The 57,074-nt window shown below is 63.7% G+C and carries 51 protein-coding genes (1 of these 51 running past the window's edge); 26 read left to right on the forward strand and 25 right to left on the reverse strand.

Annotated elements, in window-relative coordinates; translation table 11 throughout:
• Positions 1-808, reverse strand: the beginning of a protein-coding gene (locus tag AC3WLM_RS02820; RefSeq protein WP_492476541.1) for a hypothetical protein. Its footprint begins 1,757 nt before the window's first position; 808 of the gene's 2,565 nt are visible here — the first part of the coding sequence; the start codon lies at positions 806-808; its stop codon lies off the left edge, out of view.
• A 244-nt stretch (positions 809-1,052) separates the two neighbouring features.
• On the reverse strand, positions 1,053-1,895 hold the full coding sequence (locus tag AC3WLM_RS02825) for a helix-turn-helix domain-containing protein (protein ID WP_062343653.1): 843 nt from the start codon (positions 1,893-1,895) through the stop codon (positions 1,053-1,055).
• 114 nt (positions 1,896-2,009) lie between these two features.
• On the opposite strand from AC3WLM_RS02825, the gene pobA reads away from it, so the two are divergent.
• Together pobA and AC3WLM_RS02835 are read left to right on the forward strand one after the other, a co-directional pair.
• Positions 2,010-3,179: a 4-hydroxybenzoate 3-monooxygenase gene (gene pobA, locus AC3WLM_RS02830; RefSeq protein ID WP_492476542.1), complete on the forward strand. Its 1,170-nt coding sequence runs from the start codon at positions 2,010-2,012 to the stop codon at positions 3,177-3,179.
• Positions 3,180-3,242: 63 nt separating this feature from the next.
• Entirely contained in the window at positions 3,243-3,917 is a 675-nt protein-coding gene (locus tag AC3WLM_RS02835) for a response regulator transcription factor (RefSeq protein WP_039335097.1), read from the forward strand.
• 2 nt (positions 3,918-3,919) lie between these two features.
• Here the strand turns inward: AC3WLM_RS02835 and AC3WLM_RS02840 are convergent, their stop codons facing one another.
• The 4 genes from AC3WLM_RS02840 to AC3WLM_RS02855 form a co-directional block, all read right to left on the reverse strand.
• On the reverse strand, positions 3,920-4,408 hold the full coding sequence (locus AC3WLM_RS02840; protein WP_039335099.1) for an SRPBCC domain-containing protein: 489 nt from the start codon (positions 4,406-4,408) through the stop codon (positions 3,920-3,922).
• The gene (locus tag AC3WLM_RS02845; RefSeq protein WP_039335102.1) at positions 4,392-4,751 is read right to left on the reverse strand and encodes an ArsR/SmtB family transcription factor; all 360 of its coding nucleotides are present in this window, start codon (positions 4,749-4,751) and stop codon (positions 4,392-4,394) included. Before AC3WLM_RS02845 ends, AC3WLM_RS02840 begins: the two co-directional genes overlap by 17 nt.
• 96 nt (positions 4,752-4,847) lie before the next feature.
• On the reverse strand, positions 4,848-7,526 hold the full coding sequence (locus AC3WLM_RS02850; protein ID WP_492476543.1) for a TonB-dependent receptor domain-containing protein: 2,679 nt from the start codon (positions 7,524-7,526) through the stop codon (positions 4,848-4,850).
• A 93-nt stretch (positions 7,527-7,619) separates the two neighbouring features.
• Positions 7,620-9,182 carry a beta-helix domain-containing protein gene (locus tag AC3WLM_RS02855; protein ID WP_492476544.1) on the reverse strand — a complete coding sequence of 521 codons (1,563 nt, stop codon included), beginning with the start codon at positions 9,180-9,182 and terminating at the stop codon, positions 7,620-7,622.
• 285 nt (positions 9,183-9,467) lie between these two features.
• Here AC3WLM_RS02855 and AC3WLM_RS02860 point away from each other — a divergent pair, with 285 nt between their 5' ends.
• A complete protein-coding gene (locus tag AC3WLM_RS02860; RefSeq protein ID WP_193828004.1) occupies positions 9,468-9,842 on the forward strand; it encodes a hypothetical protein in 375 nt (124 codons plus the stop codon).
• Positions 9,843-10,288: 446 nt separating this feature from the next.
• Here the strand turns inward: AC3WLM_RS02860 and AC3WLM_RS02865 are convergent, their stop codons facing one another.
• Positions 10,289-11,203, reverse strand: a complete 915-nt coding sequence (locus tag AC3WLM_RS02865; protein WP_062343647.1) for an aldo/keto reductase — start codon at positions 11,201-11,203, stop codon at positions 10,289-10,291.
• A 367-nt stretch (positions 11,204-11,570) separates the two neighbouring features.
• Here AC3WLM_RS02865 and AC3WLM_RS02870 point away from each other — a divergent pair, with 367 nt between their 5' ends.
• Positions 11,571-12,071 (forward strand): helix-turn-helix domain-containing protein, encoded by a 501-nt coding sequence (locus AC3WLM_RS02870; protein ID WP_052242455.1) that lies wholly within the window; start codon positions 11,571-11,573, stop codon positions 12,069-12,071.
• A gap of 4 nt (positions 12,072-12,075) precedes the next feature.
• Here the strand turns inward: AC3WLM_RS02870 and queF are convergent, their stop codons facing one another.
• Positions 12,076-12,528, reverse strand: coding sequence for a preQ(1) synthase (gene queF / locus AC3WLM_RS02875; RefSeq protein ID WP_039335112.1), 453 nt, complete (start codon positions 12,526-12,528; stop codon positions 12,076-12,078).
• Positions 12,529-13,094: 566 nt separating this feature from the next.
• On the opposite strand from queF, the gene AC3WLM_RS02880 reads away from it, so the two are divergent.
• From AC3WLM_RS02880 to AC3WLM_RS02950, 15 genes are all read left to right on the forward strand, one after another.
• Positions 13,095-13,826 carry a hypothetical protein gene (locus AC3WLM_RS02880; protein ID WP_492476545.1) on the forward strand — a complete coding sequence of 244 codons (732 nt, stop codon included), beginning with the start codon at positions 13,095-13,097 and terminating at the stop codon, positions 13,824-13,826.
• A 124-nt stretch (positions 13,827-13,950) separates the two neighbouring features.
• Entirely contained in the window at positions 13,951-14,793 is an 843-nt protein-coding gene (gene sseA, locus AC3WLM_RS02885) for a 3-mercaptopyruvate sulfurtransferase (RefSeq protein ID WP_039335116.1), read from the forward strand.
• A 39-nt stretch (positions 14,794-14,832) separates the two neighbouring features.
• Positions 14,833-16,068 carry a cystathionine beta-lyase gene (gene metC / locus AC3WLM_RS02890; RefSeq protein WP_492476546.1) on the forward strand — a complete coding sequence of 412 codons (1,236 nt, stop codon included), beginning with the start codon at positions 14,833-14,835 and terminating at the stop codon, positions 16,066-16,068.
• Positions 16,065-17,006 (forward strand): mechanosensitive ion channel family protein, encoded by a 942-nt coding sequence (locus AC3WLM_RS02895; protein WP_492476547.1) that lies wholly within the window; start codon positions 16,065-16,067, stop codon positions 17,004-17,006. Before metC ends, AC3WLM_RS02895 begins: the two co-directional genes overlap by 4 nt.
• Before the next feature lie 184 nt (positions 17,007-17,190).
• Positions 17,191-17,961, forward strand: coding sequence for a uroporphyrinogen-III C-methyltransferase (gene cobA, locus AC3WLM_RS02900; protein WP_492476548.1), 771 nt, complete (start codon positions 17,191-17,193; stop codon positions 17,959-17,961).
• Positions 17,958-18,254, forward strand: a complete 297-nt coding sequence (locus AC3WLM_RS02905; protein WP_039335120.1) for a DUF2849 domain-containing protein — start codon at positions 17,958-17,960, stop codon at positions 18,252-18,254. The genes cobA and AC3WLM_RS02905 overlap by 4 nt, the downstream gene beginning before the upstream one ends.
• A gap of 1 nt (position 18,255) precedes the next feature.
• A complete protein-coding gene (locus AC3WLM_RS02910; protein WP_492476549.1) occupies positions 18,256-19,908 on the forward strand; it encodes a nitrite/sulfite reductase in 1,653 nt (550 codons plus the stop codon).
• Positions 19,901-20,332: a DUF934 domain-containing protein gene (locus AC3WLM_RS02915; RefSeq protein ID WP_039335124.1), complete on the forward strand. Its 432-nt coding sequence runs from the start codon at positions 19,901-19,903 to the stop codon at positions 20,330-20,332. The genes AC3WLM_RS02910 and AC3WLM_RS02915 overlap by 8 nt, the downstream gene beginning before the upstream one ends.
• 24 nt (positions 20,333-20,356) lie before the next feature.
• Positions 20,357-21,157, forward strand: coding sequence for a phosphoadenylyl-sulfate reductase (locus tag AC3WLM_RS02920; protein WP_039335126.1), 801 nt, complete (start codon positions 20,357-20,359; stop codon positions 21,155-21,157).
• A gap of 72 nt (positions 21,158-21,229) precedes the next feature.
• Complete coding sequence (locus AC3WLM_RS02925) at positions 21,230-22,633, forward strand: SLC13 family permease (RefSeq protein ID WP_492476550.1); 1,404 nt, start codon at positions 21,230-21,232, stop codon at positions 22,631-22,633.
• A 177-nt stretch (positions 22,634-22,810) separates the two neighbouring features.
• Positions 22,811-23,482 carry a hypothetical protein gene (locus AC3WLM_RS02930; RefSeq protein ID WP_039335130.1) on the forward strand — a complete coding sequence of 224 codons (672 nt, stop codon included), beginning with the start codon at positions 22,811-22,813 and terminating at the stop codon, positions 23,480-23,482.
• Positions 23,482-24,207 (forward strand): DUF4331 family protein, encoded by a 726-nt coding sequence (locus AC3WLM_RS02935; protein WP_062343637.1) that lies wholly within the window; start codon positions 23,482-23,484, stop codon positions 24,205-24,207. The genes AC3WLM_RS02930 and AC3WLM_RS02935 overlap by 1 nt, the downstream gene beginning before the upstream one ends.
• Positions 24,208-24,212: 5 nt before the next feature.
• A complete protein-coding gene (locus tag AC3WLM_RS02940) occupies positions 24,213-25,559 on the forward strand; it encodes a hypothetical protein (RefSeq protein WP_492476551.1) in 1,347 nt (448 codons plus the stop codon).
• On the forward strand, positions 25,498-26,667 hold the full coding sequence (locus AC3WLM_RS02945) for a HupE/UreJ family protein (protein ID WP_492476552.1): 1,170 nt from the start codon (positions 25,498-25,500) through the stop codon (positions 26,665-26,667). Before AC3WLM_RS02940 ends, AC3WLM_RS02945 begins: the two co-directional genes overlap by 62 nt.
• Before the next feature lie 51 nt (positions 26,668-26,718).
• Entirely contained in the window at positions 26,719-27,816 is a 1,098-nt protein-coding gene (locus AC3WLM_RS02950) for a potassium channel family protein (protein WP_492476553.1), read from the forward strand.
• 58 nt (positions 27,817-27,874) lie between these two features.
• Here AC3WLM_RS02950 and AC3WLM_RS02955 read toward each other — a convergent pair whose 3' ends face one another.
• The 12 genes from AC3WLM_RS02955 to ccoN form a co-directional block, all read right to left on the reverse strand.
• Positions 27,875-30,658, reverse strand: coding sequence for a phosphoenolpyruvate carboxylase (locus AC3WLM_RS02955; RefSeq protein ID WP_492476554.1), 2,784 nt, complete (start codon positions 30,656-30,658; stop codon positions 27,875-27,877).
• 24 nt (positions 30,659-30,682) lie between these two features.
• Positions 30,683-31,297, reverse strand: coding sequence for a bifunctional 4-hydroxy-2-oxoglutarate aldolase/2-dehydro-3-deoxy-phosphogluconate aldolase (gene eda / locus AC3WLM_RS02960; RefSeq protein WP_039335137.1), 615 nt, complete (start codon positions 31,295-31,297; stop codon positions 30,683-30,685).
• 131 nt (positions 31,298-31,428) lie between these two features.
• A complete protein-coding gene (gene hemN / locus AC3WLM_RS02965) occupies positions 31,429-32,778 on the reverse strand; it encodes an oxygen-independent coproporphyrinogen III oxidase (RefSeq protein WP_492476555.1) in 1,350 nt (449 codons plus the stop codon).
• On the reverse strand, positions 32,768-33,016 hold the full coding sequence (locus tag AC3WLM_RS02970) for a hypothetical protein (RefSeq protein WP_492476556.1): 249 nt from the start codon (positions 33,014-33,016) through the stop codon (positions 32,768-32,770). Before AC3WLM_RS02970 ends, hemN begins: the two co-directional genes overlap by 11 nt.
• Positions 33,017-33,024: 8 nt before the next feature.
• The gene (gene ccoS, locus AC3WLM_RS02975; protein WP_039335141.1) at positions 33,025-33,174 is read right to left on the reverse strand and encodes a cbb3-type cytochrome oxidase assembly protein CcoS; all 150 of its coding nucleotides are present in this window, start codon (positions 33,172-33,174) and stop codon (positions 33,025-33,027) included.
• On the reverse strand, positions 33,171-35,294 hold the full coding sequence (locus AC3WLM_RS02980; protein WP_492476557.1) for a heavy metal translocating P-type ATPase: 2,124 nt from the start codon (positions 35,292-35,294) through the stop codon (positions 33,171-33,173). The genes ccoS and AC3WLM_RS02980 overlap by 4 nt, the downstream gene beginning before the upstream one ends.
• Complete coding sequence (locus AC3WLM_RS02985; protein WP_193827997.1) at positions 35,291-35,761, reverse strand: FixH family protein; 471 nt, start codon at positions 35,759-35,761, stop codon at positions 35,291-35,293. Before AC3WLM_RS02985 ends, AC3WLM_RS02980 begins: the two co-directional genes overlap by 4 nt.
• Positions 35,758-37,278 (reverse strand): cytochrome c oxidase accessory protein CcoG, encoded by a 1,521-nt coding sequence (ccoG, locus tag AC3WLM_RS02990; protein ID WP_492476558.1) that lies wholly within the window; start codon positions 37,276-37,278, stop codon positions 35,758-35,760. The genes AC3WLM_RS02985 and ccoG overlap by 4 nt, the downstream gene beginning before the upstream one ends.
• Before the next feature lie 23 nt (positions 37,279-37,301).
• Positions 37,302-38,252 carry a cytochrome-c oxidase, cbb3-type subunit III gene (gene ccoP, locus AC3WLM_RS02995; RefSeq protein ID WP_492476559.1) on the reverse strand — a complete coding sequence of 317 codons (951 nt, stop codon included), beginning with the start codon at positions 38,250-38,252 and terminating at the stop codon, positions 37,302-37,304.
• A complete protein-coding gene (locus AC3WLM_RS03000) occupies positions 38,245-38,415 on the reverse strand; it encodes a cbb3-type cytochrome c oxidase subunit 3 (protein WP_039335150.1) in 171 nt (56 codons plus the stop codon). The genes ccoP and AC3WLM_RS03000 overlap by 8 nt, the downstream gene beginning before the upstream one ends.
• Entirely contained in the window at positions 38,412-39,161 is a 750-nt protein-coding gene (gene ccoO / locus AC3WLM_RS03005) for a cytochrome-c oxidase, cbb3-type subunit II (RefSeq protein WP_193827994.1), read from the reverse strand. The genes AC3WLM_RS03000 and ccoO overlap by 4 nt, the downstream gene beginning before the upstream one ends.
• Before the next feature lie 24 nt (positions 39,162-39,185).
• Complete coding sequence (gene ccoN, locus AC3WLM_RS03010; RefSeq protein ID WP_062343625.1) at positions 39,186-40,832, reverse strand: cytochrome-c oxidase, cbb3-type subunit I; 1,647 nt, start codon at positions 40,830-40,832, stop codon at positions 39,186-39,188.
• Between the two features lie 235 nt (positions 40,833-41,067).
• Here ccoN and AC3WLM_RS03015 point away from each other — a divergent pair, with 235 nt between their 5' ends.
• Together AC3WLM_RS03015 and AC3WLM_RS03020 are read left to right on the forward strand one after the other, a co-directional pair.
• Positions 41,068-41,754 (forward strand): OmpW/AlkL family protein, encoded by a 687-nt coding sequence (locus AC3WLM_RS03015; RefSeq protein WP_492476560.1) that lies wholly within the window; start codon positions 41,068-41,070, stop codon positions 41,752-41,754.
• A 311-nt stretch (positions 41,755-42,065) separates the two neighbouring features.
• Complete coding sequence (locus AC3WLM_RS03020; RefSeq protein WP_492476561.1) at positions 42,066-44,537, forward strand: TonB-dependent receptor; 2,472 nt, start codon at positions 42,066-42,068, stop codon at positions 44,535-44,537.
• A gap of 76 nt (positions 44,538-44,613) precedes the next feature.
• On the opposite strand, the gene AC3WLM_RS03025 is transcribed toward AC3WLM_RS03020, so the two are convergent.
• The 3 genes from AC3WLM_RS03025 to AC3WLM_RS03035 form a co-directional block, all read right to left on the reverse strand.
• Positions 44,614-45,309 carry a Crp/Fnr family transcriptional regulator gene (locus AC3WLM_RS03025; protein WP_039335157.1) on the reverse strand — a complete coding sequence of 232 codons (696 nt, stop codon included), beginning with the start codon at positions 45,307-45,309 and terminating at the stop codon, positions 44,614-44,616.
• Positions 45,310-45,563: 254 nt separating this feature from the next.
• Positions 45,564-46,052 carry a flavin reductase family protein gene (locus AC3WLM_RS03030; protein ID WP_062343622.1) on the reverse strand — a complete coding sequence of 163 codons (489 nt, stop codon included), beginning with the start codon at positions 46,050-46,052 and terminating at the stop codon, positions 45,564-45,566.
• 58 nt (positions 46,053-46,110) lie between these two features.
• Entirely contained in the window at positions 46,111-47,022 is a 912-nt protein-coding gene (locus AC3WLM_RS03035; protein WP_062343621.1) for a CmcJ/NvfI family oxidoreductase, read from the reverse strand.
• A 256-nt stretch (positions 47,023-47,278) separates the two neighbouring features.
• On the opposite strand from AC3WLM_RS03035, the gene AC3WLM_RS03040 reads away from it, so the two are divergent.
• Positions 47,279-49,051 carry a DEAD/DEAH box helicase gene (locus tag AC3WLM_RS03040; protein ID WP_062343669.1) on the forward strand — a complete coding sequence of 591 codons (1,773 nt, stop codon included), beginning with the start codon at positions 47,279-47,281 and terminating at the stop codon, positions 49,049-49,051.
• A gap of 64 nt (positions 49,052-49,115) precedes the next feature.
• Positions 49,116-49,388, forward strand: a complete 273-nt coding sequence (locus AC3WLM_RS03045) for a hypothetical protein (RefSeq protein WP_193827992.1) — start codon at positions 49,116-49,118, stop codon at positions 49,386-49,388.
• 6 nt (positions 49,389-49,394) lie between these two features.
• Here AC3WLM_RS03045 and lepA read toward each other — a convergent pair whose 3' ends face one another.
• Positions 49,395-51,212, reverse strand: a complete 1,818-nt coding sequence (gene lepA / locus AC3WLM_RS03050) for a translation elongation factor 4 (protein ID WP_039335165.1) — start codon at positions 51,210-51,212, stop codon at positions 49,395-49,397.
• 296 nt (positions 51,213-51,508) lie between these two features.
• On the opposite strand from lepA, the gene AC3WLM_RS03055 reads away from it, so the two are divergent.
• Both AC3WLM_RS03055 and AC3WLM_RS03060 read left to right on the forward strand, forming a co-directional pair.
• Positions 51,509-52,957, forward strand: coding sequence for a porin (locus AC3WLM_RS03055; protein ID WP_052242461.1), 1,449 nt, complete (start codon positions 51,509-51,511; stop codon positions 52,955-52,957).
• A 214-nt stretch (positions 52,958-53,171) separates the two neighbouring features.
• Positions 53,172-53,546 (forward strand): glycine zipper 2TM domain-containing protein, encoded by a 375-nt coding sequence (locus tag AC3WLM_RS03060; RefSeq protein WP_039335167.1) that lies wholly within the window; start codon positions 53,172-53,174, stop codon positions 53,544-53,546.
• Between the two features lie 49 nt (positions 53,547-53,595).
• Here the strand turns inward: AC3WLM_RS03060 and AC3WLM_RS03065 are convergent, their stop codons facing one another.
• Positions 53,596-55,644, reverse strand: a complete 2,049-nt coding sequence (locus AC3WLM_RS03065) for a S46 family peptidase (protein ID WP_492476562.1) — start codon at positions 55,642-55,644, stop codon at positions 53,596-53,598.
• A 137-nt stretch (positions 55,645-55,781) separates the two neighbouring features.
• On the opposite strand from AC3WLM_RS03065, the gene AC3WLM_RS03070 reads away from it, so the two are divergent.
• A complete protein-coding gene (locus tag AC3WLM_RS03070) occupies positions 55,782-57,056 on the forward strand; it encodes a class I SAM-dependent methyltransferase (RefSeq protein WP_492476563.1) in 1,275 nt (424 codons plus the stop codon).
• The last annotated feature ends 18 nt before the right edge of the window (positions 57,057-57,074 follow it).

A 57,074-nucleotide genomic window follows, 5' to 3' on the forward strand; every position in this document is an offset into this window, starting at 1 on the left:
TCGACCAGGTCCGGGAATCCGGCACCAGGCTGCGGTATGTCGCAATGCCATTCAGGTTCGTGGCATTGGCGCTGGCTACAAACTGGGCCAGTGTCGGGTTAGTGGACGGAACGGCCGCCACCGTTACCCGGGTGCCGGCAAGCTGGCTGAACATGGGGTCGATTTCGTTGCCCGATCCTGCAAGAGCCACGACGTTGCCAACAAGATCGTAGGGTGTCGCCCCTGCCGGAGTGGGCAAGATCGGGCGGTCGCTCTCAAGCAGCATGTCGGTGTCACGCATGCGCGCCGTGATCGTGGTCCGGTTCGAACCTGATATCTTGGTGTACCCGGCGGCGGCGCCGGCGCCAGTCCCCTTGCCCGCAGTGGCGAAGGCGCCCTCGGCGTTGAGCGTCGCCTGGCGGAAAGCGGGCTTCAGTTGAATGTTGACGACACGACGCTCCGGTCGCTGACCGATGCGCGATGCGGTATCACGGGGAAGCAGCTGGATCTTGCGAAGCGCCTCGGGCGGCAAGTCGGCAATGTCATCAATTCCATTGGCCAACTGGCCATTGATCAGAACGACCGGGCCGTCATCGGAAGCGTCAATGCCGGATGCAACCTGATCGAGAAGGTCCCCCACCGTATCGGCTCCATAGGCCGAGATATCCGCTTCCTCGAGCTCATCCTCAGCAATGATGCCGTCTATGATCGACGTTTCGCGCTGCCCCTTTACGACGATGGGATCGCCCGTGTCTCGAGGATTTGCCGTCAGGGCGCCGGGAACCTGCGCATCCTGTTCAGCACCGGCGCCGAATGCGGGATGCGGCAAGAGGAGGCACGCAGCAGACAGCGCGACCGCTTCGCTTCTTGTCAGCGCATGAGACAAAGAGGCTCCCCCGTTTACCCCTCGAAAACAGGACCGACCTTGGCAAAGATTTGCCATAATTGCCAGCCGATCCCGTTAAAGAGGAGCAGTAATCTGAAGAGCATTACTTTATTTAAAGATGACTGCGCGATAAGCAGATTTGACGAGACACAGGTCGACGGTGATCCGTAAACATGACTAAACAGGTCTACGCCTTGTCTTGCGAAGGCCGCCGACCGGTAACCCGCTGGTAGAAGCGGGAGAAGTAGCTGGGGTCTTCGAAGCCGAGTTCGGCGGCAACCTGGGTGGCGGTGGCATTGGTATAACGCAGCAGGCGGTGGGCTTCGAGAGCGAGGCGGCGGTGGATCAGGTCCATCGGCGAACAGCCTAGCCGCGTGGCGGTGAGGCGCGAGAGCGTGCGCCGGGTCAGGCCAAGCGATCCGGCGTAGAAATCGAGATCGCGGTGCTGGCGGTAATGCAGTTCGACAAGTTCGCGGAAGCGGTCAAGGCGCCGGTCGGAGCGCTCGAGCGCATCCCCTGCAGGCACATCCCTGACCAGCGTGCGGATCAGGCTTTCGGCCAACGAGAGGAACAAGGGGTCATGCTGCTGCCAGTCCTGCTGGAGCAAGAGCATTTCACGCGCCAGCCAGAACGCGCGGGTGGCAGCTTCTTCGGAAAGGGCAGCGATTCCGCCTTGGGCCAACGCGGGGAGCAGCGGGTCTGAAGGCTCTGCTGCGCGTGTGGAAAAGTCGGTGGACAAGGTGAGGACAAATCCGCTCGTCCCCTGACGGAAGCGGAAGCCGTGGACGGCAGCGGCAGGAACGATAACCCTGCCCGGCCCTTCCAGCCCGACGGTGCGCGTATCGAGCGTGATGGTGGCGTGTCCTTCCTCTACCAGAAGGACCTGCACGAAGTGGTCATGCCGATGGATGCCGATTTCCCAATCGTGCAGCGCGCTACGCTCGGCAATCGTCTCGATATGCGCAAAGCCGCCAGCGGTTGGCGCCATCCCTTCGCCATAGAGCGCGTATCTGGGAATTGCCTCGATCATGTCCCAAAAGTGCCAGCTGTTTGTCCTGACGCTGCATTCCTCCAGATGCCGCACTCTGTCAAATTCCGCAGGATCAGGCCCGCATCCCAGTGCGGGCCGCGTGGGAGAATTGTCATGAAGACCCAGGTCGCCATCATCGGCGCAGGCCCGGCCGGCCTGCTGCTCGGACACCTGCTCAAGGCCGAGGGCATCGATTGCGTGGTGCTCGAACGGCAGACGCCCGATTACGTGCTTGGCCGCATTCGCGCCGGGGTACTCGAACAGATCACGGTCGGCCTGATGGCACGCCTCGGGCTGGATGCGCGCCTCAAGGCCGAGGGACTGGTCGAGGAAGGCTTCAACCTTGCCGATGGCGAACGCCTGATCCGCATCGACGTCGCCAATCTCACCGGCAAGACGGTGGTGGTCTATGGCCAGACCGAGATCACCCGCGACCTGATGGACGCCGCCCCCGAACGCGGCCTGCAGGTGATCTATGGTGTTGGTGACGTTGCGCTGCATGACATCGAAAGCGAAGCGCCCTACGTCACCTATGCGGCCGACGGCACGCAGCTGCGTCTCGATGCGCGCTTCATTGTCGGTTGCGACGGGTTCCATGGCCCCAGCCGCAAGGCCATCCCGGCCAGCGTGGCGCGCGAGTATGAGCGCGTCTATCCGTTCGGCTGGCTCGGCATCCTTGCCGATGTGCCGCCGTGCAATCATGAGCTGATCTATGCCAACCACGAACGCGGCTTTGCCCTCGCCTCGATGCGGAGCCACACGCGCAGCCGCTATTACGTCGACGTACCGCTGACCGAAAAGGTCGAGGACTGGTCGGACGAGCGCATCTGGGACGAGCTGGCGGTGCGCCTTGGGCCCGAGGCTGCGGCGAACATGACGCGTGGGCCTTCCATCGAAAAGTCGATCGCGCCTTTGCGCTCCTACGTGTTCGAACCGATGCGCCACGGCAGCCTGCTGCTGTGCGGCGATGCTGCGCACATTGTCCCGCCCACCGGCGCAAAGGGCCTGAATCTTGCCGCCAGCGACGTGCATTATGCCGCCGAAGCCCTGAGCGGATATTTCAAGCGTGCCGATAACGATGCGATCACGGGATACTCCGCCAAGGCGTTGGCCCGCGTGTGGAAGTCCGAGCGTTTCTCGTGGTCGCTGACCAAGCTGATGCACCGCTTCCCCGAGGACGGCCCGTTCGAGCGCGCCATGCAGGTGGCCGAGCTGGACTACATCGCGTCCAGCAAGGCAGCGCAGACGAGCATCGCCGAGAATTACGTCGGCTTGCCGGTGTAACATCGTCATTTCACCGTCACAAAGTCGATACAGAAAGCTCCTGGAAACAGGGGCTTTCTTTACATGCGGCATATCGACATCCTGCTGACAGGCAACCTATCCGGAGGACGGGAACCCTTCGTTCATTCCGATCTGCGCGTGGTGTTTCACCGCTGGAAATCGGAGGCCCCCCTGCCCCTCATGGAAGGGCGGCCCTGGGCGTTCATCGATTGGGTGCTGGACGAAATGTCCGGCCTTGAACTGTGCCGCCGTCTGCGCTGCGGCGACAGCTTGGGGCAGGAAGCGCATATCACGATGATCCTCGAGGAAGACGACGCCGAGGCCAAGCGCCGCGCCCTGCGGGCCGGAGCGGATGACTATATCGTCGGTCCCGTTGACCGAGGCGCGATTCTCGACCGGGTGCTCTCCATCCAGCTTCCCGAGCACGAAGCGCCGACGCGGGTGCTGCGGTTGGGCGAACTGACGCTGGACCTTGCTGCGCTGCAGGCCCGCTGGCGGGAGAAGCCGCTGCTCCTGATGCCGAACGAGATGCGCCTGCTGCGCTACCTGATGGAGAAGCCCGGCCACGTATTCAGCCGCACGCAGCTGATTGCGGCATTGGGCAAGCACGATCAGCCAATCGACGAGAGGACCGTCGACGCCTGGATCAGCCGCCTGCGCCGCGCTTTGCGCGATGTCGGCGCAGGATCGCCGCTGCGCACGGTGCGCTCGATGGGCTACGTGCTGGATCGGCCGTAAGGTCAGGTTCGCAGGAATTCATCAAGTTGATGCAGGCTTTCCGCCGTTCCATCGCAGGCGCCTGATGCCAGTTCCTGTTCGAGCGCTTCGGCACTTGGAAACAGGTTTGAAATGGTGACTTCGGTGCCGCCATCGCGCTCGGCAAAGGTGACCGTGGTTATCGCTCCGTCGGCGCTCTCTTCGTTGGTCCAGACGATCCTGCGATCCCGCTCGACTTCGAGATAGGTTCCGTAGAACGCCATCGGTCGATCCATGGACACGTGGCCGATCTCGAGCCGGTAAGTGCCGCCGACGCGCACGTCCATTTCGCACGAGACGAGCGTCATGCCGTATGACCGTGGCACCCACCACTGACGGAACAGCGCGGGGTCGGCCCATGCGCGATAGACCAGATGCACCGGCGCCCTGAAGCAACGGATGACGACCAGCTCCCTGTTGGACGGGCGTTCCACCCGCGTTTGCGGATCGGGGCTATCAGCTTGACTGACCATCGTCATTCTCCCTTCGCATCATTGATTCAAGAACATTGTCCAGCGCGCCAAATCGGGCGTCCCAGGCCTGCCGGTAGCGCTCGATCCACGCGGCTTCGTCTTCCATGCGACGAGGCCCCAGCCGGCACTTGCGCACCCGTCCAATCTTCTCCGTGGCGACAAACCCGGCGGCCTCGAGCACGCCGACATGCTTCTTCATGCCGGTGAGCGTCATGCCGAAACGGGAGGCGAGATCGGTGATCGAGGCATCTGCCTGCACAAGGTGCAGCATGACTCCGCGCCGCGTGGGATCTGCCAGCGCCGCGAAAGCTGCATCAAGGCCGGACGACTCATACTGAACCATATGGTTCACTTTCTCACGATCAGGCCATTGCCACAACAAAAAAGAGGCGGCCTGTTGTGACAGGCCGCCTCCCGAGGGTGGTTGATCGGTGCGGCGTCAGAACGTCATCGAGGCCGAGAGCGCAAACGTGCGGCCAACATCGTAGGAGTTGACCTCGACGCGGTTGGCACCGGACTGCTGGTATTCGTAGTTGCGGCGGCCCGTGATGTTGCGCGCTTCGAACTTGAGTTCGAGATCCTGCTTGAACAGCTTGAAGCCCTGGCGTGCAACGAAATCGATGCGCAGGCCCGGGTCCTGCACCACATCGGGCTGACCGGTGTTGAGCAGACCGCGGCTGAAGACGCGCTTGCTGGCATAGCTCAGCAGGATGGTCTGCTGCGAGAGCTTGTCGGTGTCTTCGAGCCCGAGCTGGACGTTGGCTATATGCTCGCTCTGCCCCGTCAGTGGCGCGCCATTGGTGAAGTAATCGAGCGCGCGAGTCGATGCGGCGAGGTAGTACGACGTCTGATCGCCTTCCTTCACCTTCAGCTTCGACTTTGTGTAGGTATAATTGGCGATCAGGGCAAAGCGGCGAGACTCCCACATGCCGCCCCAGTCGGACATGTCGAAGTACTTCTGCAGTTCGACTTCGGCGCCGTAAAGATCGGCCTTGGGCGCGTTGGCGAAGCTGGTGATGAAGTTGTCGCTTTCGAGGCTGACGAAGCTCTCGATCGGCTTGTCGATGCGCTTCCAGAAGCCTGCGATCGAGAAGCGCTGGTCACGCGCATAGTACCACTCGTAGCGGGCCTCGGCGTTGGTCAGCGTGCTGTCCTGCAGGTTGGGGTTGCCGCGATAGGTGCGGTTGGTGTCGGGATCGAAGTAGAACTGGTAGATCAACTCGCGGAACTGCGGGCGGGCGATCGTCTTCGAGGCGTTGGCGCGCAACTGCATGTCGTCGCGGAACGACCAGGTCAAGGTGGCCGCAGGCAGCCAGTAATCGTTGTTCAGGTTGGTCGGCGCGGTTATCGTGGTCACGTCCTTGAACACCGGGATGGCCGCAACGCCCATCTTCGCCGTTTCATAGCGAACACCGGCATCGAGCTGCAGCGTATCGGTCAATTGCGCATCGAACTTGGCGTAGGCACCGTGGTTCTTGAGCGTGGCGAGGAAGGCGGGGTTGCCTTCGTTCGTATCGACCAGACCGATGTTGAACGCCTTGATGACGGCGTTGCTCAGCAGGTAGTCCGGACGGAACAGGTTCACGCCATCGGGCAGATCGACGGCACGCCACTGGAAATCGCGGCGCGAGCTGGTCCGGCGGGTATGGGTATAGGCATAGCCAACCGTCGCAGTGATCGCGGGCGAGACCTTGTACGACACGTCGATGCCACCCGACCACAGGTCTTCGTTGAGATCGGAGAAGCTGACGTTGGCGCGACCGGCGTTACCATCGAGGTTGTTGACGAAGTATTGGCCGAGCGGGTCGGAGGCCACGTTGGTTCGGACGTATTCGAAGCCCAGTTCGTAGGGCGCCTCGCGCTGCGAATTGGCGAAACCACCGCGCAGGTCGACGCTCAGCCCATCGAGCGGCTTGAGTTCGGCGACGATCTGGCTGTCGATCAGCTGGCGTTCGTACCAGGCGGTTTCCTGCTGCTGCCAGTCTGCCGAAGTCTGGTTGCGCTGGCCAAGGCTGATGCGCGTGTGCTTGAGCGTGTCGCGGATGTAGAGGTTGGTCCAGCGGATCTTGTTGCGACCGAATTCGAGGCCAAGACCGAGCATGCCGTTGACGACAATGCGATTGTCGGTGGTCACGCGGCGGAAATCGGACTGGAGGTCAGCGAGATCGGATTCGACCGAAGTCTGGCTGAGCACGTCGCGAGTCAGCCACTTGTTGTTGTAGCCTGCGGTGGCGATGACGCCGAGCGTCGCGCCGCCGAGCTCGAACGACTTGCCCGCCGAGAACGAAAGCGATCCGTTGCCCGGCATGTTGGGGATGCGCTGGGTCAGGCCGTTGCGGGTGTTGACGATGCCCTGCCCCACGGCAACCGCATCGACATTGCCGGAACTCAGGCGTTCACCGCTGGCAAAGAAGCTCTGCAGGGCCTTCGTGTAATCACGCTGGCCGTTGTCGAAACCGGTCCAGTCGGTGCTGGAACCATAATAGGTGTAACCCAGCTGATTTGTGGTCTCGGTATCCCATGAACCGCCGATGCCGACGTTGACGAAGGCTTCCTGCGGGACCGACTTGGTGGTCAGATTGACCACGCCGCCGCCGAATTCGCCCGGGTAGTTCACCGAATAGGACTTCTGCACCAGCGACGAGGCGATGATGCTGGAGGGGAACAGGTCAAGCGGGACGACGCGTTTGAGCGGCTCCGGGCTTGGCAGAGGAGAGCCGTTGAGCAGCGCGAGCGAATAGCGATCGCCCAGGCCGCGCACGTAGACATAGCCGTTGCCGACGACGCTGAGGCCCGTCACGCGGCCAAGCGCGCCTGCGATGTTGCCTTCACCGGTTCGCGCGATTTCGGCGGTTCCGAGCACGGAGACGACCTGCGGGGCGGCACGCTGCAGGTTGCGGTCTCGCTGGCCGGTAACGACGATCTCGCCACCCGGAATGGAGACTTCCGGCGCTGCTTCCTGCGGCTGTTCCTCAACCTGAGGACCAGTCGCAGCCTGATCGGGCGAAGCCTCGGATGCCGGGGGCGGTGTCCGCATGGCCTCTTGCGCGTGGGCGAGCGCCGGGCAGATCAGCGCGGTGGAGAGCAGCAGCAGGTTTGCGAGCCGCGAGGTATTCATCTGTCGTCCCCCCTGGGGAAAAGGAATGTTCTGTAGTGCGGGAAAGGGGGCAGCCGTTGCCGGCCACCCCCCGGGTTTCCCGAAAGGCGCCGATCAGGTGGTCGGCAGCAGCGTGCAGGACTGGCTGGTGGTGCCGAAGTTCGCGGCCGTGCTGTTGCAGGTCCAGCCGGCGTACCAGGTGTCCGAGCTGTTGCGGACGGCACCGACATACGGTGCAGCCGAGAAGAACGAGGACAGCGTCGTTACGTCGAACGCCGTGACAGCGGTTTCATTGGCGCCGTTGATGTACAGGCTCGCCAGCGTGGACGCGAAACCGGCGTTGTTGTTGTTCGCACCCGAGCCGAAGAAGCCGGCGACCTGTGCCGCGGTGTAGGCACCCGTACCGATAAAGCGGTCGTCACCGGTGCCAGCGCAGGACATGACCAACGAACGTGCGGTCAGGGTCGAGGAGGCCGTGCCGCCCGAGCCGTTCATGCGGATGCACTGGTTTGCCGGAGCGACGACGACACCGTTGTAGAGGTTGATGTCGGAGTTGCCGCGGAAGAACAGCGCCGCCTGGCCATTGGCTTCGTTGTTGCTGCTGGTGGCGGGCTGGATCGCGGTGAAGTTGGCAATGCGCGAAACCTGACGCGGCGTCTGGCTTTCGTTGCCATTACTGTCGAGCTCCATCAGCGTGTCGCCCGCGCCCGAACGCTGGATCAGCAGCAGATACTGCAGGTTGGCCTGAACGCCGGTATCCATGTCGAGGCTGTCATCGTCAGCACCGACAGAGATGTAGTGCTTCATGTTGACAGTGCCGCCGAAGAACTCGGCGCCATCGTCCGAACTGTTGTAGCTCTGGATATAGTCCAGCTCGGTGCCCGAGCCGACGCCTTCGAGCGTAAGGGCCTGCAGTTCGGAGTTCGAACCGAGCACGTAGCCCGAATAGCGGATCTGGACGTACTTCAGCGCACCACTGCTGTCGGCGCTGTTGGTGCCGCCGTAGAGAGCGGGATCCGCCGAACCTTCGGTCTGACGCTCGCAGGTGCTGGCGGTCGAACCGCTGGCGACCGAACCGGTGGTGCAGTCGGTGATCGGCGCGCGGCCCATCAGCACGACGCCGCCCCACTGGCCCTGCGAGGTCTCGGTGTTGAGACCGAGCACGTTGTCGCGGCTGGTGAAGACGATCGGTGCGCTGGCAGTGCCGACCGCATTGATCTTGTTGCCACGGTTGACGGCGAGCCAGGACGTTCCGGTATTGCCGAACAGGATCACGCCCGGCTGGATGGTCAGCGTCACGCCAGTGCTGGTGCTGCTGAAGCCGGCATCGGTGCCGACATCGACGCGACCGTTGATGGAGTAGAGCAGACCCGCGATCTTGGGGAGCGTGGTTGAACGGGTGATGCGGGCAGGCAGGGTGCACACGCGCCATGACCCCTGAGCCGAAGTGACCGTGCCCGCATCAGTCAAGCCGGTGGGGTCTTCGATGGTGGGGCAACCGGCTGCCGCGACGACCGGGCTCGTGGTTGGCGTGGGCGTGGGCGTCGGCGTCGGGGTCGGCGTAGGATTGATGACGACATTGCCGCCGGTGCCCGGCGAGGCGATGTCGGTCGGGCCGCAACCGGCGAGCGCAAGTCCGCTGCAGCCGACGAGCATAAGGCCGTGGATCTTCTTCACTTGGTATCCCCCATGGATAACAGCAGGAGCGATTCCCGCCAGGTCGAGGGGTGATCTAGGCGCGCAAAGTGACAGCCACTTTGCGGTTTCCTGACAGAAATAAGTCAGTTTCTCTGACGGTTATTTGACATTTATGACGACCGAACGGAAATCCGCCGGACAGAAAATTGCAGTTTTGTGACAATGTTTCACTTTGATTGCAGTCACTGTCATCGGGTGCATAATCAGACTCAACAAGCCGATGCGCTGACGGAATGCGCAGGAAGCCAAGCAAGGAGAGTCCCGATGTCTGCCACCCTGTATCTCGCAGCCGCACTGATGGCGCAGGCTCCCGCCACGCTGACTGTACCGGCCCCTGCAATCGAGAGTGGTGATGTTGGATACGGCGAGATCATGGCCGGGCGCCCTCGCGCTGCGATCAGCAGAATTGAGGGCAGCGATCTGTTGCGGAAGCAGGATCCGCTGGCCATGATCAACCTTGGCACCGCCTACAAGCTTGTCGGTGAAAGGGAAAAGGCCGCGAAGCTCTACCGTGGCGCAGCTTCAAGCGATCAACGTTACGACGTAGAGCTTTCCGACGGACGCTGGATCGATTCACGCCGCGCCGCGTCGCTGGCAATGAAGCAATTGGACACAAACGAGGTTCTGGCGCTGCGGTGACTAGCGCTCCGGATTTCATCTGCGAAAAATGAGGAAAAGGATCGCAATTCCTAACCTTCGTTGAATTTTCAAAACGGAAATTCTTTGCTTCACTTCGGATGTAGATTCTGGGGTGGGTCTCATATGGTGTCGTTGAAGTGCTTTCTGGGCTATCATCGCCCGGTACGATCGAAAGTGTCGTACGATCTGGAAGGTTATGTAGGACAGTGTGAGCGCTGCGAGCGGAGCATCAAGCGCTTGCGCAAGGGCCGCTGGATCGTACGAAGGCAGTCCCGCCGCTGATCACGGCGTGACGCGAGAGAGACAGCATCAATCACGTTGGGCTCGTGGCGTCGTCGCGCCTTATCGGGTGACGCGCGGGCCGAACGTGAGCGATGCGGCGCGCCAGTTGCGGCGGGCAGCCCTCACCATGTTCGTGGCCCAGATCAGCTTGATCTGGTGCGGCCTTATGGGAGCCGCTCGCCCCGTGCCGCGACAAGCACGGCGTACCAATCCGTTCGTGTCCACCGTACCTTGAGCGCGGCTGCGCCCTCGGCAATGCGCTGTGGCTTCTGCGATCCGATGATCGGCACGATTCCGGCCGGGTGCGCCATGAGCCACGAATATGCCGCGACGGTCCGCGATACACCTTGTGCGTCTGCCACCGTGTCGAGCGCGGATGCCACGGCCATTTCGCGATCCAGCTTGGGGCCAGCCACGCGGCCACCACCAAGCGGGGACCAGGCCATCGGGGTCAGACCCAGCTGCATTGCCTGATCGAGTTCGCCATTTTCGAAGCAGTCGATGCGCAGAGGGCTGATCTCGGGCTGCGTGGTCGCCAGCTTCTCGCCGAGAAAATGATTGAGCGCGGCGATCTGGTGAGTGGCGAAGTTCGATACGCCAAGTGCGCGAACTTTGCCCGAAGCCACCGCATCATCAAGCACGCGCGCGGTTTCGTGCGGATGGGCAAGGATGTCGGGACGGTGGATCTGCCAGAGATCGATCACCTCGGTCCTGAGGCGGCGCAGCGAAGCCTCGATCGCCTTGCGCAGGTAATCCGGGCTCTGATCGTAGGGCAGAGGCGGCAGGATGCCGCCTTTGGTGGCCAGAACCACGCGCTGGCGCAGCGCAGGTTCTGCGGCCAGAACTTCGCCCAGCAGCGCCTCGGCATCACCGAAGCCGCGCTGCCCGTCGAAGCCATAGATGTCTGCGGTATCGAAGAAGGTGATTCCGGCATCGAGCGCAGCGTGAACCAGCTTCGCCGCATCGGCGGCGCTGCGGCCGCCTTCGGCGAGACGCCACATACCCCACGCAATCGGCGATACGGCAATGCCGGTGTGGCCCAGTGGGCGGAAAGCAGGCGGAAGTGGCAGTTCGCTCATGAAACAGTCCTGTATGGTGGTGCGACCGACGCGCGCTCTACGAGGATAAGGGGCACGCGACGATGGGTTAAATCATTACCATCAATGAGAATTTCGGTGGTAGGACAGACAAGCGCCGACAGACGGCGCGGGCAAGCTCGGTGCTTCGGGCGTAGTCCCCTCGCCAGCATGCAGCATGGTGCTGCTTTTTTGGCCTGGATGACCTCCACCGGAAAGGCAGACAGCACGGAAAAATCGCCCCGGAGCACGACAAATCCCTCGAAAAAGGTTAATATTTCCTAATTTTTCATTGGTATTCAAAGGTTTGTAATTGCAAGACAAGAGACATTACAGCATATGTATGGTTGGGGTGGCCAGAGGTATAGCAATGAACAGCCAGGAACGAGAAAGGATCGCAAGGATCACGCTCCTGCTTAACGAATTGCTATCTGCGCCCGAAGAACAGACGCCCACCGACACGCCTCCATCGACCGCTGACCTGGTCGCCATCGCCAAGAGCGAAATCCGCGCCCGCCGTCGCCGGCAGGAGCTTTTCCCGAACATTCAGGTTGCTGACCCTGCATGGGACCTGATGCTGGAGCTGTTCATCAATCAGGCCGAGGGCCGGCGCATCTCCGTGACGGGTCTGGGATTGAGCGCGAATGTGCCCGGCGCAACGGTGTTGCGCTGGCTTGCCATGTTCCACGAATCCGGACTGATCCTGCGCGAGCCGGATTCGGCTGACCGGCGGCGCATCTGGGTATCTCTCACCGAAAGTGGATGGGAGAAAATCGCGATGGGAATCACCCCGTCAAAGGCGGGGCAGCAGTCCCAGCGTTCGGAACGAGCCGAAGAAAAAGGCTCCGGCTCTTCCTGGTTGGCAGCCTGACGCTTCAACCGCGACCGCGATAGGGCGCCACGCCTTGGTCGGGCAGCCACAGGCCTGCCGGGGGGGCATCGGACTGCCAGAACACGTCGATCGGAATGCCGCCGCGGGGATACCAGTAGCCACCGATCCGCAGCCAGCGCGGCTTCATTTCGGCAAACAGCCGCTGGCCTATGCCAACCGTGACGTCCTCGTGGAATCCTGCGTGATTGCGGAAGGACCCGAGGAACAGCTTGAGCGCCTTGGATTCGACGATCGTCTCACCCGGAGCATAGTCGATCACCAGATGGGCAAAGTCGGGCTGGCCGGTCACCGGGCATAGCGAGGTGAATTCGGGCGCGGCAAAGCGGATCATGTAGAGCGTGCCCGGACGCGGATTTGGCACATAATCGAGCACGGCCTCTTCCGGCGATGCCGGGAGGGCGGTGTTCTGCCCAAGGAAGAGAGGAGTCTTGGTCATTGTCTGGCCTCTGGATGCGCAGGCGGTGCGAGTTGGTTTCCCGCCAAGCGATCACTTCAAGAATAGAATTGGCTCGCCCATGCACCCGTCGCAGACCGGGAGCAAGTGGCCCGATCGTGCCTCTTGGTTCACGAGGCATTAAACTGGCGGGTTGTCATGCCCCGGCGATGAGGTTGTTCCCGGGGTCATTTGTCATTTCGGCGGCGGCGCTAGCGCTTTGCGCAAGCGCGGCGCGCGCGCAGGATGCCACCACGTGGCAATTGCCCCCGTCGGAGAAGCCAAGTTCCGCCGCGCAGGGCCCGGTCGTTCCCGATGCGCCCCCACCCCGCGCCACGACCGGGCAACCCGGTGCAACGCCGTCGCCACCGGTTATTGCCGTCCCTGTACCGGCGCCGGTACCGTCACCGGCAGCGCCTGTTGCGCTCCCTTCTGCCAAGCCAGCGCCTCGGCCATCCGCCCAAGCTGACGTACCCGAAGCTGAGACCGCGGCCCTGCCGACGCAAGCAGCCGAAAGTGCGCCTCCGCTTCCCCAACCGACAGCGGCTACACCAAATTTGCCCGAGCCGATGTCGCCTCCCGCGGTGCCGGTCACGGCGACGACGACAGAGCCCGAAGCGAGAGGCGCCACGCTTTGGCCGTGGGTGGCAGCGCTTGTCGGCTTGCTCGCGGCCGGGGCATCATGGGCGCTGCTCCGCCGTCGACGCACGGCGCCGCCCGAGGTTGCCTTCGAACCGCCAGCGATAAAGGCCGCGTCCCCCGCCAGCTCTCCTGCACAAGGTCCCCACCTGGCGGAGACCGCGCTTGTGCCGGACGCTGCCCTGACGCTCGACCTCGCTGCCGCGCGCATGAGCGCGACCCTCGTCAATGCCACGCTTTCCTATCGGCTGGTGCTGTCGGCCACAATGCAAGCGCAAGACGTGGTGATTTTTGGCGGAATGACTGCCGCGCACGCCTCGCGGCCAGTGCAGGACCAGCTCGACCCGCGCAATGCGCCCGAGTTGCATACGATTCGGTCAATAGGCGCTGGCGAGATCATCGAAGTTGCGGGCGAAATACGCCTGCCCCTCGCCGAAATCACACCGATCCGTCATGGCAATGCCGCCTTGTTCGTGCCACTCGTCAGACTTGAAATGACGGCCACCGTCGACGGACGACCGTTCACCATGCGCGCGGCCTTCGTCGTCGGCCTGGAAGAAGGTGCAGCGGGGCAAAGGCTGCAGCCCTTCCGGCTTGACCTCGGCCCGCGCATCTACCCGAAGATCAGCCAGCGCGCGCTCACCGTTCCAGCGTTTGCGTGAGTTCATCGGGAAAGGTCGCGCGGCTGTCCGTTTTTGTGGTCGACGCACCCGATTGCCGCGTCTAGTCTTGGCCTAACGAACCCGCGCCAGACGGGTCGCACAGCAGGCAGGAGCACGATTAACCATGGACTCACTGGTTTCGACCCAGTGGCTCGCGGACGAAATGGGCGCGAGCGATCTACGTATTGTCGACGCTACGGCATTCTTGCCAGAGCATGGTCGCGTGCCGCGCCTCGAATATGAGGCATGCCACATTCCCGGTGCAGTCTTCATGGATCTGGCCGAACTGGTCGATGCGGCCTCGCCCGTACCCAACACACTGCCGTCGGCCGAAAAGTTCGCCAGCCGAATGCAGACGCTAGGCCTTGGCGACGGCAGCCGCATCGTGATCTATGATGACAGCCCGGTGAAGACATCGACCCGTGCCTGGTTCATGCTGACCAAGTTCGGCGCACAGAATGTGGCGCTGCTCGATGGCGGGATCGCCAAGTGGAAGGCGGAGGGCCGCAAGTGCGCGCAAGGTGTTGAAACCTTGAGACAACGCCACTTCACGGTGTGGTCTGACGAGAGCCATGTGCGTTCGAAAGCCGATGTGCTGGCCAATCTCGACAGCAACGCCGAGCAGGTCATCGACGCGCGTGGCGCCGGGCGCTTTACTGGCGAAGTGCCGGAGACCAACCCTGCGCTGGCGAGCGGCCATATACCCGGCGCGCGCAACCTTCCTTATTCGAGCCTGTTCAATCCCGATGGCACGTGGAAATCGCCTGACGCGATCCGCAGCCTGTTCGAGGCAGCCGGCATCGACCTTTCGCGCCCGCTGATCTCCTCGTGCGGCTCGGGAATGACGGCCAACGTGCTGATTTTCGCGGCACATCTGATCGGCAAGGAAGATGTCTCGCTTTACGACGGATCGTGGAGCGAATGGGGGATGGACCCGGCAACCCCCAAGGCAACCGGCGCGGCCTGAGGTTCCTGTCAGCGATCATTGCTGCTATCGCCCGAGGCCATGAGCAGTTCTGACGATTTCGAGAATTATGGGGCGGCGACGCGGGGCGTGCTGGCTGGACGGCGCGAGGAATGGACCGGGACGCCGGGGCATCCCGGGGCCGTCGTCAACCCCGCCGTCTGGCGCGCTTCGACGCATCTTTATCCCGATATGTCAGCACTCAGGGCCCATCCAGCCAACGAGGACGGGCGGTTCTATTATGGGCGCAGGGGATCTCCAACTCAGTGGGGACTCTCCGAGGCATTGACCCAACTCGAGGGCAACTCTGCGGGAACTGTGCTCTATCCCTCAGGCGTCGCGGCAATAGCCGGAGCGCTGCTCACGGTGCTGCGTCCCGGCGACGTGCTGCTGATGACGGACAATGCCTACGAACCCTCGCGCGTCATGGGACGGGGGCTGCTGAAGGACTTCGGCATCGAGACGCGCTGGTTCGATCCGACCGACCTTGCCTCCTTCGAAGCGGCATGTTGCGAACGGACGCGCTGCGTGCTGCTGGAAAGCCCGGGTAGCCTGACCATGGAGGTGCAGGACGTGCCCGCCATCGCAGCGGCGGCCAAGGCACGCGGAATCGTCAGCGTACTCGACAATACCTGGGCCTCGCCGCTCGGCTTTCAGGGGCTGCGCCATGGTGTGGACATCGTTGTGATGAGCCTGACCAAGCACGTTTCCGGCCATTCCGACTGCATGATGGGCAGCGCCAGCGCCGGGCCGGAGTGGTATCGCAAGCTGCGGCTGCGCTCGCAGGGCATGGGGACAGTAGTCTCGCCCGACGATGCCGCGCTGATGCTGCGCGGCCTGCGGACGATGAAGCACCGGCTCGAGGCGGAGACGGCATCGGCGCTGGGAATCGCACAGTGGCTGGAGGGGCGGCCGGAGGTGGCGCGGGTGCTGTGCCCGATGCTGCCGCGATCGCCCGGGCATGAGCGTTGGCGCCGGGACTTCACCGGCGGCTGCGGATTGTTCAGCTTTGTGCTGAAGGGCGGCACGAGCGCGGCGCGCGATGCGCTGATCGATGCGCTGACGCTGTTTGGCATCGGCTATTCATGGGGCGGTTTCGAGAGCCTTGCCACGCCGGTCGATCCGGCGGGCATCCGCACGGCAAGCCAGTGGCCGCTCAAGGGGATGGACGCCGAGGATCGCTTCGGCGTGCGACTTTCCATCGGGCTTGAAGATAGCACCGACCTGATTGCCGATCTCGAGCGTGGGCTTGCTGCATGGGCGGGAGCGAGCGCATGAACAGCTTCAGGCAGCGAGTGGCCGACGTGATCCGGGTGCTGAACGAGATCGGGTTCGATCTGGGGACCTATCACATCTCGGTCTGGGGCGCGCTGCGCATCGTGATCGTGATGCTGCTGGTGATCGTCGCGGCGCAGCTGATCGGCAAGCTGGCGCGGCGCACGTTCCGCCGGTTGACCAGCCTTGACCGCACGCAGCAACTGCTGGGCGAGAAGATCGCGACGATCGTGGTCTGGGGGATCTCGATTCTGGTCGGGATCGACGTGCTGGGGATCAGCCTGACCGCGCTGACGGTTTTTTCCGGCGCGTTCGGCCTCGCCATCGGTTTCGGCCTGCAGAAGACCTTCGGCAACCTGATCGCCGGGATCATCCTGCTGATGGACCGCTCGATCAAGCCGGGCGACGTGATCGCGGTGAACGACGGCAAGGGCAATTCGTTCGGCGAGGTCAAGAAGATCGGCATCCGCGCGGTTTCGGTGACCACGCGCGACAATCGGGAATACCTGATTCCGAACGAGAACCTGATGACCAGCCAGGTCGAGAACTGGTCGTACTCCTCGCGCGAGGTGGCGATCAACATTCCCGTTGGCGTGGCTTATGGCAGCGATCTGGAGCAGGTCGAGAAGCTGATGCTCGAGGCCGTGGCCGGCGTGCCGCGCGTGCTGAGCTTCCCCTCGCCCGGCGTGCTGCTGAGCGCCTTCGGGCCGAGCAGCATCGACATGACGATCGTGGTGTGGATCGACGATCCCGAGGGTGGCGTAGGTAACGTGCGGTCGGACATTCTCAAGGCGGTGTGGCGCCTGTTCCGGGACCACGGGGTTCAAATTCCGTTCCCGCAGCAGGATCTGAACCTGAAGGACAGCGAGGGTTTGCGGGTGCTGGTAGAGGCTTTACGGGGCGAAGGTTCCCCTCACTCTCCACCGTCACCCCGGACTTGATCCGGGGTCCCGCTTGTTTCTGCACCGTCGCCCGAAGTGAAAGCGGGACCACGGGTCAGGCCCGGGGTGACGTTAGATCTTGAAGATCGTGTAACCAGGTCCAGCGCAGCCGCTAAAGAACATCTAGGCGGGGGGAAAAGCATTCTCGCTGGTGACTTGGGCTCACCGCGCCCATCTGCCCCCCATGAGCAATCCCTCTTCAAGAGTCGGAACCGTATTCCTTGTCGGCGCGGGGCCCGGTGATCCGGACCTGCTGACGCTGCGTGCGGCGCGGCTGGTGATGAATGCGCGCGTGCTGGTCCACGACGGGCTGGTCGATCCGGCGATCCTTGCCATGGCGCCCAAGGGCTGCCGGATGATCTCGGTCGCCAAGCAGCGTTCGCGCCACACCATGCGTCAGGAAGAGATCAACGCCCTGCTGGTGCGCGAGGCCCTGGCCGGGAATGACGTGGTGCGTCTCAAGGGCGGCGATCCTTTCGTGTTCGGGCGTGGTGGCGAGGAAGCGGAAGACTGCTTGGCCGCTGGTGTCCCGGTGCAGGTCGTGCCCGGAATCAGCGCCGCCATGGGCGCGGCTGCTTCGGCGATGATCCCCCTCACCCACCGCGACGCGGCAAGCATCGTCTCGTTCGTTGCAGGCCAGTGCAAGGGGCTGACCGATCAGAACTGGGCTGGCCTGGCCGGGGTTGGCAGGACGCTGGTGATCTATATGGGCGTGGCGACTTCGGAAGCGATTGCCGAAAAGCTCATGGCAGACGGGCTCGCGCCCGACATGCCGGTGGCAGTCATCGAGAACGCGGCGCGCCCGCAGATGCGCGTGCTGCGCGGAACGCTGGCGGCTCTCGGGCCGCTGGTATCGGAAAACAAGGTCAAGAGTCCTGCCCTGATCGTGATCGGCGAAGTGGCAGGCCGGGGAGACATGATGGAATTGAAGCAAGTTTTGGAGGCAGTGCAGTGAAGATCATCACTGGAAGTGATCTGCGCACCGGCGACGTGATCTGGTGGACCGGCGAAGGCTGGTCGCGCCATGTCAACGATGCGGTGGAAGCAGGCGAACATGCCGAGGCGATCATCGCCCGCGAGAACGCCAAGCAGATTGTCACCGACACGCAGGTGATCGAAGCGACGCTGACCGACGAAGGCGTGCGCCCGGCGCACATCAAGGACCGCATCCGCGCCCTCGGGCCGACGGTCCGCCTCGACCTTTCCCTCAAGCCTGCCGACCCCAATGCCGGCACCTGGGTGATCTGAGATGTATCAGTACGACCAATACGACCAGGCAATGGTCGATGCCCGCGTCGCGGAGTTCCGCGACCAGGTGGAGCGCCGCCTTGCCGGTGACATCACCGAGGACCAGTTCAAGCCGCTGCGCCTGAAGAACGGCCTCTACCTGCAGCTTCACGCCTACATGCTGCGCGTGGCCATTCCCTATGGCACGCTGAGCAGCCGCCAGATGCGCATGCTGGGCGATATCGCCGACAAGTATGACCGCGGCTATGGCCACTTCACCACGCGCCAGAACATCCAGTACAACTGGATCAAGCTGCAGGACGCGCCCGACATTCTCGCCGATCTGGCTTCGGTCGAGATGCATGCGATCCAGACCAGCGGCAACTGCATCCGCAATACCACCGCCGACCAGTTCGCCGGTGCCGCCGCGGACGAGCTGGTCGATCCGCGCCCCTATGCCGAACTCCTGCGCCAGTGGTCGACGTTCCATCCGGAGTTCGACTACCTGCCGCGCAAGTTCAAGATCGCGATCATCGGTTCGGAAACCGACCGCGCAGCGATGAAGCTGCACGATATCGGCATCCAGCTGGTGCAGAACGATGCCGGCGAGATCGGCTGCCGCTTCTACGTCGGCGGTGGCATGGGCCGCACGCCGATGATCGCTCCAGTGATCGGCGATTTCGTGCCGCCGCTGCAGATGATCTCGTACCTCGAAGCGTGCCTGCGCGTGTACAACCTCTATGGCCGCCGCGACAACAAGTACAAGGCGCGCATCAAGATCCTCGTCCACGAGATCGGCGCCGACGAATACCGCCGCCAGGTGGAAGAAGAGTTCAAGCACATCCTGACGCTGGGCCTCGAGCCGCCAGCGGCCGAGCTGGAGCGCATCAAGGGCTACTTCGAGCAGCCGGGCTTCGATGCGAATGCATCCGACGAACTCGACCTGTCCGATCCCGACTTCGCGCTGTGGGTGGACCAGAACGTTCATGCCCACAAGCAGCCGGGCTACGCCATCGTCAACATCAGCCTAAAGCCGGTTGGCGGCATTCCGGGCGATGCCACGGCTGACCAGATCCGCCTGATGGCCGACCTGGCGCTTGAGCATTCGTTCGACGAACTGCGCGTGACCCATGCGCAGAACATCGTGCTGCCGCATGTGAAGAAGGCTGACCTCTATGGCCTGTGGCAGAAGCTGGACGAAGCAGGCCTTGCCTCTGCCAACCTCGACCTGATCGGCGACATCATCGCCTGCCCGGGTCTGGATTACTGCGCGCTGGCCAATGCGCGGTCGATCCCGGTGGCGCAGAAGATCTCGGAGCGCTTTGCCGACCTCGGCCGTCAGCGCGAGCTGGGCGAGCTGAAGCTGAAGATTTCGGGCTGCATCAATGCCTGCGGGCATCACCACGCAGGCCACATCGGCATCCTCGGCGTCGACCGCAAGGGCGTGGAGAATTACCAGCTCCTGCTCGGCGGCTGCGAGGGCGCGGACACCTCGCTCGGCACGATCACCGGCCCCGGCTTCAACGAGGACGGCATCGTCGATGCAGTCGAGAAGGCAACCGATGTCTATCTCGCCCAGCGCGCCGAAGGGGAGCGTTTCGTCGACACCTTCCGCCGCATCGGCATGGCCCCGTTCAAGGAGGCGATCTACGCCAAGGAGACCGCCAATGGTTGAGCAGAACCTGCGTTTTCGCGATGACGAGCCGGTCGGCGATCCTGCGGTGACGGTCGACGCCTTTGCCGACCAGTCGAACGCAACTGCCGTGCGGATCGAACCGGGCGACGATGCCCGCGCGCTGCTGCCGCATCTCGATCGGCTGGCGCTCGTGGAAGTGAACTTCCCGGCCTACACCGACGGGCGCGGCTATTCGGCGGCGCGTATCCTGCGCGAGCATGGCTATCAGGGCGAACTGCGGGCCGTGGGCGATGTGCTGCTCGACCAGCTTTCGCACATGCGCCGCTGCGGGTTCGACAGCTTTGCGCCGAACCAGCCGATCAGCGTGGAGGCCGCCGAAAAGGCCTTCGCGACCTGGCCTGAAGTCTACCAGAAGACCGTCGACGGACGCCCGGCAATCTGGGCGAAGCGTCACCCCGCCTGAGCTGCGGGAAAAGGACTTAGAAGTATGGACAGCACCGTGAACCGCAAGATCGACCTGATCGATGTGCGCCCGCGCTTTACCGAGACGGACGCGATCCGCCTGAACAACCTGTTCCGGGGCACCGACACGCACGAGATGCTGCGTTCGGTGATCCGCGACGGGCTGGCGGGCGACCTTGCGGTGGTTTCGAGCTTCGGCGCGGAAAGTGCTGTCCTGCTTCACCTTATTGCCGAGGTCGATCCTTCGGTGCCGGTGCTGTTCCTTGAGACGGGCAAGCACTTCCCCGAGACGGTAGCCTATCGCGATGAGCTGATCGGGTTTCTGGGGATGACCAATCTCCAGATCATCGAGCCCGATCCGGAAGTGATCGCCAAGAAGGACGAGAACGGCCTGCGCTGGTCGTGGGATCCCGATGGCTGCTGCGAGATCCGCAAGGTCGAGCCGCTGGCCAAGGCGCTGCTGCATTTCGATGCCTCGCTGACCGGGCGCAAGGGCTTCCAGTCCAAGACCCGCGCCGGCCTGCCGCGCTTCGAGATCGACCACTCCGACGCGCAAGGGCGGCTCAAGATCAATCCGCTGGCATCGTGGGACAAGACCGCGCTCGAAGCCTACTTCGCGCAGCACGGCCTGCCGGCGCACCCACTGGTGGCCCAGGGCTATCCGTCGATCGGATGTGCGCCCTGCACCAGCAAGGTCGCCCCCGGTGAAGATCCCCGGTCTGGCCGGTGGAAGGGCTGGGACAAGACCGAATGCGGCATCCATTCGCCGACGGATGCCAGCAAGCCGGGCGACGAGCTGCCACCGGGCTACGATCCGATCTTCTGATCGGCATTTGCCAGTCGCGACAGTGCTCTGCTAGGTCCCTGCGCCGGGACATGGGGGAGTAGTCGGTTGGCAGTGGATGCGCGCAGGATCGGGTTCTGGGCCGGACCGCTGGGGTTTGCCGTAACGCAACTGGCGGCAGCACCGGCTGGCATGCCCGATGCGGCATGGAGTGCGGCGGGCCTTGTCTGGTGGATGGCAGCCTGGTGGATGACCGAGGCGATGCCGCTTTCGGCAACGGCATTCCTGCCTTTCCTCGTGCTGCCGCTGACCGGCGTGGCGGATGCCAACAAGACGGCTGCCGCCTACTACTCGCCGATCATGTTCCTTTTCGTAGGTGGCGCCTTTCTGGCGCTGGCAATCGAGCGGACCGGGCTCCACCGGCGGCTGGCGCTGTTCATAATGGGCCTGGCCGGTGCAAGGCCGCGGCAGTTGCTGCTGGGCGTGATGACTGCGACGGCAGTGCTTTCAAGCTTCATTTCCAACACATCGACGGCGCTCATCATGATGCCGATGGCGATTGCCATGCTGCGTGCGGGCGGCGTGCGCGAAGGGGAAACCGGGGGCATGGCCGGAGCGCTGCCGATGGGCATAGCCTTTGCCGCATCCATCGGCGGACTGGCGACGATGATCGGCACGCCGACAAACGCCATCGCGGCAGGACTGATCGAGAAAGCGCTCGGGACCCGGGTCACGTTCCTGCAATGGGCGATGTACGGCGTGCCGATCGCCGTTGCCGCCGTGCCGATTGCCGCGTGGATCATCGCGCGGGTGCAGAAGCTGAAGGAGGATGCGTTCGATCCTGCCGCTGCGCGCGCTGCCATCGGCCATTCCGCGCAATGGAGCGTGGCCGAGCGGCGGTTGCTTCCAGTGGTGCTACTGGCCTTCCTGGCGTGGGTGTTCCAGCCGCTGATCGAAGGGGTGTTTCCGAAGGGTGGCTTCACCGATGGCACGGTGGCTGCGATCGCGGGGCTGGTCCTGTTTTTCCTGCCCGACGGCACCGGCCGCCCGATGCTGACCTGGCCCGAGGCCAATCGCGCACCGTGGGACGTGGTGCTGATGTTCGGCGGCGGCCTTGCCATGGCGATGGGCATGACCGAAAGCGGGCTGACCAAGTGGATGGGCGAGATGCTGCTGCCGCTTGCCCATGTGCCACTTCCGGTAGTTGCACTGGTTCTCGTTGGGTTCGTGATCGTGGTGACGGAGTTTGCCAGCAACATCGCGGCGGCGAGCGGAATCATGCCGGTCGTGGCAGCGCTGGTGGCGGCGCTGGGGGCCGATCCGATCCTGCTGGCTCTTCCGGCAGCCTTCGCCGCGACCTGGGGCTTCATGCTGCCGGCAGGAACCGGCCCCAATGCGCTGGCCTGGGCAACCGGGCACTGTTCGATGCGCGCGATGGTCAAGGCAGGCTTCGCGCTCGACGTGGTCGGGGTGTTCCTGCTGGTCGGCGTAGTTTGGACCGTCGCCGCCTTTTCATGATCATGTTACGTAGTCTTGCTTGATTTGGGCTTCACCAATCGGTGCAAAATAGTCTAACATCGAAGAAACAGGCCTCCCGCTGACTCCCTGTGAACCAGTTCACAGCAGACGGCGCAGAATGAGGCGAAAGAGTGGTCGCACGTTCTTTCGTCAGAATTCGCAGTGGGGAGATTCGCCGTGCGCCGCATTTTCAAGACATTGCTGGCGGGCAGCGCCGGGGCCGCCAGCCTCGCCGCGCTGATGCTGGTGCCGACCGGCGTCGCGACAAGCGCCGACCACCTCGATCCGCCGAGCCGCACCGACGGCGGCGTAGATCCCAACCCGGATATTCCGGCCGACATCGCCGACGTGTTTGCCTGGCATTCGAATGGCACGACCAAGATCGCGATGACCTTTGCAGGACCCGTCTCCGCCGCCGCGACGACGCCGCTCTATTATGACCGGGACGTGCTCTACAAAATCAACATTTCGACTGCGGCACCGGGCAATACCCCCGAGTTCACGATCAAGTATCGCTTCGGGCCGGGCCAAAATCCTGGCGAATGGGGAGTACGAATCGAAGGCGTGCCCGGCGTTAACGGCGTGATCGAAGGTCCGGTCGAGCAGAACCTCCAAAAGGATGGCGTGAAGGTCCGCGTTGGCCTGTTCGACGAACCTTTTTTCTTCGACCTGATCGGTTTCCGCGAGACGCGATCCACCGGCACATTGAAAATCCGCAACGACCGCAACTTCTTCGACACCCAGAACGATACCGCGATCGTGCTTGAAATTCCTGACGCGAACCTTGGCGCAGGGGTAACCAATCTTGGCGTCTGGGGACAGACCGCCCGCTTTGGGGGGAACATCTGATGAGCCTGCGCAAGATCATCCGGATCGCGACGCCGTTCGCTCTGGCCCTGACGCTGGTCGGGTGCGGCGATGATGGTGCTGGTAGCCAAGTCGTCGTCCCGGCCCCGCTACCGAGCTCGACATCGACCGCGACGCCGACTGCCACGGCAACCGCGGTTGCCTACGACTCGACCAAATGCTTCCTGCAGCCGATCCAGGGCCAGAACGGCGCGAACCTCAAGTCATTCATCATTCCGGATACATTGAAGCTCGACCTGACCCGACCGACCAAGTTTCCGAATGGACGCCATCCCGAAGATCAGGTCGTCGACATTCTGCTTGCAACCCTGCTGCTCGATATGAGCGTTACCGGCCAAGGACCATACACGCTGGCAGATGTGCCACTGAATCCGCAGCGCAATGACAAGTTCTTCCTGCTGACCTTCCCGTTCCTGGCAACGCCGAACGGCACGCCGCAGGTAGCAACCGGCACCGGCACAAACTTCAATTTCCGCACCGACCCGGATTCGGCCTATGTCAGTGTGGACCGCATGGGCAATCCGGCTATCGCTACGGCGCTGGTTAGTTCTTCGATGAAGCTGAGCTACAACGATGATACGCCGACCGGAGACGTCGCTGGCGACAAGTATCTGACCGAATACGAGCACGAACTCGACAAGCTGTTCGGGCTGATTGGCGACGATCTGGAAAAGCTGCAGTTGAAGATCTGCGCGACGAAGTCCTGACAGGCATGAGCGACAAGCCCGGCCCCAAGTGGCCGTGGATCCTGCTGGCGGCGGTTTTCCTGATAACCGCCGCCAGCATTGCCTTTGACAAGTACAAGGCTCGGCAAGGCCCGCCGGATCCGCTGCCCTCGGAAATCAAGCCATGGTTCGGACCACGCAACCAGCTCGAACTGGAGCAGGCGGCGCAAGTTGCAGTGGATGGCGCACGCGCGCGGTTGGCGCTGAATCCTGAGGAGTGGCTGCGGCAGGAGGTACTGGCACGAGCTCTCGTCAGGCGCTTCCGCGCGACAGGCGCATATGCAGATCTCGCCGAAGCGGACGGATTGCTGGACAAGGGGATGGCGGGTGCCCCCTTCCCCGCCGGGCCGAGCCTGTCTCGCGCCGAAGTTTCGGTCCTGGCACACCGCCTCGACGCTGCCGGAAAGGGGCTCGAACGGTTCTTCGCGCAAGTGGGGGAGCCGGACGACGGCGAATCTGCCGGCGCATGGAGCCTGAAGGGGGACATCGCCTTCCAGCGCGGCGACATGAAGGCAGCGCGCCTCGCGTTCAGCCGCGCGGAGGAATACGACAACAACGCCGCCGTTGCTTTAAGGCAATCAATGCTCGCATTGCGCACGGGCGATCCTGATCTTGCCCGCCGCCGTATCAACGCAGTGCTGCGCGCCCCGAAGCTGAGCCGCTACGTCAAGTCGCAGGTCGGCTTGCAGCGGGCGACGATCGCATATGCCACGGGAGACTGGAAGGCGGCGGGCACTTGGGCCCGGTTTTCCGAGCGCTTCTTCCCTGGCAACCCGCTCGCCATGGCGCATGTCGCACAGCAGAAGGCTCTCGAAGGGGACGTGGCTGGCGCAGTTCGGCAATATGAAGCGATCTTGGCCAAAGCCCCCTTGCCGGAGATCATGGACGCGCTTGCTTTCACGCTGCGCCTGCAGGGCCGCGGCGCCGAAAGTCGGGCGTGGGCCGAGAAGGCCGGCGCGATCTGGACCGAGCGCTATAGCGTGATGCCAGAGGCGGCAGCGGCGCACGTGGTGGAGCACGAACTGGCCTTGGGCGATCCGGCCAAAGCCCTGCCAATCGCGAAGGCCGATGCACAGGCGCGTCCGCACGGGGCCAGCCTGATCTTGCTGGCGCGGGCGCAGCTTCTGACCGGCGATGCCAGAGGTGCACTTGCAACGCTTGAACGTGCCGAGAAGACCGGCTGGCGGACGGCAGGACTTTACCTTGCCATGGCAGACGTCCACACCGCGCTTGGAGACACCGATGCCGCCGAAGATGCGCGGGAGGACGCGCTTGATCTCAATCCCAAGGCCACCGATCCGGCGGCGCGCTACATCTGGTTCGGTCACGATTAGGACGCTACTGACGGCGCTGGCCTGGCTTTGCCTCGCCAGCCCTGCCGCCGCGCATCTTACGCCCAACTCGGAAATCCGCCTCGATTTCGCACCGGGGCTGGTCAAGGCTGACATCGTCGTGCCGCAGGCCGAATTCGGCTACGCCACGGGATTGCCGACGGACAACAGCACGGCCAGTCTTGCCAAAGCGCAGGCGCGCGTAGTGGCCGACATGGCCGTGCTCGACGCAAATGGAAAGCCGTGGCGCGTCGCTGTGGATCGCATCGCATTCGAACAGATTGCCGGGCCGCCTGACCTGCATCTGGAGCTGTCCTTGACACCCCCGCCCGGTTCTCCGGACAGGTCGTTGCTCTGGCGCTGGCATGTCGTGACGCGCGAAGCGCCGAACCACTTCGCCCTGTTGGTGGTGGACGGGGATCTGGCGGGAGGTGTGAGTGGGGAGCGCGAACTGATTGGCGCGCTCACTGCCGGTAAGTCAGAATTGCTGGTGGAGCGCGGAAAGGCGGGGCTGGGAGCGTTGTTCCTCAATGCCATGGCGCTTGGTGCCCGGCATATTGCCGAGGGCTATGATCATCTGCTGTTCCTGCTGGCGCTGCTTCTCCCTGCCCCGATGCTCGCGGCAGGCGGACGCTGGGGCGAGGCGCGACCGGCAGCAGCCACGTTGCGCAAACTGGCGTGGATCGTCACGGCCTTCACGGTCGGTCATTCGACGACGCTCATCCTGGCCGCACTCTTCGCCGTTCGGCTTCCACCACAGCCGGTTGAAGCGGGTATCGCGCTTTCTGTTCTCGTCTCGGCAATTCATGCGGCGCGGCCCGTGTTTCCCGGCAAGGAACCACTCGTTGCGGCGCTGTTTGGCCTCGTCCACGGGCTTGCCTTCGCCACGCTGGTCAGCAACTTCGGGCTTGGCACGACCACGCGCATCGTCGCCATCCTTGGCTTCAATTTGGGCATCGAAGCCGTCCAACTCGGCGTCGTGGCGGTCACTCTGCCAGTCCTGCTGATGCTTGCCCGCTGGCGATACGGCAATCGCGCGAGGCTGGTTCTGGCGGTGCTGACCGGTATCGCTGCCCTTGTCTGGCTGTCGGAGCGGCTGGGCCTTTCCTGATATGGACATATCGGCCCGCGCCACCCTATCAGAAGGCTGAGGGGGCTGTGAATGATACGCGATGATGACAGCTCTGCCTTGACGCAGGGGGCAAATTCGGTGCTGGGGTCGCCGCTGCGCCTGCTGACGGGGACGCTGATCTTTGTTCTCGCCGTCTATGTCGTGTCGACGTGCGGGTTCGTCTATGCGGGCTGGCCGTTCGGCGATGCCGCCTACATGGTGCTGCTGACCGTGTTCTCCGTCGGCTATGGCGAGATCCGCCCGGTCGATACCCTGTTCCTGCGCTGGTGGACGAGCGCGACGATCATGCTGGGGTGCACCGGAATGATCGTGCTGACCGGTGCGCTGGTTCAGGTGTTCACACTCTTCCAATTCCGCCGCCTGCTGGGTCTGGACAAGATGATGACCGAAATAGAAAAGCTGACCGGCCACGTGATCATCTGCGGTTACGGCCGCATCGGCGTGCAACTGGCCAAGGCGATGACCGAGGCAAAGAAGCCTTTCCTGATCCTTGAGCGAGACCATGCCAAGGCCGAGGATGCCAAGGCGCAGGGCTTCCTGTGCATGGTCGGCGAGGCAACGCACGAGGAGACGCTCAAGGCTGCGGGGATCGCGCGGGCGAAGGTGCTGGCATCGGTCCTGCCCGACGACGCGGCGAACGTTTTCATCACGCTATCGGCGCGCAATCTCAATCCCGCAATCGAGATCATCGCCCGCGGCGAGGCGCCGACGACCGAGAACAAGCTGTTCCACGCCGGCGCCGACAAGGTGGTGATGCCCACGCATATCGGCGCCGAGCGCATTGTCGAGATGATCCTCTACCCCGCCACCGGACAGCTGGACGACATCGGCGCGGTGCGGCGCAACCTGCACGATTTCGGGCTGGACATCGAGATGGTGGAGATGGGCGCGGACAGCGCCCTCACCGGCGAGACCGTCGGCGAGGCCGAGCGACGCGGCAACGGCGCATTCTTCGTGGTGCAGATCGATCGGACGAGCGGCCAGTCGATCCAGCACCCTGGCGAGGACGTGACGCTGGAACAGGGCGACAAGGTCATGCTCGTCGTTCGCGGCAGCAGGCTGTCAGCCGGGGCGGTGTTCAGTGCCGCGAAGGCACGGGTGCGGCACGGGCGTTCGTTTGTGGGGTAATTGAACGCCCACCCCCCCCTCCCGCCTGCGGGAGGGGTCGGGGGTGGGCTTTTTCCTGTTACCCGTGGGCGCCGAAATAATTGGCGATGGCGACGGCGACGCGGATGTTGAGGGCGTGGGCGCGGTCGATCGGGTCGATGAAGCGGGCGCGGATGGCGCCGTAGTCCTCGCCGCGGTGGTCCGGATAGTCGGTCGACTCGTCCACCGGGAAATCGGTGATCTCGGGCTCGATCACCGGATAGGCGCGGCGCAGCTGGGCTAGCGCATCGTCGACGCGCAGCGAGAGGACCATCTCCAGCACGTCCTCGCGGCTGACGTCGTTCGAACGGGCGAAGGGCGGGACCTGCACGGCGCGGATGAACATGTGCATCAGCAGAGCGAGACGCACCGATTGAAGCAGGCCGATGTTGCGGCGGTCAGCGTCCTGCGCGGCATCGCGCCCGGCCTTCTGCCCCGGCACCAGCGAGAGCAGGCGGTGGAGCTTCATCCAATCGACCCGCAGGCGCGAGGTCAGGCGGCGGAATACTCCGGCCCTGTCATCCTTGGTTAGATATTCGGCAAGCGCGAGGCATGCGCCCTCCAGCGCCGTTTCGGTGCCACGATAGGGGCGGCTGGCCCAGTAGGCAGAGTTGAACAGTTCACCGTACGCAGCCACGGTCTTGATCGAGGCGAGACCGTTGGCAGCGCGCAGCAGGCGGACCAGCTGGTTGCCGCGTTCAGACCGTCCGAGCAGTTCGGCGACCGATTCCATCTCCTCGCCAGCCGCAGTCCCTGCCCCGGCGACGACGTTCACCGGGTAACCGATCTGCTGAAGGATGGCGTTGTGCGGGATCGCCCGGATCTGGCGCAGGCTCATCGTGCGGTCGGCGCCGATATCGGACTGGCGGCGCGAGACGCGGCTGCCGGTGCCCTTGAGCAGGCCGAGGCCGAAGGCGGTCAGAGCGCGTGAGTACGTGGCGCTTTCGAGATGTTCGCGCTGAACGCGGCGGATCGAGCGGTAGAAATCGAGGCTGAGATCGGTGCGATCGTAGAACGGGTCCTTGGCCGACAGGTCCTGATCGCGTGCCTCGTGCTCGGCAATGCGGGTGAGCGTGGCGAGGGCGAGTTCATCGTTGCGGAAGAACAGGTAGCCGTCACCACCCTGGAAGCTGGCTTCCGGCTCGATCGTCACGCCTGCGCGGGCGAAGCGACGGCGGGCCCACCCGGAGAGTGGCCACGTGAGACGGTCGGCAAAGCCCGAGGGATGCGCGCCGCGGCCCATGGATTCGCCGTGGGTGTTGAAGATCAGCGCGGCGACGTCGGTCAGGCCATTGGCCTTCATCGCTTCGGCAAGGCGGCCCTGCAGGCGTTCGATGGCGAGCGCTGCGGGGATCTGGCCCATGAAGCGGCCAGCGTCGGAAAAGCCGGTCTGGATCGAGACGCGGCCGCGCAGGCGGGCGTAGCTGCGGTAGGATTCTTCCGAAAGCAGCGCTTCGAGGAAACGACCGCCGTGTTCCAGCGCGGCCTCTGTCTCGAACAGGGGCGAGACATCGACCTTGCCTTCGATGCCGAACAGCTTGGCGAAATAGAGCGCGGCAAGCACTGTCTGCGGCTGCTCGCATTCGGCGATCAGCATGCGGATCGGCGCGTCGGCGTCGATGTGCTGGAGCATCTTCGCCATGACCAGGAACTGGCGCATCGCGGTGCTGGTTTCGATCGCCAAAGCAGCGAAGTTGACGCGCAGCGGCTTCACGTCGGCCAGCAGCTCGCGCAGACGCGACAGCGCGCTCTTGCTGCCGAGGTCCAGCGTGCCTTCGGGGTCGATCCGGCGGCGCAAGGCGTTGAGCAGCTGCGACGAGTTCACGCGGAAGTGGATCCAGCCGATGCCGAGGCCATCGGCGCGCATGGCAGCAGCGAGCGTGGCAAGCGGGATGGCCTTGGCCTCGTCCGCATTCCGCGCCTCGGTTTCCAGCGCCTCGATCAGCGGAGCAAGGCTGAGAAGCTTGGCCTCGTGGTCCGCGCTCAGGCGGTTGGCGGCAGCGGCAAGCGCTTCGGGGCTGTCGAGCGGCGAGGAGAACAGCTCGGCCATTTCCGCCGAATGGGCGTGCGCCGCATCGAGCGTGGCGAGGAGCGGGTGTGCCTCGTCGATGCCGCGCAGGGAGGCGGCGTAGCTGCCAAGGCGCAGCGCCTTTTCGCGCAGGCGGAAGGCGATGGAAGTGGTCCAGCCAATGTCGGTGCGGCCGTCCATGTCGTAGCCGACCCACGTGGCGAAGCGGAACGGCAAAGGCTTGAAATCCAGCCAGCGCCCGGGCCAGCGCTGGCGGGCGTGGCCGAGAAGCGTGGCGTTGATCGCGTCACGTGCCTTGGCGGCACGCTCGATCGCGTTGCACACCTCGACATGCTCGAATTCGAGCGTGATCTTCGGCCCCTCGTGCGGGACGGTGCAGACGGTCGAGGCCTGCGGATCGTCGGACAGGGCGGCCGTCGCCACCGCATCGGACTGTGCCGGGCTGAGCAGGAAAGTCGGGTGCGCTGTGAACACCGCGTGGAGCAGCGGCTTTTCCCAACGCTGGCGGAACTCGGAAAAGCCCGCCTCTTCCGGGTTCAGCGCCTCGATAGTGGCAAGGGTCTCGGTAGCCGCTGTGGGCGCGACGAGACGCTTGAGCCGGGCCGCGCGGCTCTTCAGCGCCTCGCATTCCAGTTCCGCGACAAGGGCATCGATGTCTGACAGCGAAAGGTCGCCACCCTCCAGCGACCGCGAAAGATCGTGGCTGAGCTGGAAGACCGGGTTGAACAGCGGCGTTTCCGCCGTCCGCTCATGGAGTTTCTGCAACCTGGCCTTGAGCTTGGCGACCGTCTTCATGGCCCTTGTATTCCCTTGAATTCGTTACTTCCCCAAAGCCGAGGCTTCGCGCGCTGCGGCTTCGATCGCTGCTTCATCGGGCGTGCCCTTGCCGACCACCCAGCTGCCACCGACGCACAGGACCGGGTCGAAACCCAGCCAATCAGGCGCGGTGGCGGCGGTAATGCCGCCGGTGGGGCAGAACTTGCACTGATAGAACGGCGCAGCGAGCGCCTTGAGCGCGGGAAGTCCACCCGACGTGGAAGCCGGGAAGAACTTGAAGTGGTTCAGGCCGAGGTCGAGACCGCGCATGATGTCGCCCGCAGAGGAAATGCCGGGCAGAAAGGGGATGCCCGATGCCACGGCGGCCTTGCCAAGATTCTCGGTCAGGCCGGGCGAGACGATGAATTCTGCGCCAGCGTCGATCGCGGCTTTCAACTCATCGGGGTTGGTGACAGTGCCCGCCCCAACGATGGCGCCTTCAACCGCCTTCATCGCATGGATGACGTCGAGAGCGGCGGGCGTGCGCAAGGTAACCTCGAGCACGCGCAGGCCGCCCTTCACGAGCGCGCGGGCGACAGGAAGCGCGTGGTCGACGTCCTCGATCACCAGAACCGGGATGACCGGCGCGGTGCGCATAATGGATTCGATCGGCTTCATGGCGTCTCCCCTGGCGCAGAACGGTTGCGCGCTTCGTTTGGTGAAGCGGACTTAACGCGACTCAGCCGGATTGTGCACCTGCTAAGGGCAGGCGCATAGCTATTCTTGGGGAACGCAGAACAACTGGAACTTCACACTGCCGAGCTGAATTGCCGCTCACCAGTGCGATAGGCGTCGAACACCGAGGCGATCGAACGGGCGTAGGGCTCGTTGCCCGACAACAGGCTCAGCACGTTGCCTTCGAGACGGGCGAGGCCGCGTGCGATAAATGGCTCCAGCCGGCTGCGGTTCATGGCCAGAAGATCGGAGTCGATCTGCGCCCTGCCCCGGCAGAGGATGTCGTTGATGAGCGCGCCGCGGCGGCGATCCTCGGCCGTGCGGATCACGCCCTTCCGTCCCGGCAACTGATCGGCGCCGACCAGCATGCGATAGCGGCCGGCGTTCTTCTCGGTCTGCACGTAAAGCTCGGGGAATTCGCTGATCGATGATGCGCCAAGGCCGATGAGCACTTCGGACTGGTCTTCGGTGAAGCCCTGGAAATTGCGGCGCAGGGTGCCCGCGCGCGAGGCGATGGCAAGGTCATCGTCCTGCAGGGCGAAGTGATCGAAGCCGACCGCCTGATACCCGGCACTGATCAGGCGCTGATAGCCTTCGGCGGCCATGCGGAAGCGCGCGCGCTGGTCTGGCAGTTCGCTGGCATCGATCCGCTGCTGGCGCGGGATCATGTGGGGCACATGGGCATAGCCAAACAAGGCGAAGCGATCGGCACCCATGGCGATCGACTGGTCCAGCGTCTGGCTGAGGATATCGTCGTTCTGGAACGGCAGGCCGTACATGAGGTCAAAATTGATGGAATCGACACCGGCCTTGCGCAAGCCTGCAACCGCGCGCTCGATATCGTCACGCGGCTGGACGCGGCCAATCGCCTGCTGGACGCGGGCATCGAGCGTCTGCACGCCGAGGCTGGCCTTGATCACGCCGATGCCGCGGATCGCCATGAACCAGCCGGGCTCGAGCGTGCGGGGATCGAGCTCGATCGACAGCACCGGATTGGCGAGGCGGAAGCTGAGGGTCAACTTGTCGACGAGGCGGACGAAATCGGTCGGCTTGATGGCGTTGGGGCTGCCGCCGCCGAAGGCGATGCGCGAAACCTTGACCGACGGGTGCAGCAGGCGCGAGACCAGGTCGATCTCGTGATGCAGCGCTTCCATGTAGGCGGCGAGGCGCTGGGTCTTGTTGGCTGCGCCAGTGTTGCAGCCACAGTACCAGCATATCTCACGGCAATAAGGGATGTGGAGATAGAGCGAGACCGTGCCGCGCAGGGCCTTCAACGCTTCACGCTGCCGGTCCTCGAAGCTCTCCTCGACGAACTCGGCAGCGGTGGGATAGCTGGTGTAGCGCGGAACCGGGCGTTCGAGCAGCTCTGGCCAGTAGGTCCATTGGCCGAAGACTTCAGGCCCCGTCATCATGTCAGCAGCCATCGCCTTCACCTTCTCCGTCGTCTCCATTTCCGCAACAGCTATCGGTGCCCGTGCGCTTGCGCATTGAGATATGACAAACCTTGCAGCAGGGCAGATTTTTGCTGCCATCATCCTTGGCGGGGATGCGGATCGGTATCGGTCCGCCGGTTCCGCCGCACGACGCAACCATCATGACGCTGGCGTGGCCGGACGACGGCATGGCCATCTGCAGCACGGCCAATGGCGCGAACAGGCGCATGAGGCGGTTCATGGCTGATCCTCTTCTTCGATCAGGATGCGCGCGGCGGCGCCATCGAGATCGCTGAACTGCCCGCGCTTCAAGGCCCAGAAGAACCCGGCCAGTCCGAACAGCCCCATGCCGAGTGCGATGGGGAGCATGAAGGCGATGCCGTTCATTTCGTCTCTCCGGCAAGGCGCAGCGAATTGGCGACGACGATAAGCGAGCTGGTCGACATGGCGACGGCGGCGATCAGCGGGGTGACGTGGCCGAGAATGGCCAGCGGAACGGCCAGCACGTTGTAGCCGATGGCGAGCGCGAAGTTCTGCCGGACCACGCGCATGGTCGCCCGCGAGACGCGGATCGCGCGAGGGACGGCGAGGAGCGAGTCTCCGGTGAACACCATGTCCGCTGCCTGCCGCCCGACATCGCTGGCGGAACCCGGCGCGATCGAGGCGTTTGCTGCCGCGAGCGCCGGGCCGTCGTTCAGGCCGTCGCCCGCCATCATCACCTTCCAGCCGACGCGTTGCAGGCGCTGGAGAGCCTCCTGCTTGTCGGCAGGAGAAGCTGCGGCTTGCGCCGTCAGACCGGTGGCGCGGGCTACTGCTGCCACTGCCGGGACCGAATCTCCGGAAAGGATCGAAGGATCGACATTCAGAGCCTTCAACTGCGCCAGAGCCTCATCTGCATCGGGGCGAAGACGGTCAGCAAAGGGAATGACGCGGACGGCATCGCCTTCGATGCGGAACGCCGTGGCCATGCCCTGCGACGAGGCAGGACGGCCCAGCGCGACCGCCAGACCGTTCCAGCGGGCGGTGATGCCCTGCCCTGCTTCCTCGCGCACATCTTCGACAACTGCGGCCCGCACGCCGCGGGCACCAAGGGCTTGCACCAGGCCGAGCGACAGCGGGTGGCGGCTATGGCTGGCAAGGGCCATGACGACCGAGCCTTGCGCTTCCGTCAATGCGCCGAGCGCGACTTCATCCGGCACGGGGCGTCCGAGCGTGAGCGTACCGGTCTTGTCGAGCAGGATACGGTTGACCTCGGCCATGCGTTCGAGCGCGGAGCCGTCCTTGACCAGAATGCCGCGCTTCAGCAGCGCGCCTGCCGCTACGACTTGCGCTACCGGGACGGCAAGGCCGAGCGCGCAGGGGCAGGTGATGATCAGCACCGCAATGGCGATGACCAGCGACTGGTAGACGCCAGCGCCCGCGATCATCCATCCGGCAAAGGTGAGCGCCGCCAGCGTGTGGACAGCAGGGGCATAGAGGTGCGAGGCGCGATCGGCGATGCGCACGAACTTCGAGCGCGATTGCCCGGCCGCCTCCATCAGGCGGGCGATCTCCGACAGCGCGGTGTCTTGTCCGATGGCGGTGACGCGCACGTCGACCGGTGCATCGACGTTCAGTGTCCCGGCGTGAACGACCGTGCCGGGCGCGGCTTCCACGGGCGCACTTTCGCCGGTCAGCAGCGACTGGTCGAAGCGCGTGGTGCCGCGCAGGACTTCCCCATCGGCGGCAAGACGCTCGCCCGCCGCGACGCGCATGAGCATGCCGGGATGCAGGGCTTTCGTGTCGAGCCAGCGGGTTGCGCCATCCGCCTCAACGACCATCGTGCCACTGGCGACCTGGCGCAACAGGGCATCGACGCCCGAACGCGCGCGATCGCGCATCATCGCATCGAGTACGCGCCCTGCCAGCAGGAACATCAGCAGCATGAGCACGCCGTCGAACCAGGCCTCTGCCCCGCCGGTCAGGGTTTCGTAGAACGACAATCCGGTGGCGATGGTCACGCCGATGGAGATCGGCACGTCCATGTTGGTCCTGCCATGGCGCAGCACCTTCCAGGCCGAAGCGAAGAACGGGCGGCCGGCATAGACGATGGCGGGCACCCCGATCATCGCCGAGACCCAGTGAAACAGCGATCGCGTCGTCCCGTCGGCGCCCGACCAGACGCTGACCGACATGAGCATGACGTTCATGCAGGCAAAGGCGGCGACGCCGAGTGGGGCGAGAAGTGGCCTGACGGCCGAAACGGGTTCGGCCTCGATCTCGCGCGGCTGCGCATCGAAACCGGTAGCTGCGAGCGTCGCCACGAGCGTTGGCGGCTCGACCTCCGGGGCGTGGATGACTTCCACCGTCCGTGCGGTCAGGTTGGTTCTTGCGCTGGCCACCCCGTCGAGCGCGGCGAGCGCGCGCTCGACCTTGCCCATGCAGCCGGCGCAGTGCATGCCCGGCACGGCGAGGACAGTGTGGACTGCATCGTCAGGGACAGCGCGAAGGCGGGCGGCGACGGTCACAGCACTTCACCTACGGCGCGCCAAACCTTGCCTTCGGCCTGGACCATGACCCGCAAGCGCCAGCGACCGGCTTCGAGCGGGGCGGCGTAAGTGCCCGGTGCAAGTTCGTGCAAGGTCAGGTCGGTCTCCGGACGCTGGCCGAGCGGATGTTCGGCAACGGCAGAGACCTTGGCGGCAGCGATGGCGCTGCCCTTGCTGTCGCGCAATGTGATCGCCGCCCTGCCTTGCTCGTCGCGGGCGATGTCGGCTTTCCAGCCGAGCGCCTGCTCAGCGCTGGCTTCCTTGAGCCAGCCGTTGAACTGCTGGCTGGCAACGTAGGAATTCTCGACCACCACCCCGCCGAAAGTGTCCGTGGCAAGCCGCGCCATGAGGACGTTGACCGCGATGACCACGCCGAAGAAGCTGACGAGGATCAGGGTGATGTGCTTGCCAGTGAACGGGCGAGCGGTACGGCTGTTCTGGGTCATTCGCCGTGTCCTTCAGGGAGGGTGAAGCTGGTTTCGCTGCGGTCCATGCCGCCTTCGTCATCGGGGGCCGTGAGGACGAAGGCGAATTCGCCGTGGCCCCTGTCATGATGGCCTTCACCGTGGCCGTCGCGGCGGTGTTCGCCATGTTCACCACGGCGCCGGGCAACGACGTAGATGCGCAGGCGCTGCGTGGTGTCGGCGGGGACGCGGAAGGTGAGATCGCGCTTGGCAGCGGCTGCGTCCATCTCGTCGGTGAACATGGCAGCGCCTTCAAGGCCTTCCAACGCGACGCGGAAGGTGCGCGGGCGCTCTTCCATGTTGCGCAGCTTGATCGTGTAGGCGTTGCGGATTGTCCCGTCAGACAGCGTCACGAACTCGGGATTGCGGTCCTTGGCCACCGAAATGTCGAGACGGGCGCGCTGGCCAAGGGCGAAGAGCATTGCCGCGCCGATCGCCGACCACACCCCGAGATAGATCAGCGTGCGCGGACGGAAGATGGTCTTGAGGACCGGGGTGGGCTCCTCGCCCTTCTTCTCCTTTTCGGCATCGACCAGCGTGCAGTAGTCGATCAGTCCGCGCGCGCGACCGACGTCGGCCATGGCCTTGTCGCAGGCGTCGATGCACAGCGCGCAAGTGATGCAGCCGATCTGCGGCCCCTCGCGGATGTCTATGCCGGTCGGGCATACGGCGACGCACTGCATACAGTCGATGCAGTCACCCAGCGGAGTGGCAGCCTTGACCGCGCTCTTGACCGAGCCGCGCGGCTCGCCGCGCCAGTCCTTGTAGGTGACGATCAGGCTCTTCTCGTCGAGCATCGCGGTCTGGATGCGCGGCCAGGGGCACATGTATACGCAGACCTGTTCGCGCATGAAGCCGCCGAAGATGAAGGTCGTCATCGTCAGGACGAATGTGGTGGCATAGGCGACAGGAGCGGCAGTGCCGGTCCAGAATTCGTATTGCAGCGTCGGTGCGTCGGCGAAGTAGAAGATCCAGGCCCCGCCCGTGGCGAAGCTGATGGCGAGGTAGATGGTCCACTTCAGCGCGCGCTTGCCGATCTTTCCGGCTGTCCACGGCGCCTTCTGCAGGCGCAGCTGGGCGTTGCGGTCGCCATCGATGGAGCGATCGACGTGCTGGAACAGGTCGGTCCACACCGTCTGCGGGCAGGCATAGCCGCACCAGGCGCGACCCACCGCCGAGGTGACGAGGAACAGGCCGATCCCGGCCATGATCAGCAGGCCTGCCACGAAGTAGAATTCATGCGGCCAGATTTCGATATCGAACATGAAGAACCGGCGGTGCGCCAGATCGATCAGCACCGCCTGGTCGGGGGCATAGGGGCCGCGGTCCCACCGAATCCACGGCGTGCCCCAGTAAATGCCCAGGCACACGATCATGACCAGCCACTTGAAGCGGCGGAACGGTCCGTTGATAGCCTTCGGGAAAACGCCTTTCCGCTTTTCGTAGAGGCCGATTTCGTTCGAGTGGTCCGCGCGGAGTTTGGGATCGTGCGCAGTCATGACCGTGTTGTCCTGTGTTCGGGTTATTTAGCCGCAGCGGGGGCTGCTGCGGGTTCGGGAGCGGCAGGAGCGGGTGCTTCCTCGCCGCCGCCCAGCGAATGGACGTAAGTGGCCAGCATCTTCACCGTCACCGGATCGAGACGCGTGCCCCACGATGGCATCACGCCGTACCGGGCGTTCGTCACCGTCTGGGTCAGCGCCTTGCGGTCACCACCGTAGAGCCAGATCGCATCGCTGAGCTTGGGCGCGCCAAAAGCCCGATCGCCTTCACCGCTGGCGCCATGACAAGCGACGCAGTTTGCGGCGTAGATCTCGGCGCCGCGCTGCGACGAACCGCTCGGCTTCTCCTGCGCGCTGATCACGCGGACATGGCTGACCACGTCCTGCACTTGGGCCGGCGTCAGGATGCCATCGCGCCCGAAGGCCGGCATCTGACTCATGCGGGTGGCGTCGTCGCCGGGCTGGCGCACGCCGTGGACGAGCGTCTGGTGGACCGTGGCGACATCGCCGCCCCACAGCCAGTCGTCGTCATTGAGGTTGGGATAGCCCGCACTGCCAGCGGCGCCATTGCCGTGACACTGGATGCAGTTGACCTTGAACGCGGCGCGTCCACCGTCGATCGCGGCGCGGCGCAGGCGCGGATCAGCGGCGATCTGTTCGATCGAGGCCTTGTCGAGTTCGGCCAAGAGCCCCGCCTTGCGCGCAGCTTCTGCCTTCATCTCCTGGTCGAGCTGGCCGCGGCTGGTCCAGCCGAAGGTTCCCGCCGTCGCCTTGTCGATCATCGGCCAGGCCGGGTAGACCACGCAGTAGGCGATGGAGAAGACGATCGTGGCGTAGAAGGACCACAGCCACCAGCGCGGCAGGGGATTGTTCAGTTCCTCGATGCCGTCCCATTCGTGGCCGACGGTTTCGACGCCGGTTGCGTCGTCGATGCGCCCTCCGGCGGAGGCCGGAATCTTGTTAGACTCAGACATCGGTTTCGTCCTTGAAGATCGAGTTCGCAGCCTCGCGGTTCAGCGGCTTGGCGCCGGGGCGGAACGGCCATGCGCTCAACCCCACGAAAATGGCCGTCATCACCAGCAGGCCCCAGCTGTCAGCGAGATGCCGCAGCATGTCGTAAGTGGAGTGGGTGCTCATCGGCCCTTCTCCTTGGCGAGCTTCTCCTGCGCAGCAGGGGCGTTCACGTCGACAAGCGTGCCCAGCATCTGGAGGTAGGCGACAAGCGCATCCATCTCGGTCAGACGCGTCGGATCGCCGTCAAAGTCGCGCGCCTGCGCCTTGGGGTAGCGCTTGAGCAGATCGGTCGCGTCTGCGTTCGGATCGGCCTGGGCCTTGAGGTCCTCGTTGGCCTTCTCGATGTCGGTCTTCGAGTAGGGCACGCCGACCTGGTAGAGCGTGCGCAGCTCTGCCGTCATGTCGCCCGGGTTCAGGTCATGCTCGGCAAGGTGCGCGTACGTCGGCATGATCGATTCCGGCACCACGGCGCGCGGATCCTTGAGGTGCTGCACGTGCCATTCATCGGAATAGCGATTGCCGACGCGGGCAAGGTCAGGCCCGGTACGCTTCGAGCCCCACTGGAACGGATGGTCGTACATCGATTCCGCTGCAAGGCTGTAGTGGCCGTAGCGTTCGACCTCGTCACGGAACGGACGGATCATCTGGCTATGGCAGGTGTAGCAGCCTTCGCGGACGTAGATGTCGCGTCCGGCCTGCTCGAGCGGGGTGTAGGGGCGCATGCCGTCCACCTTCTCGATCGTGTTGTCGATCCAGAACAGCGGGGCAATCTCGACGATGCCGCCCACGGTGACCGCGGCAAAGGCCGCGAGCCCGAGGAGCGTCACGTTGCGCTCCAGTTTCTTGTGCTTTTCCACGATTGTCGTCATGGGATTTTCTCCGGATGCGTCTGATCAGGCTGCGGCAGGCGCGGCGAGGATCGGACGGTCCTTTTCGGGATCGTAGGGGGCGTCGCTCATCGGCGCTTCGTCACGCAGCGCCCCAAGGATCGTGCGCCAGACGTTGACGGTCATGACCACGGCTCCTGCGAGGTAAAGCAGGCCACCGAAGGCGCGCAGGAAGAACATCGGCTTCAGCGCAAGGACGGTTTCGGCAAAGCTGTTCACCAGGTAGCCGTCGGCACCATATTCGCGCCACATCAGGCCTTGGGTGATGCCTGCCACCCACATCGAGGCGGCGTAGAAGACGATGCCCACGGTCGCGAGCCAGAAGTGCCAGTTGACCATGCGCAGCGAGTAGAGCCGTTCACGGTTCCACAGGCGCGGCACGAGGTAATAGACCGCCGCGAAGGTGATCATGCCATTCCAGCCCAGCGCGCCGGAGTGGACGTGGCCGATGGTCCAGTCGGTATAGTGCGACAGGCTGTTCACCGACTTGATCGACATCATCGGGCCTTCGAAGGTGCTCATGCCATAGAAGGCGAGCGCCATGACCATCATGCGGATGATCGGATCGGTTCGGACCTTGTCCCAGGCGCCGTTGAGCGTCATCAGGCCGTTGATCATGCCGCCCCAGCTCGGCATCCACAGCATGACCGAGAAGACCATGCCCAGCGTCTGCGCCCAGTCGGGCAGCGCGGTGTAGTGAAGGTGGTGCGGACCCGCCCAGATGTAGAGGAAGATCAGCGCCCAGAAGTGGATGATCGACAGGCGGTAGGAATAGACCGGGCGTTCGGCCTGCTTCGGAACGAAGTAGTACATCATCGCCAGGAAGCCGGCGGTGAGGAAGAAGCCGACCGCGTTGTGGCCGTACCACCACTGCACCAGCGCGCCCTGCACACCGGCAAAGATCGGGTAGCTGCGGCTGCCGACAAAGCTGACCGGCCAGTTCAGGTTGTTGACGATGTGCAGCATCGCCACGGTCACGATGAACGACAGGTAGAACCAGTTGGCAACATAGATATGCGGTTCGGTGCGCTTGACGATCGTACCGACGAAGACCGCGAGGTAGGCCACCCAGACGATGGTCAGCCACAGGTCGACATACCATTCGGGCTCGGCATATTCCTTGCCCTGCGTGATGCCGAGCAGATAGCCGGTTGCCGCCAGCACGATGAACAGCTGGTATCCCCAGAACACGAAACGGGCGAGGCCGGGGAAGGCCAGCCTCGCCCGGCAAGTACGCTGCACGACGTAGAACGACGTGGCGATCAGCGCGTTGCCTCCGAAAGCGAAGATGACCGCAGAGGTGTGCAGCGGGCGCAGGCGGCCGAACGCGGTCCATTCAAGACCGAGGTTCAGGACCGGCAGCGCCAGTTGAAGTGCGATGTAGAGCCCTGCCAGGAACCCTGCCATGCCCCAGAAGACGGTCGCGATCACGCCCCAGCGGATCACGTCGTCGTCGTAGCGGCCCTGATCAGGTGCGAGGATGGCCTTCGACAGATCCACCCCGCGCAGCGTGACGATCAGCCCGATGATGCAGGCCAGTGCCACGATGCCCATGTGGATCGCGAAACCCGTGTCGACGGCTGCAGCGCAGGCGGCGACGGCGATAAAGAGCGCAACGAGCCAGAGGCCCGAGCGCGATAGTGCCGATTCCATGGAGCCTTCCCTTCCATGAGTGATGTGCATGCCGCGCTGCACCCAAGGGCGAGGAGGAACATTGACCAGAGTCAAATCGCGCAAAATCAGCCTTATACTTTGGTCGTAGATCGCGTTTTCGCATTTTTGCGCTTCGTCAATGTCTCGTGATTCGGTGCGGTGCATCAGGCTGTCCAAGCCACGGACGATCTGGGGCCAGCGAGGGGCTGGCCATCCGTGGTGCAGGACAAGACCGATGAAGAAGCTGATTACCGCCGCCCTGCCCCTGGCCTTCGCAGCCGCCGCTCTTGCACCGGCATCGGCCCTTGCCGGCTCGGCCGAAGGCAAGCTGCAGGTCAAGGTGCTCGGCACTGGCGTGCTTCCGGACGGCAAGATCGTGGAAGTGAAGAAAGACCCCCTGGGCCTGACCACCGGCGCGCAGACCAAGGCCAACGACAACTATGTGCCGACCCTTGCGGTCGAGTATTTTCTGACGCCCAACATCTCGGCCGAGACGATCTGCTGCTTCACCCAGCACCATGTCAGCGGCGTGGGCGCCCTGGCCCCAGCCACCAACATCGTCGACCACGTGCTGGTGCTGCCGGCCACGCTGACGCTGAAGTATCACCTGCCGATGGGCGGCGGGATCAAGCCATATGTGGGCGCCGGTCCGTCGATGTTTCTGATCTTCGGTGAAAAGCCTGGTTCGAGCATCACTGGCCTGGGCGTGACCAAGGTCAAGATGTCCAACGAAGTGGGCTTTGCCCTTCAGGCGGGGGTGGACATTCCGGTCAACGACAAGGGCCTTGGTGTCAGCATCGATGCCAAGAAGTATTTCCAGGACACGACCGCCCACTTCTATGCCGGAAATGCCGAAGTCCTGACCACCAAGCACTCGCTTGACCCGTGGGTCGTGAGCGCGGGACTCGCATACCGCTTCTGACGAAATCCCCTTCCCGTCCGGCGCCCCCCACGCGCGCCGGATCAGGGGACGGCGGGCAGGAAATCACGAGGTTCTGGGATCGCCTCGCTGGTTTTCTGCCCGCCACTTTTTGTTTGTTCAACTTACAAATCCCAACATTTCCGGGCATTTCAGGCCTGTTGCGCCGCAGACACAGGTGTGGCTGAATAGGCGGAACTTCCCCAAAGCCTGATTGCGCCGAACCGTTGCTCTAGCGCATGGGAACTCCAGCACTTGTCAACGAACAAGTTGCCATCGCAACTACAATTGCGCCATTTCGGGAGGATACAACAATGGCTAACCCAGCCCGCATTCGCAGGATTCTGCTCTCGTCCGTCGCCTCGCTGGTGATCGCGACGCCTGCCCTCGCCCAGTCCGCCGATGAAGCACAGGCTGAAGACGGCAGCACCGGCAACGAAATCGTCGTGACCGCAACCAAGCGCGCCCAGACGATCCAGGAAGTGCCGTTCTCGGTGAACGCGCAGACCGCAGCCGACATCGAGAAGACCGGCGCCAGCTCGATCGAAGACATCTCGCGCTCGGTCGCCGGCCTCACTGTCCAGAACCTCGGGCCCGGCCAGAGCCAGGTTTCCGTGCGCGGCGTATCGGCAGGCCAGATCGTCCGCGACCAGCCGGGCGTGAAGGAACAGGTCGGCATCTATCTCGACGAATCCGTCACCTCGCTGTCGCTGTTCACACCTGATTTCGACCTGTTCGACCTCAACCGCGTGGAAACGCTGCGCGGGCCGCAGGGCACGCTGTTCGGTTCGGGTTCGGTGGGCGGTACCGTCCGCTACATCACTAACCAGCCCAAGCTGGGCCAGACCGAAGGCCAGGTCGCCGCTGACGTCAACGTGCTCGACGGCGGCGATGTCGGCTATTCGGCCAAGGGCGCCGTCAACGTGCCGCTGGGCGAGAACGCCGCGCTGCGCGTGGTCGGGTATGGCGAGCACTTTGCCGGCTTTATCGACGCAGTCGGCCCGGCGGCCGGCAAGAACATCAACGACGGCGAGCGCTACGGCGTTCGCGCAGCAGTGCTGTTCGAACCTGTTACTGGCGTGAAGATCACGCCGCGCATCGTCTACCAGGACATCAAGACCAACGGCTTCAACCGCGCGGACGTCTACCACTTCTACCAGAGCCCTCTGGCTGGCGCTCCCGCGCTGCCGGAAAACACGCAGTATCTGAAGCTGCGCGAAGGCTTCCGCGACAAGACCACCTTGGCTGACCTCACGATCTCGGCTCCAGTTTCGGATTCGATCGAGGTCACCAGCGTCACGACCTATATCAACCGCGATATTCTGGTTAGCCGCGATGCTTCGGCCCTGACCGGCTCGGTCTCGGTCTCGTTCGCCGGTTTGGAACCGCTTGTGGCGCCGGGCGCAAACCTGCCTTCGAACCTGCGCGATGGCACCAAGCTGAAGACCTGGACCCAGGAAGTGCGCCTGGCCTCGTCAGGCAAGGGCCCACTCCAGTGGGTACTTGGCGGGTTCTACAGCAAGATCGACCGTAAATACGCCCAGCGCCTGCCCACCCCGGGTTACGACGCCTTCGGCAACCTGTTCCTTGCCGCCCTGTGCCAAGCCGAAAACACGTGCCGCGTTCCCAACGCCAATCCGGCTTTGCGTACCCCGTTCGTGTCGACCGACGCTGCGATCGCCAACGGGTTCCCCGCGAACTCGCCTTACAATGCCGATATCCCATACGACATCGAGCAGTTCGCGATCTTCGGTGAAGCCAGCTACAAGATCGGCGACTTCAAGATGACCGCAGGCGGTCGCTATTACGACTTCAAGGAATCGCGCGATTTCATCTCGGGCGGCGTCTTCGCCAACGGTGACCGCCGGATTGCCGACAAGACCAAGAGCGACGGGTTCAATCCCCGCTTCATCGTCAGCTATCAGCCGAGCCGGGATCTTTCGATCAACCTGCAGGCTTCAAAAGGCTTCCGCCTTGGTGGCGTGAACGACCCGCTGAACCTGCCGCTCTGCTCGGCCAACGACAAGGTCATCTTCGGTAACAGCCAGACCTACAAGGACGAGACCCTTTGGAACTACGAGGCCGGTGTGAAGCTCGCCAGCGGCCCCGTCACCTTCAATGCGGCGGCGTTCTACAACGATATCCGCAACCTGCAGGTCACGGCCGACGCCGGAAGCTGCTCGTCGCGCGTGGTGTTCAACGTGCCAAAGGCGCACACCACCGGTGTCGAAATGGAACTCGCTGCCGACCTCGGCATGGGCTTCTCGCTCGCAGTCAACGGCTCGGTGATCGAATCGCAGTTCGACAGCAGCGTCAAGGACGGCACTGGCGCGATCATCGCGGGCATCCGTGACGGCAACCGCCTGCCGACCGTGCCGAAGTTCCAGATGTCGGCAACAGCCGGTTACACCACTGAAGTGTCTAGCGGCATGGAGTTGTCGGCCAATGCCAGCTTCCAGCATGTCGGCAACCGCTTCACCCAGCCCTCGGATCAAGAGGCCGGCGCAGGCGCGTTCGGCAACTCGCTGTTCTTCAATCCGGCAACCGGCGCCTACGGCAGCGGCGCCTACAACTTCGGATCGTACCAGCTGCCGAGCTACAACCTCGTCAACATCTCGGCGGGTCTGAACTGGGAGAACGGCCTGTCGGTTGTGGTCTATGCCAACAACCTGTTCAACGAAACGCCGCTGCTCTCGCTCGACCGCGAACGCGGTGGCCGCGCACGCCTCGGCTACAACGTCGGCACGCCGCGCAAGATCGGCATGACCGTGCGCAAGTCGTTCTGATCCTTCGGGATCGGACAAGAGAAAGGCCGGTCCCGCAAGGGGCCGGCCTTTTCCATTTCCAACGCTGGAGCCGGATTCAACCGGCGAGCGAGACCAACGCCTGCCGATTCAGTATCTCCACCTCGCGACGCGAGGGAAGTTCGATCACGCCTTCATTCTTGAGCTTGGTGAACTGACGGCTGACCGTTTCGATCGTCAGTCCCAGAACGTCAGCAACTTGCTGGCGGGAAAACGGCAGTGAAAAACGGCGTGCAGGCCCGAAAGCGGGAGTGCATCCCGTTTCCGCCAGGCGATCGGACATTTCCAGCAGGAATGTCGCGATCTTTTCCGATGCGTTCTTGCGCCCGAGGAGCATCATCCACGAACGCGTGCGGTCGAGTTCCGCAAGAGTGCGCTCCAGCAGCTTGTGCTCAAGCTCGGGATGTTCGCGGGCGAAGCGGTCAAAATCGTTGCGCGAGAACACGCAGACACGCGCATCGGTCAGCGCGACCACGCTTGCGCTGCTGGTCTGTCCGAACGGACGGCCGATGAAATCCGATGGATAGGCAACGCCGACGATCTGCTCGCGCCCGTCCTCCGTGCTGGTGGTCAGCTTGAGGACGCCTTCGATCACATTGGCGACGAGCAGCGAATCATCGTCTTCCCAGATCAGCGGTTCGCCCGCCGTCACTACTCTGCGTCGACCGATCTGATTGAGCGCTTCAATCTCACGGTTGTCGAGTCCGGCGCAAATGGCACGATTGCGGACGACACAGGTATCACAGGAAGACATGGCGCTTCGTTATCATTCCGAACCATTTCCGGCAATTGGCGAAAAGGATCGGTCTTCGGGCTCTCCGAAGCACGAAAAAATTGGGCGGTCCGTTTCTGCCGGGCCGCCCGAGTTGGGGAGAAATCGCCGAAGCGGGGCGGAGGCCGGTGGGGTGCATCCACCCCGCTTCGTCGAAGTCATGACTATCCGCGCGCGCCCGAGCCCGCGTTGACGGAAGTCAAAAACACCAACAATTTTTAGGATTGCTGCAGAATTCAGAGCGCGGGAAGCTGCGTCACGTCGTGATACTGGCCCCGGAAGAACAGCAGCGGTGTGCCGTCTTCGCGACGGTCCAGCGCCTCGACTGCGCCAACCACCAGAAAGTGATCGCCGATGTCCTCGACCCGCTCGACCGTGCAGTCGATCCAGGCAATCGCGTCCTCGAGAAGCGGCATGCCGGACGGCGTGTGATCGTGCGCAAGCTCGGCAAACTTGTCCTCAGCCTTCGCTGCAAAGCGCTTGCACAGCTCCAACTGGTCAGCGCCCAGCACATTCACGCAAAACCGGCCCGTCTCCGCGATCCTGGGCCATGTGCTCGATCGCTTGTCCGGGAAAAATCCCACAAGCGGCGGATCGAGCGAGATCGAACTGAACGAGCCCACGACCAGACCGTGCCGCGTTCCATCCGGCTCGACCGAAGTGATGACGCAGACACCTGTCGGCCAGGTACCGAGGACGTTACGGAAATGGCGGGGATCGATCATGCGCGCCTGCCTGTCGCCATTTCGCGCGGGCGTCAACCGTCCCTGAAGGTCTGGCGGGCTATTCGAAGTACGCGATACAGCGCACTTCGATGCTTTCCCGGATCTTCGCATCGGGCAGGCTGGTATCGTGAAACGCGGTGTGCGGGCAGCGCCAGGTGACCGAGTGATCGCTGTCCTGAAATTTGAACAGCAGCACGTCGTCTGCCTGCATGTTCGAGAAGTACCACCAGCGGTGGCGCTCGCGATGGCGGAAGATCGTCGCGGCGATCATCTGGTCCTCCCCTTCGACAGGAGCGGTCAGGGCGTCGCCGGTAGGGAATTCATCGACCACGAACAGGGTGTTCGAGGCGGTTTCCTCATCACTCACCGTGCGTCCGTCGCATACTGCCAGCGGCCAGTCCTGCGGCCCGGGCGAAAACGTCCGCCACAGCGAGAAGCAGATATAGCGCTTGTACCCCGGACCATCGGCAAACCGATCGGCATAGACCCGCGCGGCGGCGCGTTGCCCGGTAATCTCGTTATAATCGACGTGCGCTTCGCCTGCCGGTGGCTGGATTCCGCCGGAGTGCTGATAACCCTCGACCTTCTGTTTCGCCCTGGCCGACAGATCAGCCGACGTCCGGATCATCCACCCTTGAGCAGCGGTTCGGCTTGCCCCGGAAAGGCGCGTCACCAGGTCCTCGACTTCAGCCAGATAGGCGGCGTCGACCGCGGGCTTATCGTGGAAATCGGCAATGGCAGAGCGATGCTTGCCGAGCACGAAGCCATGCGTGTCAAGCGTGAAGTGATCGCGGATGGTCATCCCGTCGCGCACTTCGCAAGCGTAATCGAAATACTCGCCGGTGTTCATCTCGGCGCCCTGCGAGACATAACGCCGCGTGACGTAGTCCCCCTCGCCCAGATACCGGATCAGCGCGGGAGCGCGGCGGACAGATTCCTCGATCGGCTCAAGCTGCGCAGTGACGTTCATCTGCCTCTCCCAAGGCCTTGTTTCTGATCCGGCCGACCTTCACATATGTTAGCCTGCCTAATCAAGTGGTGCCTTGAAAAGAAATGCAAGCCAAACGCGTAAAACACGTGTAGGGGCCGCCGCACAGGTATCGCCGTGCACTGTGTGGGAACGGGCTGAGGCGATTCGTGCCGGGGAAGTACCCCGGCCACCCAGCCGATATTGGCCCAACACATATGCGAATGTCGCTTCGGCGGCAGGAATGGCGATTTTGACGATGACTTTTGCACACCTCCCCAGCCCGCTCGCGCAGGCACTCGAAGCGCATGGCTATACGGCGCTTACGCCCGTCCAGGCTGCCGTTACCGAACCCGAAGCTTCGGGGCGCGACCTTGTCGTGTCGGCGCAGACGGGCTCGGGCAAGACCGTGGCTTTCGGCCTTGCCATGGCGCCCGAACTGATCGGCGACGAAAGCGCCCTCCCCTTCGCCACCGCGCCGCTGGCCCTGGTCGTGGCGCCAACCCGCGAACTCGCGCTGCAGGTCAGCCGCGAACTGCAGTGGCTCTATGCGCCGACCCACGCGCGCATCGCCACCTGCGTCGGCGGCATGGACCCTTCTCGCGAACGCCGCACGCTGCAGGGCGGAGCGCATATCGTCGTCGGCACGCCGGGCCGCCTGCGTGACCACCTCGAACGCGGCGCGCTGGACCTCTCCGCGCTCGCCTGCGTCGTGCTCGACGAAGCCGACGAGATGCTCGACATGGGCTTCCGCGAAGACCTCGAGGAACTGCTCGACGCAACGCCGGAAAACCGCCGCACGCTGCTGTTCTCGGCGACGATGCCAAAGCCGATCGAGGCCTTGGCAAAGCGATATCAGAAGAACTCGCTGCGCATCTCCACCGTTGGCGAAAATCGTGGCCATGGCGATATCGCCTACCGCGCCGTCGCCGTTGCTCCTGCCGAGATCGAAGCCGCCGTGGTCAATCTGCTGCGCTTCCACGAGGCCGAAACCGCGATGCTGTTCTGCGCCACGCGCGACAACGTCCGCCGCCTCCATGCCACGCTGGTTGAACGCGGCTTCACCGCCGTCGCGCTTTCGGGCGAGCACAGCCAGTCCGAGCGCAACAACGCGCTGCAGGCCCTGCGCGACCGCCGCGCTCGCGTTTGCGTTGCCACCGACGTGGCCGCGCGCGGCATCGACCTGCCTTCGCTGAGCCTCGTCATTCACGTCGAGATTCCGCGCGATGCCGAAACGCTGCAGCATCGTTCGGGCCGGACCGGTCGCGCCGGCAAGAAGGGCACGGCCGTGCTCATCGTGCCGTTCCCGCGCCGCCGCCGCGTCGAGATGATGCTGCGCGGGGCCAAGATCAACGCCGAGTGGGCCGAAGTGCCGACGCCGGAAGCGATCCGCGCGCAGGACCGCGAACGCCTGCTCGAAACGATCCTCGCACCGGTTGAGCCGGACGAGGCCGATCTCGATATCGCCCGCACCCTGCTCGAACAGCGCAGCGCCGAGGAACTGGCCGCCGCTCTGGTCCGCGCCCATCGCGCCGCCCTGCCCCAGCCCGAAGAGCTGCTCTCCGGCACCGACGAAGGTCGCAAGCAGGCCGCGCACCGCCCCGGCTTTGACGATGTGGTGTGGTTCCGCATGGACGTGGGCCGTCGCCAGAACGCTGATCCGCGCTGGATCCTGCCGACGCTGTGCCGTCGCGGTCACGTCTCGCGCCAGGAAATCGGCGCGATCCGCATCGCGCCGAACGATACCTGGTTCCAGGTCCCTCGCGCCATTGCCGACCGCTTCGCCGATGCCGTGCGCCGCACCGCCGATCCCAAGGGCGAGGACGAGAACGGCATCCACATCGAAGCCGCGCCCGATGGTCCGCGCGAAATGGCGCGCGACAATCGCCGCGGCGCCAATGACGGCCCGCGCAAGTTCCAGCGCAACGACGACCGTCGCGGCGACGACCATCGCGGCCCGCGCCGCCCTCACCCGGCCGGCCAGCGTCCGCAAGGCAAGCCGCATCGCAAGGGCCCTGCGCAGCCACGCTGATCAACCTCGTGGAACGGAATCGCCTGCTCCGGCTTGGACATGATGTTCGAGCCGGAGTTTTCACATGTCCCTGATGCCCAAGCCTGCCACCTTCCGCCTGATCGGGGCGCTGGCCCTGCCCTTTGCACTGATGCTCGGTGCGTGCGACGCGGCGGATACGCCGACACAGCCCATGGACGCCAAGGATATTCCTGAGAACCAGGGCATGGGCGGCGCCTATGACGGAAACCCGACGGGGACTCCGTCAGGCACCGGCGCGGACACGCCTGTGAACGCACCAGCCGAGGACCGCTCCTCGGCTGACGGCACAACGCCAATGCAGTCGCAACCGCAGTAAGGCGGTTTATTCCTCGCCCATCCGCAGGGCGGCGATAAAGGCTTCCTGCGGGATCGAGACGTTGCCGTACTCGCGCATGCGGGCCTTGCCCTTCTTCTGCTTTTCCAGAAGCTTCTTCTTGCGGGTGATGTCGCCGCCATAGCACTTGGCGGTAACGTCCTTGCGCATCGCCGCGATCGTCTCGCGGGCAACAACCTTGCCGCCGATGGCTGCCTGCACCGGGATCTTGAACAGGTGGCGCGGGATCAGGTCCTTGAGGCGCTCGCACATGTGGCGTCCACGCGCTTCGGCCGCGCTGCGGTGGACAATCATCGACAGCGCATCGACTGGCTCGTTGTTGACGAGAATGCTCATCTTGACGAGATCGCCCTCGCGCAAGCCGATCTGCTCGTAGTCGAACGAGGCATAGCCACGGCTGATCGACTTGAGACGGTCGTAGAAATCGAACACGACTTCGTTCAACGGCAGCTCGTAGGTCACCTGCGCACGCCCGCCGACATAAGTCAGCCCGGTCTGCACGCCGCGCCGGTCCTGGCACAGCTTGAGCACCGAGCCGAGGTACTCGTCCGGCGTATAGATGGTGCCCTTGATCCACGGTTCGTCGATCTGTTCGATGCGGCTTGGATCGGGATAGTCGGCCGGATTGTGCAGCAGGATCTCGCGCGCATCATCGTTGCGGCTGGCGCGCAGCTGGATGCGGTAAACCACTGATGGTGCAGTGGTAATAAGGTCGAGATCATACTCGCGGCTGAGACGCTCCTGAATGATCTCGAGGTGCAGCAATCCCAGGAAGCCGCAACGGAAACCGAAGCCCAATGCTGCGCTCGATTCCATCTCGAAGCTGAACGATGCGTCATTCAAGCGCAGCTTGGCGATGCTTTCGCGCAGCTTTTCGAACTCTGCAGCATCGACCGGGAAGATGCCGCAGAACACGACCGGCTGCACTTCCTTGAAGCCCGGCAGTGCTTCCTTGGCGCCCTGCTTTACCGTGGTGATCGTGTCACCCACGCGGGCCTGCGCCACTTCCTTGATCTGCGCGGTGATGAAGCCGATCTCGCCCGGACCCAGTTCGTCGAGCGTCTCGATCTTTGGCCGCATGCAGCCGACGCGGTCGATCAGGTGTTCGGTCCCCCCGGCCATGAACTTGACCTGCAGGCCCTTCCTGATCACGCCATCGATCACGCGAACGAGGATGACGACGCCGAGGTACGGGTCGTACCACGAGTCCACCAGCATGGCCTTGAGCGGTGCGCTGCGATCGCCCTTCGGCGGGGGAATGCGCTCGACCACGGAGTCCAGCACTTCCTCGATGCCGATGCCCGACTTGGCGCTGGTCATCACGGCGTTGCTGGCGTCGAGGCCGATCACGTCCTCGATCTCGGCCTTGACCTTTTCGGGCTCGGCGGCGGGCAAGTCGATCTTGTTGATCACCGGGACGATCTCGTGATCGTGCTCGATCGACTGATAGACGTTGGCCAGCGTCTGCGCTTCCACGCCCTGCGCCGCGTCCACGACCAGCAGCGCGCCTTCGCAGGCGGCAAGGCTCCGGCTGACTTCATAGGCAAAGTCGACGTGGCCGGGCGTGTCCATCAGGTTGAGCTGATAGGTCTTTCCGTCCTTGGCCTTGTAATCAAGGCGCACGGTCTGCGCCTTGATGGTGATGCCGCGCTCCTTCTCGATATCCATGTTGTCGAGCACCTGCTCAGACATCTCACGCTCGGAAAGCCCCCCGGTGTACTGGATCAGACGATCCGCCAGCGTCGACTTGCCGTGGTCGATATGGGCGATGATGGAGAAATTGCGGATCAGCGAAAGGTCGGTCATGTCGGTCTTTGAATGAAAGCGGTGCGGTGCGCACCGGAGCGCCGTTAGCAGGTGTGATCCAGCGAGTCACGATGGCCCGAGTCTGCATCGGTGAAAGCCCCGAGACGCGATTCTTTTCAGATGTGCGTCAGTTTCTCGACATCGGACACAAAGCCGAAATATTATTTTTCCATTGAAAATCATATGGATAAATCGAATTCTACGAAGCGGAATCTGCCATTGCGTCAACTGGCTGTCACAAACTCGTCATTTTCAGCGCCTAGCGGCACCGGCAACACAGCGAACGGAGAAGCAAAGTGTCGGCAAGCAAGGCGTTCAAGGCGGCGTTGGCAGCAACCGTCTTCCTGTCTGCGCCGCAGATCGCGGCAGCGGCCGAAGATCAGGACGCAAAGATCGCCGATCTTCAGCGCCAGGTCGATGAACTGAAGGCCATCGTCAAGGCAATGCAGGCGGCCCAGGCGGCTCCGCAAATAGCGGCCGCGCCGGCCACCACCACGCCTCTTGCCCCGGCGGCGCCTGTTGCGACCAATCCTGCTGCGACGGCGCCGACGGCCACGCCCGTTGCCTTGGCCAGCGCCGCACCGGTCGAGAAGAAGAAGAAGGCCTGGCACGAGAAGCTGATGATCCGGGGCTACACCCAGATGCGCCTAAACGAGATCGTCAGCGGGCCGAAGAACGCGCCTGCAGGAGTATCAAGGCTGCGCTCGGTGCAGGACAGCGGGATCAGCGAGAATGGGAACTTCACGCTGCGCCGTGCTCGCCTTGTCGTGCAGGGTGACATCTCCGACCGCGTCTCGCTCTATATGCAAGGCGATATGGCGGCTGCGGTCAGCAACCAGTCGGCAAATGAATCGCGCCAGCATTTCTTTCAGATGCGCGATGCCTATGCAGACGTGTTCCTCGACAAGGCCAAGACATTGAAGGTGCGTCTCGGCCAGTCGAAGGTGCCCTATGGCTGGGAGAACCTCCAGAGCTCCTCGAACCGTGTGCCGCTGGATCGTACCGATGCGATCAACGCGCCCGTTCCCGGTGAACGCGATCTTGGCGCCGTCCTCTATTACACCCCGCCGAAGATCCAGAAGATCTGGGACGAGCTTACCCAGGATGGCCAGAAGCTGTTTGGCAATTACGGCGCCTTCGCCATTGCCGCGTACAACGGCCAGGGCATCAACAAGGTTGAACGCAACGGCGGTCTGATGACGGTCGCCATGGCGACGGTGCCGTTCCGGCTCGACGGCATCGGCCTCGACGGCCAGGTCGCGGAATTCGGCGTGACCGCAATGCGCAACCAGTTCCGACCCGAAGTCCGCACCGGCGGCGTCTCGACGATCTCCTATGACGACAACCACGTGAACTTCCACGGCATGATCTATCCCAAGCCCTTCGGCATCCAGGCCGAATGGACCTTCGGGACGGCACCGCAATGGGACCGCACGCTTGGCGCCATCCGTTCGCAGCGGGCGTCCGGCGGCTATGTCATGGCCATGTACCGCATGCCGGAAACCCCGATCGGCCAGCTCATTCCGTTTGCGCGCTGGCAGAAGTATCGCGGCGGCTGGAAGAGCGCGATCAACGCGCCACGGCTCGAAACGGACGAGTACGAGGTGGGCGTCGAGTGGCTCCCGTTGAAGGAACTGGAAGTCACGCTCAACTATGCCAACGTCTCGCGTACCGAAGCAGACGAGAGACGGACCGGGCAGGCCAAGGGCGATGTCATCCGCGCGCAGGTGCAGTGGAACTATTGATCATGTGGGCCTGAATGGTGCCGGTCGGTCCGGCACCGCGAAAATGCCTGTCCTTGGGCGTCCGCTTATCGCAGGCAAGAGGCGGATCGTCGCTTGCCGCGGTGATGCCGTCCCTGTTCATCCGACGTTGTGGATCGTGTCGCAAGGATCGCCGTTGTCGCAGCAAATCGGATCAACCGAACTGCAAGCATCGTTTCGACTACGGGAGCATCCCATGAGAAAGACCATTCTGGCCGCAACCCTGGCCGCCATCGCTCTTCCCGCCGCACCGGCGCTGGCAGATCCCCCGCACTGGGCTCCTGCCCACGGTCACCGGGCAAAGCATGACCGCATCTATGACAGCCGTGGCCGCTACCTTGAGCCGCGTCGCATCAGCAGCCGCGATACCGTGTGGCGCGGTCGTGACGGACGCTACTACTGCCGTCGCAACAACGGCACGACCGGGCTGATCATCGGCGCTGCAGGCGGCGCGCTGCTGGGCCGCACCATTGATACGCGGGGCGATCGCGCTCTGGGTACGATCCTCGGCGCAGCGGGCGGCGCACTGCTCGGGCGCGAGATTGAACGGAGTGGTGGTCGCTGCCGTTAAGCGAATTCAGCTTCAAGCATCAGGGCGGCTCGCAAGGGCCGCCCTTTTGCTATTTGCGCGCCAGTTCCTTGACCAGCGCGGGGGCCGGATAGATCACGTCCAACGCATGCTGGATCGCTGCAGTGCTGACGACGACGGTCCGGTTGACTTCACCTTGATAGCCGTAGTTGCCACCGATCGAATGGATATTACCGTCGAACGCCGCGCCGATCACGCTGCCGTCGCGGTCGATTACCGGCGATCCCGAATTGCCACCGATGATGTCGTTGGTCGTGACGAAATCGAACGGCAAGGACTTGTCGATCTTCGCCTCGTTCGCCGCAAATGCACTGGCCAGATCGAACGGTTCGGCACCGGTCGCCCGGTCGAAGGCACCTCCGATGGTGGTGACCGGCGCAACGTCCTGCCCGCGCTCCTTCCAGCCCTCGACCTTGCCATAGCTGATGCGCAGCGTGAACGTGGCGTCGGGATAGACACTGTTGCCATAGGCCATGAACCGCGCATCGGCGAGCCGGGCTCCTGCTTCGGCCAGAGGTCCGGCATAGCGTTCGTCCACCAGCTTCTTCAGTTCCCGCTCTCGGGCGTCGATCTTGCGGGCATAGACGATCATCGGGTCGGATGACGCCTCGATAGCCTTGCGGCCGCCTTCCCACAGCGCCTTGCGAACCGCCGGATCGGCCAGCGTCGTCCCGCCAACCAGTCGCTCGGCCAAAGCCTCCGGCGACTCCTTACCCAGCAACAGCCGGGTGTCAGCATCGTCGGCACCAAGATACTCGCGCGCCTTCGACAGGCTCCATGCCAGTTCCAGCTGCTCCATCCACGGATAGACCGGTGCATCGTCGAGCAGCGTCTTGGCCGTGAGTTCGAGGCTGGAATCGCGGAATTCCGGCAGGCGCTCGGCATTGGGCTTCTCCCGCTCTGCCGCGCCTTGCACCAGCTTCATGGCCTGATCCATCAGCGCCGAATGCGGCACGATGAAGCGCCACGGCACATAGATGTCGCGATAGGACTGGACTGCCTTTGCCGTATCGGCCCAGGGATCGCCGATCCCCGGTTTGCCCATGGTCTTCGCCTTCAGGTCCGCCTCGGCATCGCCAAGCATCTTGAGGAATGCCGTATCGTTCAACGCTTTCTGCCGCCCGATATAGACCTTGAGGCTGTTCTCGATCCCGAACAGTTCGTCGGCGCCCTCGCGCTTCTGCTGCGGGCTCTTGTCCATTGCCGCAATCAGGCGCCCGCGCAGTTCGGACAGGATGGTGGTTGTCAGCGGAAGTCCGACTTCGCGCTGGAAGGCAATTTGGTCAGTGGTGAAAAGCCTCTGCGTTGCCCCCGGGTTGCCCACCACGAACGTCGCTTCGCCTACCTTCGGCTTGCGAGAGTTCCATGAGAGATGGGCAGGAGTTGGAACCGGCTTGCCATTCTCGTAGGCCCGCAGGAACGCGGCATCGAGCGCATAGCGCGGGTAGTTGAAGTTGTCCGGATCGCCCCCGAAGAACGCCGCCTGAAACTGTGGCGCCCAGGCCAGGCGCACGTCGGAATACTTGCGATAGGTATAGAGCTTGTACTGGCCGCCGCCGAACAGCGTTACCACCTCGCACCGCGTGGTCTTGCCGTCTTTGCACCCGTCTTTCTCGATCCGCGCCACTTCGGCATCGCGCGCCTTGACCAGCGCCTCGCCGGTGGAATTGCCGATCGCCGCCTTGACCCGTGCGGTCGCGTCGGAAATTGCGGTCACGACCTCGGCCTGCTGGCCGGGGCACTTGAGTTCGTCTTCGCGCCGGGCGGGCACGAAGCCGTCCTTCAGGAGATCACGCTGGTCAGTCGAGTTGTCCTGCGCGCATTCGACGACGCAATGGTGGTTCGTAAGGATCAGCCCTTCGGACGAGACGAAGCTGGCCGAACAGCCGCCGGTCAGGCGCACTGCTGCTGCCTGCACGCGGGCCAGCCACTTCGCATCGGGTGCCCACCCGTAGTCCTTCTGCATCCTGGCCGTCGGGAATGCATCGAAAGTCCACATGCCCTCGTCAGCCAGAGCCTGCGCAGAATGGAATGACAACGACAGCAGCGCGGCGGAAGCGGCAAGACGGAATTTGGCCATGGCACCCGGTCCTGAAAGTTACAATTGCAATCGCATTGACCATCGCACGACATGAACGGATTTTAAAGTGACAATGTTACATGCAATCATCGTCAATAAACTCTTGCGACAGGATCGGCTTCGCATAACCTGTGGGCATGTGGCTGCTAGACCAGATGCTCAAGAGGCTGATCCGCAAGGGTAAGCTTGTCGTAATCGATCATGATGGCAAGGAGTACGCCTACGGCGAGCCAACCGCCCCGCCCCTGAAGATCCGATTCACGGACAAGGGCGCGGCCATGCACGTTGCCAAGGACCCGCGAGTCGGCGCGGGCGAAGCGTACATGGACGGACGCATGGTCATCGAACCGCCGCATGACGTGCGCGATTTCGTCCTGTTCGTCATGGGCAATGCCAGCAACGCGGGCGGCATCGACCGCAAGGGTCCGGTCCGCAAGGCGCTGTCCAAGGTCGTCTCGCGGATCGACCAGATCAATCAGCGGGCGCAGGCCTCGAAGAATGTCGTTCACCACTACGACCTGACCCGCCAGTTTTACGAGCTGTTCCTTGACGAGGACCAGCAATACACCATGGCCTACTTCCGCGATCCTCAGAACACGCTGGAGCGCGCTCAGGTCGACAAGAAGGCGCTGATCGCCTCCAAGCTCCGGCTTGTGCCGGGGCAGAGTTCAGGGATGCGCGTGCTGGACATCGGCTGCGGCTGGGGCGGTCTTGCGCTCTATCTCAACCGCCACTTCGGCTGCGAAGTGCTTGGCGTAAGCCTTGCGCCCGATCAGGTGAAATTCGCGCAGGAGCGCGCCGAAGAGGCTGGCGTGGCCGACAAGGTCAAGTTCCAGCTGATTGACTACCGCGATGTGCAAGGCCAATTCGACCGCATCACCAGCGTCGGCATGATCGAGCACGTCGGCGCACCCAACTTCGGCGAATACTTCGCGAAGACCAACGAGCTGCTCGATCCCGATGGGATCATGCTGACCCACACGATCGGCCGCAAGGGCGCGCCCGGCACGACCGACAAGTGGACGCGGAAGTACATCTTCCCCGGCGGCTACATCCCGGCGATGAGCGAACTGGTCTCGGCGCTGGAGAGGACCGGCTGGGAAGTGGGCGACATCGAAGTCCTGCGCTACCACTATGCCTACACGCTCGCCGAATGGTATCGACGCGCCACGATGCACCGGGACGAAATCGTCGCGCTGTATGACGAGCGCCTGTTCCGCATGTGGCAGTTCTACCTTGCCGGTGCCGAACAGAGTTTCCGGCACGGCGGCATGGTCAACTTCCACATCCAGAGCGTGAAGCGCCGGAGCGCCTTACCTATGACCCGCGACTACATGCAGCAGGAATGGGCGCGGCTGTCAGCTTTGGACGAGGCGCCGGAGTGGCATCTGGAGCGCAAGGCGGCGGAGTAGGCGCGGAAAGCGTCAAGC

The organism is Novosphingobium sp. FW305-C-30-35 (genome assembly GCF_058783135.1).

Excerpts from the sequence above, each read along its gene's own strand:
- AC3WLM_RS03040 (WP_062343669.1), top strand. The coding sequence starts at position 47,279 with ATGACTTTTGCACACCTCCCCAGCCCGCTCGCGCAGGCACTCGAAGCG.
- AC3WLM_RS02915 (WP_039335124.1), top strand. The coding sequence starts at position 19,901 with ATGGTTGAGCAGAACCTGCGTTTTCGCGATGACGAGCCGGTCGGCGAT.
- AC3WLM_RS02920 (WP_039335126.1), top strand. The coding sequence starts at position 20,357 with ATGGACAGCACCGTGAACCGCAAGATCGACCTGATCGATGTGCGCCCG.
- queF (WP_039335112.1), bottom strand. The coding sequence starts at position 12,528 with ATGACCAAGACTCCTCTCTTCCTTGGGCAGAACACCGCCCTCCCGGCA.
- hemN (WP_492476555.1), bottom strand. The coding sequence starts at position 32,778 with ATGGCTGCTGACATGATGACGGGGCCTGAAGTCTTCGGCCAATGGACC.
- sseA (WP_039335116.1), top strand. The coding sequence starts at position 13,951 with ATGGACTCACTGGTTTCGACCCAGTGGCTCGCGGACGAAATGGGCGCG.
- AC3WLM_RS02985 (WP_193827997.1), bottom strand. The coding sequence starts at position 35,761 with ATGACCCAGAACAGCCGTACCGCTCGCCCGTTCACTGGCAAGCACATC.
- ccoN (WP_062343625.1), bottom strand. The coding sequence starts at position 40,832 with ATGGAATCGGCACTATCGCGCTCGGGCCTCTGGCTCGTTGCGCTCTTT.
- ccoO (WP_193827994.1), bottom strand. The coding sequence starts at position 39,161 with ATGACGACAATCGTGGAAAAGCACAAGAAACTGGAGCGCAACGTGACG.
- AC3WLM_RS02865 (WP_062343647.1), bottom strand. The coding sequence starts at position 11,203 with ATGAGCGAACTGCCACTTCCGCCTGCTTTCCGCCCACTGGGCCACACC.
- AC3WLM_RS02835 (WP_039335097.1), top strand. The coding sequence starts at position 3,243 with ATGCGGCATATCGACATCCTGCTGACAGGCAACCTATCCGGAGGACGG.
- AC3WLM_RS02940 (WP_492476551.1), top strand. The coding sequence starts at position 24,213 with ATGAGCGACAAGCCCGGCCCCAAGTGGCCGTGGATCCTGCTGGCGGCG.
- ccoS (WP_039335141.1), bottom strand. The coding sequence starts at position 33,174 with ATGAACGGCATCGCCTTCATGCTCCCCATCGCACTCGGCATGGGGCTG.
- AC3WLM_RS03025 (WP_039335157.1), bottom strand. The coding sequence starts at position 45,309 with ATGTCTTCCTGTGATACCTGTGTCGTCCGCAATCGTGCCATTTGCGCC.
- cobA (WP_492476548.1), top strand. The coding sequence starts at position 17,191 with ATGAGCAATCCCTCTTCAAGAGTCGGAACCGTATTCCTTGTCGGCGCG.
- AC3WLM_RS02850 (WP_492476543.1), bottom strand. The coding sequence starts at position 7,526 with ATGAATACCTCGCGGCTCGCAAACCTGCTGCTGCTCTCCACCGCGCTG.
- AC3WLM_RS03035 (WP_062343621.1), bottom strand. The coding sequence starts at position 47,022 with ATGAACGTCACTGCGCAGCTTGAGCCGATCGAGGAATCTGTCCGCCGC.
- AC3WLM_RS02860 (WP_193828004.1), top strand. The coding sequence starts at position 9,468 with ATGTCTGCCACCCTGTATCTCGCAGCCGCACTGATGGCGCAGGCTCCC.
- AC3WLM_RS03030 (WP_062343622.1), bottom strand. The coding sequence starts at position 46,052 with ATGATCGATCCCCGCCATTTCCGTAACGTCCTCGGTACCTGGCCGACA.
- AC3WLM_RS03065 (WP_492476562.1), bottom strand. The coding sequence starts at position 55,644 with ATGGCCAAATTCCGTCTTGCCGCTTCCGCCGCGCTGCTGTCGTTGTCA.
- AC3WLM_RS02870 (WP_052242455.1), top strand. The coding sequence starts at position 11,571 with ATGAACAGCCAGGAACGAGAAAGGATCGCAAGGATCACGCTCCTGCTT.
- AC3WLM_RS02970 (WP_492476556.1), bottom strand. The coding sequence starts at position 33,016 with ATGCGCCTGTTCGCGCCATTGGCCGTGCTGCAGATGGCCATGCCGTCG.
- AC3WLM_RS02955 (WP_492476554.1), bottom strand. The coding sequence starts at position 30,658 with ATGAAGACGGTCGCCAAGCTCAAGGCCAGGTTGCAGAAACTCCATGAG.
- ccoG (WP_492476558.1), bottom strand. The coding sequence starts at position 37,278 with ATGACTGCGCACGATCCCAAACTCCGCGCGGACCACTCGAACGAAATC.
- AC3WLM_RS02880 (WP_492476545.1), top strand. The coding sequence starts at position 13,095 with ATGTCGCCTCCCGCGGTGCCGGTCACGGCGACGACGACAGAGCCCGAA.
- AC3WLM_RS03045 (WP_193827992.1), top strand. The coding sequence starts at position 49,116 with ATGTCCCTGATGCCCAAGCCTGCCACCTTCCGCCTGATCGGGGCGCTG.
- eda (WP_039335137.1), bottom strand. The coding sequence starts at position 31,297 with ATGAAGCCGATCGAATCCATTATGCGCACCGCGCCGGTCATCCCGGTT.
- AC3WLM_RS03015 (WP_492476560.1), top strand. The coding sequence starts at position 41,068 with ATGAAGAAGCTGATTACCGCCGCCCTGCCCCTGGCCTTCGCAGCCGCC.
- AC3WLM_RS02950 (WP_492476553.1), top strand. The coding sequence starts at position 26,719 with ATGATACGCGATGATGACAGCTCTGCCTTGACGCAGGGGGCAAATTCG.
- AC3WLM_RS02840 (WP_039335099.1), bottom strand. The coding sequence starts at position 4,408 with ATGGTCAGTCAAGCTGATAGCCCCGATCCGCAAACGCGGGTGGAACGC.
- metC (WP_492476546.1), top strand. The coding sequence starts at position 14,833 with ATGAGCAGTTCTGACGATTTCGAGAATTATGGGGCGGCGACGCGGGGC.
- AC3WLM_RS03060 (WP_039335167.1), top strand. The coding sequence starts at position 53,172 with ATGAGAAAGACCATTCTGGCCGCAACCCTGGCCGCCATCGCTCTTCCC.
- pobA (WP_492476542.1), top strand. The coding sequence starts at position 2,010 with ATGAAGACCCAGGTCGCCATCATCGGCGCAGGCCCGGCCGGCCTGCTG.
- AC3WLM_RS02825 (WP_062343653.1), bottom strand. The coding sequence starts at position 1,895 with ATGATCGAGGCAATTCCCAGATACGCGCTCTATGGCGAAGGGATGGCG.
- AC3WLM_RS02910 (WP_492476549.1), top strand. The coding sequence starts at position 18,256 with ATGTATCAGTACGACCAATACGACCAGGCAATGGTCGATGCCCGCGTC.
- AC3WLM_RS03000 (WP_039335150.1), bottom strand. The coding sequence starts at position 38,415 with ATGAGCACCCACTCCACTTACGACATGCTGCGGCATCTCGCTGACAGC.
- AC3WLM_RS02845 (WP_039335102.1), bottom strand. The coding sequence starts at position 4,751 with ATGGTTCAGTATGAGTCGTCCGGCCTTGATGCAGCTTTCGCGGCGCTG.
- lepA (WP_039335165.1), bottom strand. The coding sequence starts at position 51,212 with ATGACCGACCTTTCGCTGATCCGCAATTTCTCCATCATCGCCCATATC.
- AC3WLM_RS02895 (WP_492476547.1), top strand. The coding sequence starts at position 16,065 with ATGAACAGCTTCAGGCAGCGAGTGGCCGACGTGATCCGGGTGCTGAAC.
- AC3WLM_RS02935 (WP_062343637.1), top strand. The coding sequence starts at position 23,482 with ATGAGCCTGCGCAAGATCATCCGGATCGCGACGCCGTTCGCTCTGGCC.
- ccoP (WP_492476559.1), bottom strand. The coding sequence starts at position 38,252 with ATGTCTGAGTCTAACAAGATTCCGGCCTCCGCCGGAGGGCGCATCGAC.
- AC3WLM_RS03020 (WP_492476561.1), top strand. The coding sequence starts at position 42,066 with ATGGCTAACCCAGCCCGCATTCGCAGGATTCTGCTCTCGTCCGTCGCC.
- AC3WLM_RS03070 (WP_492476563.1), top strand. The coding sequence starts at position 55,782 with ATGTGGCTGCTAGACCAGATGCTCAAGAGGCTGATCCGCAAGGGTAAG.